60 protein-coding genes (1 of these 60 running past the window's edge) are annotated in these 56,999 nt (G+C 68.9%); 46 read left to right on the top strand and 14 right to left on the bottom strand.

Features of this window, described 5'->3' with window-relative positions; genetic code table 11:
* The 9 genes from rpsP to JHC79_RS00900 all read left to right on the top strand — a co-directional run.
* On the top strand, nt 1–210 hold the 3' portion of the coding sequence (gene rpsP / locus JHC79_RS00940; RefSeq protein WP_296387997.1) for a 30S ribosomal protein S16. It extends 270 nt beyond the left edge of the window; the window shows 210 of its 480 coding nt (coding positions 271–480); its start codon lies off the left edge, out of view; its stop codon occupies nt 208–210.
* Entirely contained in the window at nt 207–449 is a 243-nt protein-coding gene (locus JHC79_RS00935) for an RNA-binding protein (protein ID WP_188492127.1), read from the top strand. Before rpsP ends, JHC79_RS00935 begins: the two co-directional genes overlap by 4 nt.
* A gap of 13 nt (nt 450–462) precedes the next feature.
* A complete protein-coding gene (gene rimM / locus JHC79_RS00930; RefSeq protein WP_296387996.1) occupies nt 463–978 on the top strand; it encodes a ribosome maturation factor RimM in 516 nt (171 codons plus the stop codon).
* Nucleotides 979–1,013: 35 nt separating this feature from the next.
* A complete protein-coding gene (gene trmD, locus JHC79_RS00925) occupies nt 1,014–1,715 on the top strand; it encodes a tRNA (guanosine(37)-N1)-methyltransferase TrmD (protein WP_296388037.1) in 702 nt (233 codons plus the stop codon).
* A 9-nt stretch (nt 1,716–1,724) separates the two neighbouring features.
* Nucleotides 1,725–2,657 carry a hypothetical protein gene (locus tag JHC79_RS00920; protein ID WP_296387995.1) on the top strand — a complete coding sequence of 311 codons (933 nt, stop codon included), beginning with the start codon at nt 1,725–1,727 and terminating at the stop codon, nt 2,655–2,657.
* A gap of 77 nt (nt 2,658–2,734) precedes the next feature.
* Nucleotides 2,735–3,076, top strand: coding sequence for a 50S ribosomal protein L19 (gene rplS / locus JHC79_RS00915; RefSeq protein WP_296387994.1), 342 nt, complete (start codon nt 2,735–2,737; stop codon nt 3,074–3,076).
* A gap of 72 nt (nt 3,077–3,148) precedes the next feature.
* Complete coding sequence (gene lepB / locus JHC79_RS00910) at nt 3,149–4,024, top strand: signal peptidase I (RefSeq protein WP_296387993.1); 876 nt, start codon at nt 3,149–3,151, stop codon at nt 4,022–4,024.
* A gap of 12 nt (nt 4,025–4,036) precedes the next feature.
* Nucleotides 4,037–4,747 (top strand): ribonuclease HII, encoded by a 711-nt coding sequence (locus JHC79_RS00905; RefSeq protein ID WP_296387992.1) that lies wholly within the window; start codon nt 4,037–4,039, stop codon nt 4,745–4,747.
* 10 nt (nt 4,748–4,757) lie between these two features.
* The gene (locus JHC79_RS00900; RefSeq protein ID WP_188492140.1) at nt 4,758–5,081 is read left to right on the top strand and encodes a DUF2469 domain-containing protein; all 324 of its coding nucleotides are present in this window, start codon (nt 4,758–4,760) and stop codon (nt 5,079–5,081) included.
* A 17-nt stretch (nt 5,082–5,098) separates the two neighbouring features.
* Here JHC79_RS00900 and JHC79_RS00895 read toward each other — a convergent pair whose 3' ends face one another.
* Entirely contained in the window at nt 5,099–6,991 is a 1,893-nt protein-coding gene (locus tag JHC79_RS00895) for a DHA2 family efflux MFS transporter permease subunit (protein WP_296387991.1), read from the bottom strand.
* A 9-nt stretch (nt 6,992–7,000) separates the two neighbouring features.
* Nucleotides 7,001–8,422 carry a condensation domain-containing protein gene (locus JHC79_RS00890; protein ID WP_296387990.1) on the bottom strand — a complete coding sequence of 474 codons (1,422 nt, stop codon included), beginning with the start codon at nt 8,420–8,422 and terminating at the stop codon, nt 7,001–7,003.
* A 627-nt stretch (nt 8,423–9,049) separates the two neighbouring features.
* On the opposite strand from JHC79_RS00890, the gene JHC79_RS00885 reads away from it, so the two are divergent.
* The 9 genes from JHC79_RS00885 (at nt 9,050) to JHC79_RS00845 (ending at nt 17,738) form a co-directional block, all read left to right on the top strand.
* Nucleotides 9,050–9,883 carry an alpha/beta hydrolase family protein gene (locus JHC79_RS00885; protein WP_296388036.1) on the top strand — a complete coding sequence of 278 codons (834 nt, stop codon included), beginning with the start codon at nt 9,050–9,052 and terminating at the stop codon, nt 9,881–9,883.
* A complete protein-coding gene (locus JHC79_RS00880; RefSeq protein WP_296387989.1) occupies nt 9,850–10,809 on the top strand; it encodes a glycosyltransferase in 960 nt (319 codons plus the stop codon). The genes JHC79_RS00885 and JHC79_RS00880 overlap by 34 nt, the downstream gene beginning before the upstream one ends.
* Nucleotides 10,810–10,928: 119 nt before the next feature.
* Complete coding sequence (locus tag JHC79_RS00875) at nt 10,929–11,306, top strand: YraN family protein (RefSeq protein WP_296387988.1); 378 nt, start codon at nt 10,929–10,931, stop codon at nt 11,304–11,306.
* On the top strand, nt 11,306–12,817 hold the full coding sequence (locus JHC79_RS00870) for a YifB family Mg chelatase-like AAA ATPase (protein ID WP_296387987.1): 1,512 nt from the start codon (nt 11,306–11,308) through the stop codon (nt 12,815–12,817). Before JHC79_RS00875 ends, JHC79_RS00870 begins: the two co-directional genes overlap by 1 nt.
* Nucleotides 12,814–13,944, top strand: coding sequence for a DNA-processing protein DprA (gene dprA, locus JHC79_RS00865; RefSeq protein ID WP_296387986.1), 1,131 nt, complete (start codon nt 12,814–12,816; stop codon nt 13,942–13,944). Before JHC79_RS00870 ends, dprA begins: the two co-directional genes overlap by 4 nt.
* 71 nt (nt 13,945–14,015) lie before the next feature.
* Complete coding sequence (locus JHC79_RS00860; RefSeq protein ID WP_296387985.1) at nt 14,016–14,528, top strand: hypothetical protein; 513 nt, start codon at nt 14,016–14,018, stop codon at nt 14,526–14,528.
* Nucleotides 14,529–14,569: 41 nt separating this feature from the next.
* Nucleotides 14,570–15,850 carry a saccharopine dehydrogenase C-terminal domain-containing protein gene (locus JHC79_RS00855; protein ID WP_296387984.1) on the top strand — a complete coding sequence of 427 codons (1,281 nt, stop codon included), beginning with the start codon at nt 14,570–14,572 and terminating at the stop codon, nt 15,848–15,850.
* Nucleotides 15,851–15,902: 52 nt separating this feature from the next.
* Nucleotides 15,903–16,751, top strand: a complete 849-nt coding sequence (locus JHC79_RS00850) for a siderophore-interacting protein (protein ID WP_296387983.1) — start codon at nt 15,903–15,905, stop codon at nt 16,749–16,751.
* An 87-nt stretch (nt 16,752–16,838) separates the two neighbouring features.
* Nucleotides 16,839–17,738, top strand: a complete 900-nt coding sequence (locus JHC79_RS00845) for a tyrosine recombinase XerC (protein ID WP_296387982.1) — start codon at nt 16,839–16,841, stop codon at nt 17,736–17,738.
* A gap of 36 nt (nt 17,739–17,774) precedes the next feature.
* Here the strand turns inward: JHC79_RS00845 and JHC79_RS00840 are convergent, their stop codons facing one another.
* The gene (locus tag JHC79_RS00840; protein WP_296388035.1) at nt 17,775–18,233 is read right to left on the bottom strand and encodes a peptidoglycan DD-metalloendopeptidase family protein; all 459 of its coding nucleotides are present in this window, start codon (nt 18,231–18,233) and stop codon (nt 17,775–17,777) included.
* 370 nt (nt 18,234–18,603) lie between these two features.
* On the opposite strand from JHC79_RS00840, the gene rpsB reads away from it, so the two are divergent.
* The 5 genes from rpsB (at nt 18,604) to JHC79_RS00815 (ending at nt 22,960) form a co-directional block, all read left to right on the top strand.
* Nucleotides 18,604–19,479: a 30S ribosomal protein S2 gene (gene rpsB / locus JHC79_RS00835; protein ID WP_296387981.1), complete on the top strand. Its 876-nt coding sequence runs from the start codon at nt 18,604–18,606 to the stop codon at nt 19,477–19,479.
* A gap of 199 nt (nt 19,480–19,678) precedes the next feature.
* Entirely contained in the window at nt 19,679–20,503 is an 825-nt protein-coding gene (gene tsf, locus JHC79_RS00830) for a translation elongation factor Ts (RefSeq protein ID WP_296387980.1), read from the top strand.
* A 196-nt stretch (nt 20,504–20,699) separates the two neighbouring features.
* Nucleotides 20,700–21,443, top strand: a complete 744-nt coding sequence (gene pyrH / locus JHC79_RS00825) for a UMP kinase (protein ID WP_296387979.1) — start codon at nt 20,700–20,702, stop codon at nt 21,441–21,443.
* A gap of 13 nt (nt 21,444–21,456) precedes the next feature.
* The gene (gene frr, locus JHC79_RS00820; RefSeq protein WP_253663463.1) at nt 21,457–22,014 is read left to right on the top strand and encodes a ribosome recycling factor; all 558 of its coding nucleotides are present in this window, start codon (nt 21,457–21,459) and stop codon (nt 22,012–22,014) included.
* 88 nt (nt 22,015–22,102) lie between these two features.
* Complete coding sequence (locus JHC79_RS00815; RefSeq protein ID WP_296388034.1) at nt 22,103–22,960, top strand: phosphatidate cytidylyltransferase; 858 nt, start codon at nt 22,103–22,105, stop codon at nt 22,958–22,960.
* Here JHC79_RS00815 and JHC79_RS00810 read toward each other — a convergent pair.
* Entirely contained in the window at nt 22,890–23,837 is a 948-nt protein-coding gene (locus JHC79_RS00810; protein WP_296387978.1) for a DMT family transporter, read from the bottom strand. The two genes, JHC79_RS00815 and JHC79_RS00810, sit on opposite strands and share 71 nt — an antisense overlap.
* Before the next feature lie 98 nt (nt 23,838–23,935).
* On the opposite strand from JHC79_RS00810, the gene JHC79_RS00805 reads away from it, so the two are divergent.
* A complete protein-coding gene (locus JHC79_RS00805; RefSeq protein ID WP_296387977.1) occupies nt 23,936–24,793 on the top strand; it encodes a LysR substrate-binding domain-containing protein in 858 nt (285 codons plus the stop codon).
* Between the two features lie 26 nt (nt 24,794–24,819).
* On the opposite strand, the gene JHC79_RS00800 is transcribed toward JHC79_RS00805, so the two are convergent.
* Entirely contained in the window at nt 24,820–25,182 is a 363-nt protein-coding gene (locus JHC79_RS00800; protein WP_296387976.1) for a lipopolysaccharide assembly LapA domain-containing protein, read from the bottom strand.
* 98 nt (nt 25,183–25,280) lie between these two features.
* On the opposite strand from JHC79_RS00800, the gene rlmN reads away from it, so the two are divergent.
* Nucleotides 25,281–26,390 (top strand): 23S rRNA (adenine(2503)-C(2))-methyltransferase RlmN, encoded by a 1,110-nt coding sequence (gene rlmN / locus JHC79_RS00795; protein ID WP_296387975.1) that lies wholly within the window; start codon nt 25,281–25,283, stop codon nt 26,388–26,390.
* Nucleotides 26,391–26,422: 32 nt separating this feature from the next.
* On the opposite strand, the gene JHC79_RS00790 is transcribed toward rlmN, so the two are convergent.
* A complete protein-coding gene (locus JHC79_RS00790; protein WP_296387974.1) occupies nt 26,423–26,707 on the bottom strand; it encodes a DUF2631 domain-containing protein in 285 nt (94 codons plus the stop codon).
* Nucleotides 26,708–26,876: 169 nt separating this feature from the next.
* Between JHC79_RS00790 and puuE the strand changes: the two genes are divergently transcribed.
* The 11 genes from puuE (at nt 26,877) to JHC79_RS00735 (ending at nt 38,925) form a co-directional block, all read left to right on the top strand.
* Nucleotides 26,877–27,788 carry an allantoinase PuuE gene (puuE, locus tag JHC79_RS00785; RefSeq protein WP_296388033.1) on the top strand — a complete coding sequence of 304 codons (912 nt, stop codon included), beginning with the start codon at nt 26,877–26,879 and terminating at the stop codon, nt 27,786–27,788.
* Nucleotides 27,785–28,951 (top strand): 1-deoxy-D-xylulose-5-phosphate reductoisomerase, encoded by a 1,167-nt coding sequence (gene dxr, locus JHC79_RS00780; RefSeq protein ID WP_296387973.1) that lies wholly within the window; start codon nt 27,785–27,787, stop codon nt 28,949–28,951. The genes puuE and dxr overlap by 4 nt, the downstream gene beginning before the upstream one ends.
* Before the next feature lie 8 nt (nt 28,952–28,959).
* Nucleotides 28,960–30,174: an RIP metalloprotease gene (locus JHC79_RS00775; protein ID WP_296387972.1), complete on the top strand. Its 1,215-nt coding sequence runs from the start codon at nt 28,960–28,962 to the stop codon at nt 30,172–30,174.
* Between the two features lie 12 nt (nt 30,175–30,186).
* Nucleotides 30,187–31,374 (top strand): flavodoxin-dependent (E)-4-hydroxy-3-methylbut-2-enyl-diphosphate synthase, encoded by a 1,188-nt coding sequence (gene ispG / locus JHC79_RS00770; protein ID WP_296387971.1) that lies wholly within the window; start codon nt 30,187–30,189, stop codon nt 31,372–31,374.
* A gap of 93 nt (nt 31,375–31,467) precedes the next feature.
* Nucleotides 31,468–32,304: a GNAT family N-acetyltransferase gene (locus JHC79_RS00765; protein ID WP_296387970.1), complete on the top strand. Its 837-nt coding sequence runs from the start codon at nt 31,468–31,470 to the stop codon at nt 32,302–32,304.
* A gap of 206 nt (nt 32,305–32,510) precedes the next feature.
* On the top strand, nt 32,511–33,032 hold the full coding sequence (locus tag JHC79_RS00760) for a M23 family metallopeptidase (RefSeq protein ID WP_366782071.1): 522 nt from the start codon (nt 32,511–32,513) through the stop codon (nt 33,030–33,032).
* Nucleotides 33,033–33,370: 338 nt separating this feature from the next.
* A complete protein-coding gene (locus tag JHC79_RS00755) occupies nt 33,371–35,197 on the top strand; it encodes a penicillin-binding transpeptidase domain-containing protein (RefSeq protein WP_296387968.1) in 1,827 nt (608 codons plus the stop codon).
* 57 nt (nt 35,198–35,254) lie between these two features.
* Complete coding sequence (gene map / locus JHC79_RS00750) at nt 35,255–36,133, top strand: type I methionyl aminopeptidase (protein WP_296387967.1); 879 nt, start codon at nt 35,255–35,257, stop codon at nt 36,131–36,133.
* A 6-nt stretch (nt 36,134–36,139) separates the two neighbouring features.
* A complete protein-coding gene (locus tag JHC79_RS00745) occupies nt 36,140–37,696 on the top strand; it encodes a cobyric acid synthase (RefSeq protein ID WP_296387966.1) in 1,557 nt (518 codons plus the stop codon).
* A gap of 10 nt (nt 37,697–37,706) precedes the next feature.
* On the top strand, nt 37,707–38,531 hold the full coding sequence (locus JHC79_RS00740; RefSeq protein ID WP_296387965.1) for an alpha/beta hydrolase: 825 nt from the start codon (nt 37,707–37,709) through the stop codon (nt 38,529–38,531).
* Nucleotides 38,532–38,571: 40 nt separating this feature from the next.
* Nucleotides 38,572–38,925, top strand: a complete 354-nt coding sequence (locus JHC79_RS00735) for a PLD nuclease N-terminal domain-containing protein (protein ID WP_296387964.1) — start codon at nt 38,572–38,574, stop codon at nt 38,923–38,925.
* On the opposite strand, the gene JHC79_RS00730 is transcribed toward JHC79_RS00735, so the two are convergent.
* Genes JHC79_RS00730 through JHC79_RS00710 form a run of 5 tightly spaced genes read right to left on the bottom strand, consistent with a single transcriptional unit; the run spans nt 38,922 to nt 43,388 of the window.
* A complete protein-coding gene (locus tag JHC79_RS00730) occupies nt 38,922–39,425 on the bottom strand; it encodes a low molecular weight phosphatase family protein (protein ID WP_296387963.1) in 504 nt (167 codons plus the stop codon). The genes JHC79_RS00735 and JHC79_RS00730 overlap by 4 nt on opposite strands.
* Nucleotides 39,364–40,455 (bottom strand): ACR3 family arsenite efflux transporter, encoded by a 1,092-nt coding sequence (gene arsB / locus JHC79_RS00725; RefSeq protein WP_296387962.1) that lies wholly within the window; start codon nt 40,453–40,455, stop codon nt 39,364–39,366. The genes JHC79_RS00730 and arsB overlap by 62 nt, the downstream gene beginning before the upstream one ends.
* On the bottom strand, nt 40,452–40,832 hold the full coding sequence (locus tag JHC79_RS00720) for a metalloregulator ArsR/SmtB family transcription factor (RefSeq protein ID WP_296387961.1): 381 nt from the start codon (nt 40,830–40,832) through the stop codon (nt 40,452–40,454). Before JHC79_RS00720 ends, arsB begins: the two co-directional genes overlap by 4 nt.
* Nucleotides 40,833–40,881: 49 nt before the next feature.
* Entirely contained in the window at nt 40,882–42,270 is a 1,389-nt protein-coding gene (gene mtr, locus JHC79_RS00715; protein ID WP_296387960.1) for a mycothione reductase, read from the bottom strand.
* The gene (locus tag JHC79_RS00710) at nt 42,267–43,388 is read right to left on the bottom strand and encodes an alpha/beta hydrolase (RefSeq protein ID WP_296387959.1); all 1,122 of its coding nucleotides are present in this window, start codon (nt 43,386–43,388) and stop codon (nt 42,267–42,269) included. The genes mtr and JHC79_RS00710 overlap by 4 nt, the downstream gene beginning before the upstream one ends.
* Before the next feature lie 132 nt (nt 43,389–43,520).
* Here JHC79_RS00710 and mqo point away from each other — a divergent pair, with 132 nt between their 5' ends.
* The 6 genes from mqo to cobA are packed head-to-tail and all read left to right on the top strand — an operon-like array spanning nt 43,521 to nt 50,979.
* Nucleotides 43,521–45,065 carry a malate dehydrogenase (quinone) gene (mqo, locus tag JHC79_RS00705; protein WP_296387958.1) on the top strand — a complete coding sequence of 515 codons (1,545 nt, stop codon included), beginning with the start codon at nt 43,521–43,523 and terminating at the stop codon, nt 45,063–45,065.
* A gap of 13 nt (nt 45,066–45,078) precedes the next feature.
* A complete protein-coding gene (locus tag JHC79_RS00700) occupies nt 45,079–45,549 on the top strand; it encodes a GNAT family N-acetyltransferase (RefSeq protein WP_296387957.1) in 471 nt (156 codons plus the stop codon).
* Entirely contained in the window at nt 45,546–47,570 is a 2,025-nt protein-coding gene (locus tag JHC79_RS00695) for a VWA domain-containing protein (RefSeq protein ID WP_296387956.1), read from the top strand. Before JHC79_RS00700 ends, JHC79_RS00695 begins: the two co-directional genes overlap by 4 nt.
* A 46-nt stretch (nt 47,571–47,616) precedes the next feature.
* On the top strand, nt 47,617–48,231 hold the full coding sequence (gene cobO, locus JHC79_RS00690) for a cob(I)yrinic acid a,c-diamide adenosyltransferase (RefSeq protein WP_296387955.1): 615 nt from the start codon (nt 47,617–47,619) through the stop codon (nt 48,229–48,231).
* Nucleotides 48,225–49,730, top strand: a complete 1,506-nt coding sequence (locus tag JHC79_RS00685; RefSeq protein ID WP_296387954.1) for a cobyrinate a,c-diamide synthase — start codon at nt 48,225–48,227, stop codon at nt 49,728–49,730. The genes cobO and JHC79_RS00685 overlap by 7 nt, the downstream gene beginning before the upstream one ends.
* A complete protein-coding gene (gene cobA, locus JHC79_RS00680) occupies nt 49,711–50,979 on the top strand; it encodes a uroporphyrinogen-III C-methyltransferase (RefSeq protein ID WP_296387953.1) in 1,269 nt (422 codons plus the stop codon). Before JHC79_RS00685 ends, cobA begins: the two co-directional genes overlap by 20 nt.
* Before the next feature lie 25 nt (nt 50,980–51,004).
* Here the strand turns inward: cobA and yaaA are convergent, their stop codons facing one another.
* Nucleotides 51,005–51,748: a peroxide stress protein YaaA gene (gene yaaA / locus JHC79_RS00675; RefSeq protein ID WP_296387952.1), complete on the bottom strand. Its 744-nt coding sequence runs from the start codon at nt 51,746–51,748 to the stop codon at nt 51,005–51,007.
* Between the two features lie 90 nt (nt 51,749–51,838).
* Here yaaA and JHC79_RS00670 point away from each other — a divergent pair, with 90 nt between their 5' ends.
* Entirely contained in the window at nt 51,839–53,575 is a 1,737-nt protein-coding gene (locus JHC79_RS00670) for a proline--tRNA ligase (protein ID WP_296387951.1), read from the top strand.
* Here JHC79_RS00670 and JHC79_RS00665 read toward each other — a convergent pair.
* The gene (locus JHC79_RS00665; RefSeq protein ID WP_296387950.1) at nt 53,552–53,989 is read right to left on the bottom strand and encodes a ferritin-like domain-containing protein; all 438 of its coding nucleotides are present in this window, start codon (nt 53,987–53,989) and stop codon (nt 53,552–53,554) included. The genes JHC79_RS00670 and JHC79_RS00665 overlap by 24 nt on opposite strands.
* Complete coding sequence (locus tag JHC79_RS00660; protein WP_296387949.1) at nt 53,986–54,594, bottom strand: hypothetical protein; 609 nt, start codon at nt 54,592–54,594, stop codon at nt 53,986–53,988. The genes JHC79_RS00665 and JHC79_RS00660 overlap by 4 nt, the downstream gene beginning before the upstream one ends.
* A 206-nt stretch (nt 54,595–54,800) precedes the next feature.
* Between JHC79_RS00660 and rimP the strand changes: the two genes are divergently transcribed.
* The 3 genes from rimP to JHC79_RS00645 all read left to right on the top strand — a co-directional run bounded on the left by rimP (nt 54,801) and on the right by JHC79_RS00645 (nt 56,762).
* Nucleotides 54,801–55,358, top strand: coding sequence for a ribosome maturation factor RimP (rimP, locus tag JHC79_RS00655; RefSeq protein WP_296387948.1), 558 nt, complete (start codon nt 54,801–54,803; stop codon nt 55,356–55,358).
* Nucleotides 55,355–56,383 (top strand): transcription termination factor NusA, encoded by a 1,029-nt coding sequence (gene nusA / locus JHC79_RS00650; protein WP_296387947.1) that lies wholly within the window; start codon nt 55,355–55,357, stop codon nt 56,381–56,383. The genes rimP and nusA overlap by 4 nt, the downstream gene beginning before the upstream one ends.
* 76 nt (nt 56,384–56,459) lie before the next feature.
* Complete coding sequence (locus JHC79_RS00645; protein ID WP_296387946.1) at nt 56,460–56,762, top strand: YlxR family protein; 303 nt, start codon at nt 56,460–56,462, stop codon at nt 56,760–56,762.
* The last annotated feature ends 237 nt before the right edge of the window (nt 56,763–56,999 follow it).

Here is a 56,999-nt window from a genome sequence, read left to right as displayed (position 1 = left end):
GGCACCCTCAAGGTCAAGGAGCCCAAGACCAGCAAGCTCGACCTGTTCAACGCGGCGCTGGCCGCCGCCGACAGCGAGCCGGCCGCCGAGGCGACCACCCCGAAGAAGAAGGCCGCCAAGAAGGCTGACACCGCGGACGACGCGGCCGCCACCGAGGCGCCCGCGGCCGAGGCCACCACGGACGGCGACGCCGCCAAGGCGGACGCGTGAGCGCTGTCGTCGCCGACGCGATCGAACACCTGGTCCGCGGCATCGTCGCGAACCCGGACGAGGTCCGCGTGGACATGATCACCGGACGCCGGGGCCGTCTCGTCGAGGTGCACGTGCACCCCGAGGACCTCGGCAAGGTCATCGGCCGCGGCGGACGCACCGCCACGGCTCTGCGCACACTGGTCACCGGCATCGGTGGGCGCGGTCTGCGCCTGGACATCGTCGACACCGATCGCTGATCGCATCCCCTCGATGGATCTCGTCGTCGGCCGGGTCGTCAAGGCCCATGGCGTTCGAGGCGAACTGGTCGTCGACGTCCGCACCGACGACCCCGACGACCGGTTCGCCGACGGTGCACAGCTCCGCGGCCGCCTGCCCAAGGGACGCGGCGACCGCGACTTCACCGTCACCGGGGCGCGGGAGCACTCCGGTCGTCTGCTGCTGACGCTCGACGGGGTCGACGACCGGTCCGCCGCCGACGATCTGCGTGGCGTGTTGTTCCTGATCGACAGCGCCACAGTCGATTCCGGCTCCGACCCCGACGAGTTCTACGACCACGAACTCGAAGGGGTCGGCGTCCGGACCGTCACCGGTGACGACATCGGCATCCTCTCGGAGATCCTGCACCTCCCCGGCGGCGACACCCTCGTTGTGCGCACCGAGGGTGGTCGGGAGATCCTCGTGCCGTTCGTGACCGACATCGTCCCGACCGTCTCGCCCGACGGCATCGAGATCGATCCGCCCGACGGCCTGCTCGACCTGCAGTGACCGGTCCGGCTCAAACGTCCGACACGGCGCCGACGCTGCGCATCGACGTCGTCTCGATCTTCCCCGAGTACCTCACCCCCCTGCGAGCGGCGTTGCTCGGGCGTGCCATCGACCGGGGCATCATCTCCGTCGACGTCCACGACCTGCGCGACTGGACCCATGACGTGCACCGCGGCGTGGACGACTCGCCCTACGGTGGCGGCCCCGGCATGGTCATGAAGCCCGAGGTGTGGGGTCCGTGCCTCGACGAGGTCTGTCCCGACGACGCCCTGCTCGTCGTCCCCACCCCGGCAGGCGTCCCGTTCACCCAGGCCATGGCCGAGGACTTCAGCCGCGAACACCACCTGGTGTTCGCGTGTGGACGCTACGAGGGCATCGACCAACGGGTCGTCGACGACGTCGCGAGGCGGACACGCGTGCTCGAGGTGTCCATCGGTGACTTCGTCCTCATCGGCGGCGAGGTCGCGACCATCGCGATGGTCGAGGCCACCGTCCGACTCATCGACGGGGTACTCGGCAACGCCGCCTCGCACCAACAGGATTCGTTCTCCGACGGCCTCCTCGAGGGACCGAGCTACACCCGACCCGAGGTGTGGCGCGGACTCGCCGTACCCGCCGTCCTGCGCAGCGGCGACCACGCGAAGATCGAGGCCTGGCGACGCGAGGAGTCACTGCGCCGCACCAGGGAGCGTCGGCCCGACCTGCTGAGGACCGGCGACCCGGTCGAACCGGACTAGCCTGACACCGTGCATCACTGGTTCACGCACGACATCGTCGACGGTGGCCGGCTCCCACTGTTCCTGTTCTTCATCGGGTTCATCGTCGGGTTCGTCTGTACCCGCATTAGCGTGCGCCTCATCCGCGCTCAGGTCCGGTGGTGGTTCGGCAACATGAGCACGGGGGAGACCCACGTCCACCACATGGTGTTCGGCGTGGTGCTCGTGCTCGTCTCCGGCGTGGCCCTGATCGCGGTCTCGCTCACCGGGTCGCAGACGACCGCGTCGGTGCTGGCCTGCTTGTTCGGGGTGGGGGCGGCACTCGTCCTCGACGAGTTCGCGCTGATCTTCTACCTGCGCGATGTGTACTGGGCCGAGGAGGGGCGGGCCTCGGTGGACGCGGTGTGGGCGGTCCTCGGCGCCACCGGAATGGTGTTGCTCGGTTTCCGTCCGCTGGAGCTGTTCCAGACCTCCATCTTCGCCGCCGACGCCAGCGTGGCCGAGATCGTCGTGGAACTCGTTGTCGCCGCGGCGAGCCTGGGGCTTGCGGCGATCGTCCTGCTCAAGGGCAAGATCTGGACCGGTCTGATCGGGATCTTCGCCTGGCCGCTGCTCGTGGTCGGAGCGATCCGATTGGCCCGGCCGGGATCACCGTGGGCCCGATGGCGCTACACGCGGCGTCCCACACGGATGGCGCGGGCGATGAACCGCGAGCGGAAGCTGCGTCGCCCACCCATCCGGGCGAAGATCTACCTCCAGGACCTGATGGCGGGCCGCCCCGATGTGCCGCGGGCGATCGTCGAGGCCGAATCTGTCCTCGACGACGTCGTCCACGCAGCTCCGGCGCCTGATCCCGCGTCCTCGATTTCGTCCCGGCGGGGTCGCTCTGGCACAATGGTCGGGTTGCCGTTCGAGGGTCGCTCGACCATGTCGAGCCCCCGTTCCGGCGATCCACACGACTAGAGCACGAACCGGTCGAACCGTTCACGCGGCCGCCAGGTTCCTCTGTTCCCAGTGAACGCCCATGATTGGACCACCTGATGAACACCTTGGACTTCCTCGACAAGCAGTCGATGCGCGACGACATCCCCGACTTCCGGCCCGGCGACACCCTCGACGTCCACGTCAAGGTCATCGAGGGCTCCAAGGAGCGCGTCCAGGTCTTCAAGGGTGTCGTCATCCGTCGCCAGGGTGGTGGCCTGCAGGAGACGTTCACCGTCCGCAAGGTCTCGTTCGGCGTCGGCGTGGAGCGCACCTTCCCGGTGCACAGCCCCACCCTGGCCAAGGTCGATGTCGTCACCCGCGGTGACGTGCGTCGCGCCAAGCTCTACTACCTCCGCGATCTGCGTGGCAAGGCCGCGAAGATCAAGGAAAAGCGCTGACATCAGCGTTCGTCGGGCCGGTCGTCGACCGGTCCGACCGGGTCTCCCGCACAGTCCACTAGGCTGAGCGGCGTGCCCGATACCCCCCGCCACGGCAGCCCGACCGACGACGAGCTCGGCGCCGATCGCACTGATCGCAACGACTTTCGCGAGTCCGATGCCCAGCCCTCGTCGAGTCGCCCGTGGCGGTCTCGAAGGGATGCGACACCGGCCAAGAAGCGCTCGGTGCTGCGCGAGACCGTCATCATCGTCATCAGCGTTCTCGTCCTGACCTGGATCCTGCAGACCTTCATCGGTCGTCAGTACGTGATCCCGTCGGAGTCGATGGAGAACACGCTGCACGGATGCGCCGGGTGCACCAACGACCGCATCGTGATCGACAAGCTGTCCTACCGTTTCGGCGATCCCGAGCCCGGCGACGTCGTGGTGTTCAAAGGCCCCACCTCGTCGTGGGACGAGGGGTGGACGTCTCCGCGGTCGTCGAACACGATCGTCCGCGGACTCCAGGACGGCCTGTCCTGGTTCGGGTTCGCCCCGCCCGACGAGAACGATCTGGTCAAACGCGTCGTCGCCGTCGGCGGCCAGACCGTGCAGTGTCGCAACGCCGACAAGGTCGGTGTCACCGTCAACGGCAAACCACTGACCGAGCCGTACGTGGATCGTGCTCTGCAACAACAGGACACGACCATCAACCCCGGGTTGGTCGACGAGCAGGACGGCTCGACGCTCAACAGTTGCCTCGGCGCGGACTTCGGTCCCATCACGATCCCCAAGGGCAACGTCTGGGTGATGGGCGACAACCGCGGCAACTCGGCGGACTCGCGCTTCCACATCACCGACGAGCTCCGTGGCACGGTCCCGATCTCCGACATCCGCGGCAAGGTCCGATTCATCATCTATCCGTTCTCGCGCATAGGTGGTGTCGGCTCCGACAACCCGCAGAAGTAGCGGGGTGCGGCGATGAGTCGGTGGCCACCCCGTTCGCCGATCAGGCGGGCGGCGAGTCTGCGCACCTACGAGTTCGCGCTGCACAACAGCGGACTCGGTCCGGTCGCCGGTGTCGACGAGGCCGGTCGCGGCGCCTGCGCCGGCCCGCTCGTGGTCGCCGCGTGTGTGCTCAAACCGACGCAGTTGGTGTCGCTGGCCGACCTCGACGACTCGAAGAAACTCAGCCCGGCCGTCCGGGAGAAGCTCTACCGTTCGGTCGTCAAGCACGCATTGAGCTGCAGCGTGGTCGTCATCGACGCGGCCGAGGTCGATCGGATCGGCATCCACGTCGCCAACATCGAGGGGATGCGCCGTGCCGTCGCGACGCTGACCGTCCCGCCCGGCTACGTACTGTCGGACGGGTTCGTCGTGCCCGGTCTGACCGTGCCGTCGTTGCCGGTCATCGGGGGAGACGGCGCCGCGGCCTGCATCGCCGCCGCCAGCATCCTGGCCAAGGTCACACGCGACCGGATCATGGTCGAGATGGAACGTGAGCTGCCCGGTTACTCCTTCGACATCCACAAGGGCTACAGCACCGAGCTGCACATGTCGGCCCTCGATCGACTCGGTCCGTCGCCACAGCATCGGATGTCCTACCGCAACGTTCGCGAGCGGGCACGCCCCGTCGCCGGCACCGTCGCTCACGACGCATCCGCTGCGAACCCGGCGTCGCGACACCATTAGGCTGGTGCCCATGAGTGCTGAGGATCTCGAGAAGTACGAGACCGAGATGGAACTCTCCCTGTACCGCGAGTACAAGGACGTGGTCGGCCAGTTCACCTATGTCGTGGAGACCGAACGGCGCTTCTACCTCGCGAACTCCGTCGAGATGGTTCCGCGCAACGCCGACGGCGAGGTGTACTTCGAGCTCCGGATGTCCGACGCCTGGGTATGGGACATGTATCGCCCGGCCCGGTTCGTCAAACAGGTTCGGGTCATCACGTTCAAGGACGTCAACATCGAAGAGCTCGAGAAGTCCGAACTGCGGCTCCCCGAGGACGGCGCGCTGCCCGACTGATCGCGCTCCCGGCGACGTCAGGCGCGAAGTCGATGCCGTCCCGTCGAGAATTCCGGCGGATCGTCGTCACCCACGACCGGGATCTCCTCTGAGGCCGTGGCCATCTCGGCTGGGTGCTTGCGCAGCCCGAGACTCAGCAGGGCCAGTCCGAGCGCGGTGGCGGCGATCGTCCACATGATGACCACGAATGCCCCCAGGAACGAGTGGGCGGCGACGTCGCGGCCGGCCTCGCGGATCGCCGGCGCGGCCTGACGGGCGATCGTCGAGCGCATGTCGGACCCGCTCCCCGGTGCGGAGCCGGTGGCCGCACACCCCGGCGGGACCACCTCGGGCCGCGCCGAGGCCAACTGTTCGCGGGCGCAGCGGGTGAACTCGTCGACGACGAACTCCTGTACCGAGCCCGGTACCTCGGTCGTCGTCAACCGCTGCGTCAGGACCTGGCTGCCATCACGCACCGCGGGAACCGACTGGTTGGCCACCTGATTGAAGAAGAAGATGCCGATCACGGCCAGGCCGATCGACGCGCCCACCTGTTGGACGGTCGGGATGGAGCCCGAGGCCGATCCCACGGTGGCCTTCGAGGTACCGGACAGGATCGTGGCCTGCAGCGGCGCCACGAACAGGCCGGTCCCGACACCGCCGATCGCCAACGGGACCAGCACCGAGGCCACGTCGAGCGTGCGGGCCGACGGATCGATGAGCAGTGCGACCCACCCGACCGACACCGCGAACAGGACCATCCCGACCGCAAGGGTGCGGGCGCCGATCCGGTTGACCAGAAACGGCGAGGTCAGCGACCCGATCGCCGCGCCGACGGCGAAGGGCAGGGTGATCAATCCGGTGCGCAGGGCGGAGTAGCCCAGCCCGAACTGCGTCGTGATCGACACCGCGAAGAAGAAGGCGGCGAACACCCCGAAGAACAGCAGCGACAGCGTCGCGCCGACGGCGAAAGCCCGGTTCGAGAACAGGTCCAACCGCAGCAGCGGGTTGCCGCCGCGTCGCAACAGTCGACGCTCGTAGGCCACGAACGTGATCAGCAGGACGATGGACAGCGCCAGCAGGCCCAGCAGCCAGGTGGGCCACCCCTGCTCCCGGCCGACCGCCAGTGGATAGATCAGGGCGAACAATCCCGCCGAGGACAGGATCGCTCCCGCCAGGTCGAGCGGCTCGTGTTCGGTGGAACGGACCGACGGCAGGAATCGGAAGGCCATCGCGCACGCGAGCACCCCCAGCGGCAGGTTGACCAGGAAGATGGCGCGCCACCCGAGGCCGAGCACGTCGCCCGAGATCAGTGCGCCGCCCAGCACGGGGCCCAGCATGGCGGCGATGCCCGCCGTCGCCCCGTAGAGCCCGAACACCGCGCCGTGGCGCGAACGCGGGAACATCGCCGAGATGATCGCGATGGTCTGCGCCGACGCGCAGGCGGCCGACACCCCCTGCAGACCACGTAGGACGATCAACTCGGTTGCCCCGGTTGCGGTCCCGCAGAGGACCGAGGTCACCGTGAAGCCGATCAGGGCGCCGAGGAAGACCCTGCGCCGACCCCAGAGCTCACCCAGACGCGACGCCGTCATCAGGGTGCACGCGAACGCCAGGGTGTACACCGTCAGCACCAGCAGCTGGTTCGACGACGTCGCGCCGAGATCGGTGGACAGACTCGGGAGCGCGATGTTGACGATGGTCGTGTCGACCATCTGCATGAAGACCGCGATCAGACAGGCACTCAGGGCCAGCCAGCTGCGTGTCGAGGGCTCCGCGGTGCCCGCCGGATCGGCGAAGGACATGCCGTCGAGTGCGCCGAGGGCGCGAACGGCTCGATGGTCGATGGGGCGGGTGTCGCCGTCGGCGAAGGCCGGCAGAAAGATCGGAGCGGTCTCGTCTGTCGAGAACGTCGAATGACGGCCGGCCATCAGCAACCGTTACTTCGCGAGCACGGCCACCGAGGGAACGTAGTCACCGGTCGCTGCGATGGTTGAGAAGATCTCGAGCATGCGGTCGACGTAGAGCTTGATCGACGTCTCGGCCTCGTCGGTACGCGGGTAGAGGAAGCTCATCTTGGTGCCCTCGGGGAAGCGGTTCACCCAGATGAACACCTCCTCGGAGCTGCCGCGGTTGCCGAACACGGAGAAGTTGACCTTGTCGAACATGTCGCCGCCGGGGAGTTTGCGCACGTCGAGGTAGCTGACCATCGGAACCGACCAACCGGCCGGGACGCTGATGGCCGAGTCCTCCGGCACCAGCTCCAGCACGCGGTGCAGCGACACCTCCGACATGGTCTTGCCCTCGTTGAACGACTCCTGTGTGGCCCCCACGATCGAGGTGAAGCTGGAGCCGTCGGTGATGTCGACGCACACCGGGATGAGGTTGGTGAACCAGCCGACGGACGCGAACTCGCTCGCCGTCGACCGGGTGTTCTTCGGGGTGAAGCCGAAGTACTTGGTGCGGTTGGTGAACTCGTGGCTGACCAGTCCGGCGATGGCCAGGACGCCGGCCGCGAACCCGGCACCGTTGCGGTGGCAGGCGGCGTCGACACGCTCGGCCTGCTCCGGGGTCATCAGGTCGACCGTGGTGAACGCGCTGCGGTTGTAGTCCGCGGTCGACAACCCGAGGTCGAGCGGGAAGTGGGGGAGCGTGCCGTCGTTCTCCTCGAGCAGATCGATCCACTTACGGACCTGCGGTGTGTCGAGGCTGAGTTCGGCCGAGATGTCGCGCTCGCGGCGGCAGAAGTCGATGTAACTGCCGACAGGCATGAGTTCCGGTGCCTCGGTGGAGATCTCGCGCTGGTAGGCAGACATCAGGTCGACACACGACAGGGCCTGCGAGATGCCGTCGGAGTTGAGGTGGTCCGCGGCGAGGTAGACGACGAACTTCCCGTCGTGCTCGATGGTGCCCAGGGTGAAGCAGTCCCAGTTGAACGGGCCGGGGGTCTGTGCCTCCACGTGCTCGCGGATGTCCTGGCTGCTGGCGATGTAGGCGGAGTCGGTGGGGACGAAATCGACGATGCTCGGATCGACGACGTGGCGCGTGATGACGTCGTCGTCCATCGAGAACCAGCTGAGAAAGGTGTCATGGCGACGGAGGAAGACGTTGATCGCCCGGGTCATCGCATCGACGTCGAGTTGACCCTGGATCTCGAAGGCGAGGAGGCACAGACGACCGAATCGGAACCCGGCGTCCTCGTGGCGCTGGGCGGCCCGAAGATAGGCTTCTTGCTGGTAGGAGGGACCAACGGGGTGGGTGGGGGCGTGCCCTGCTGCGGCGACGGACGCCAGCGACGCGACCCAGCTGGTGACCCTGCCCGGAGACGGCTCCCACTCGTCGATCAAACCGAAGTTGATCATGATGTTTTCTCCCCTCGCGAACCCCTGGCCGTGCATCACGTGGTGTGATCGCTCCCCGCACCGCCCCGTGATGAGGCTCACTGGTTGTATCACGAGTCGATGTGCATCCGAAAACATCAGCGATCGTTGATGACGAGCGAATGCGAGAAGCTGTGTCCGCCTTGAATACTCGCACGGTTCCCCATCCGCGCGATAGTTACCGAGGGTACCGTGGGTGGTTCACAGCGGCAACCGATGCGCGTCGTGACAGGTGACATCCGAGCTGCTTCTGTGATGTGTCCCATACGGTTCGGACGCTGACTGTGGTCCGGGCCAGCGCGCCGCGGCGTGGTCGTTCGGTGTGATCCACGTCAACTATTGTGGCGTCAGTCAGGCCGCGAGGGCGTGCCGACTTTCACGGGGAGGATTTCCGGGGTGAGGGGTTTTCTCTCTGCGGGTGTGCGACGACGAGGTCGTCGATGGGTGAGCGCGTCGACTCTGGGCGCACTGGCGATGGCGGTCGTGGCGACCACGCCGATGCTGGTGGCGCCCGCGACGGCGGAACCGCTGTCGATCGGTGGAGCGACCATCACCCGGACCGTGGCGCAGGCCGACGGCGTCCGCGACGTCTACGTCCAATCGCCCGCCATGAAAGCGGAGATGCTGGTGAAGGTCCTCCCGTCGCGGGTGGACGCCGCGACGTCGCCGACGCTCTACCTGCTCAACGGTGCCGCCGGCGGATACAACGGCAGCAGCTGGTTCGACCAGACCGACGTCATCAAGTTCTTCGCCGACAAGAACGTCAACCTCGTGGTGCCGGTGGGCGGGGTGGCGAGCTACTTCACCGATTGGCGTCGCGATGATCCCAAGCTCGGTCATCTCAAGTGGTCGACCTACCTCACGAAGGAACTGCCGCCGCTGATGGACGCGGCCTACAAGGGCAGTGGGCGCAACGCCATCGCCGGCATCTCGATGGCGGGCACCTCGGTGTTCCAGCTGTCGCTCGACGCCCCCGACCTCTACCAGGGGATCGGCGCGTACAGCGGATGCGCGATGACCAGTGACCCCGTCGGGCAGGCGTTCGTGAAGCTGACGGTCGCCCGCGGTGGCGGCAACACGCTGAACATGTGGGGACCGTCGAACGACCCCGAATGGGTGCGCAAGGACCCGTACGTCAACGCGGAGAAGCTGCGCGGCAAGGCCATCTACGTGGCCGCGGGTACCGGGGTCCCCGGGCAGTACGACAACATCAACGCACCCGGTATCAAGGGCGATGTGACGGCCCTCGCCGAGCGGATCGCGGCCGGTGCGGTCATCGAGAGCGCGACGAATTACTGCACCCAGCGGATGCAGACCCGTCTGCGCTCGCTGAAGATCCCGGCGACCTTCCGGCTCAACTACCCCGGAACCCATAGTTGGCCCTACTGGCAGGACGACCTGCACAACTCGTGGCCGATGTTCGCGGCGGCGCTGAACCGGTGACCCCCGGCGGCGCGACCGGCGACGGGCTCGCTGCTGCCGACCGTCTCGCCGCCCGGACATGGGCCCACCCCGAGTGGTCGGTGCCCGACCTGATCGCCGCCAAGGTCGATCGATCGGTGTCGGTCGTCGTGCCCACACGTGATCACGCCGATGTCGTCGTCGATGCGCTGCACGGCCTCCTCCCGCTGGTGGGCACACTCGTCGACGACGTGGTCGTGGTGGACGCCGGTTCGACCGACGCCACCATCGACCGGGCGGAGTCATGCGGGGTCCGGGTCGAGACGTGTACCGCCCGCGATGCCGGTGACCGGTCGGGCCGTGGAGAGGCCATCTGGCGATCGCTCGAGGTCATCGACGGCGACATCGTGGTGTTCGTCGACCCGCGACTGGGCACCTCGGTGGCCGCGCTGACCGGACCACTGCTCACCGACGAGGGGGTCTCGCTGGTCAAGGGCTTCCGGCGGCGATCCGCGCCACGGCTCGGCGAGGTGGACAACGGCGACGGCCGGCTCACCGAGCTGTTGATCCGTCCACTCCTGGCATCGCTACGACCACAGCTGACCGGCGTCGTGTCCCCGCTCGGACGCGAGTTCGCCGCGTCGCGTGCACTCCTGACAGCACTGTCGATCGCGCCCGGTCCGTCTGCCGACATCGGTATCCTCCTCGACGCGTTGCAGACGCGGGGGATCGACTCGATCGCGCAGGTCGGGCTGGGTGAGGCGCAGGAAAGTGATCCGGCGCTGACCGAGTTGGGCCCCATCGGCAGGCAGATCGTGGCGACGCTGATGGACCGGTCCGGAGTCGTCGATTCGGGTGCGCCCCTGACCTCCTACCGTGCGGTCGAGGGTGGGTTCGAGGCCCATCGGGCACATCCCACCCTGCGTGATCTGCCGCCGATGTCGACGGTCAACCTGACCGTGCGCTGAGGTGCGATCCGCGTGCGCGGCGGACCGGTTCTTCCACAGATCGGCGCGCCTCCGCAGATCGGTGTCGTGACGGTCGTCGTCGCGTCGGTGTGGTCGGTGGGTGCGGTCATGGTTGATCGGTGGCTACAGCGAAGCGGGGGCGCAATCGGCGTCAGGTGATCGGGCAGCGTGGCGAGGATGTCGCGGTCGAGTATCTGTCCGGTGCGGGTTGGTCGGTACTGGAACGCAATTGGCGGTGTCGGTACGGCGAGATCGATGTGATCGCGGTCGACGGGGCCGATCTGGTGATCGTCGAGGTGAAGACGCGCACGGGGTCGTTGTACGCCGATCCGGCCGAGGCGGTGACGTACGAGAAGTATCGCCGTCTGCGTCGTCTGGCCGGGTTGTGGTTGGCCGAGCAGGAGCGCGGGTGGCCGGTCATCCGATTCGATGTCATTGCTGTGCAGATCGATTCGGCCGGTACGCCGGACGTTCGTCACCTGCGTGGGGTGTTCTGATGTCGCTGGGGTGTGTGCGCTCGGTCGCGATCAGCGGGGTCGAGGGCGTGATGGTGGAGATCGAGGCGTTCATCGGCCAGGGGTTGCCGGGTGTGCAGCTGGTGGGTCTGGCCGATGCGTCGCTCAAGGAGTCGAAGGATCGGGTCCGGGCGGCGATCACCAACAGTGGCAAGAAGTGGCCCGATGGTCGGATCACGTTGAGTCTGTCGCCGGCCACGTTGCCGAAGTCGGGGTCGAATTACGATGTGGCGCTGGCGTTGGCGGTGTTGGCGGCCAAGGACCTGGTGCCGACGCATCACCTGGAGAAGACGGTGTTCATCGGGGAGTTGGCGCTCGACGGCCGGATCCGGAGAGTGCGTGGGGTGTTGCCTGCGGTGGTCGCGGCGCGGCGGGCGGGGTTCACCCATGTGGTGGTGCCGTTGGCGAACGTCGCCGAGGCGGCGTTGGTGTCGGGGATCGATGTGGGTGGGGCCGGGCATCTGTCGGATGTGTTGGGGTGGTTGGCCGGTGAGCGGGTGCTCGACACCGTCGGTGACGAGGCGGGTGCGGTGGTGTCGGCGCCGGTGCCCGATCTGGCCGATGTGGTGGGGCAGGAGGAGGCGCGCTACGCCCTCGAGATCGCTGCAGCGGGAGCACATCACCTGTTCATGACCGGTCCGCCGGGGATCGGCAAGACGATGTTGGCGCGTCGGTTGCCGGGGATCCTGCCGCCGTTGACCGAGCTGGAGTCGTTGGAGGTCACCGCGATCCACTCGATCGCCGGGACGCTGCCCGCGGGGCGGCCGTTGGTGACCGAGCCGCCGTTCATCGCGCCGCATCACTCGGCGTCGTCGACGGCGCTGGTCGGTGGCGGTACCGGGATGGCCCGGCCCGGTGCGGCCTCCCGCGCACACCGCGGCGTCCTGTTCCTCGACGAGTGTGCCGAACTCGGCGTCAAGGCGTTGGAGTCGCTGCGCACCCCGCTCGAGGACGGCGAGACCCGCGTCATGCGCCGGGACGGGGTCGCGGTGATGCCGGCGCGGTTCCAGCTCATCCTCTCGGCCAACCCGTGCCCGTGTGCCCCGGCCAACGACGTCGACTGCGTGTGTTCGGCGCAGGTCCGACGGCGCTATCTGGGCAAGCTGTCGGGTCCGCTGATGGACCGCGTCGACATCCGCGTCCGGATGGACCCACCCGGCAACGCCGCACTGATGAACCCGTCCGGCGAGAGCAGCGCCGATGTCCGGGCTCGGGTGTCGGTCGCACGGGAGGCCGCCCGGGAGCGGTGGGGGGCGCGCGGCTGGCAGACGAACAGCGAGGTGCCGGGTTCGGCCCTGCGCCAACAGTTCCGGCTCCCCGCGGCGGTGACGCGGCCGGTCGAATTGTTCCTCCGCGACGGCCGGGTCACCGCCCGGGGCGCCGACCGAGCCCTGCGGTTGGCGTGGACGCTGACCGACCTGCGCGGCGGGGTGTCACCGACCGAGGACGAGGTGGCGCAGGCGTTGTTGTTCCGTGATCGGGGATACGCATGAGCGACCACCAGGACACCCTGGCGTGGGCATATCTCTCCGCGGTGGCCGAGCCCCCGTCGACTTCGGTGGTCCGGCTGATCGAGGCGGTCGGTGTCCGGGAGGCCGCCCGGGCGGTGTCGACCCGGCGAGTCCCCGACGGTCACCATGACGTGCTGCGTGCAACGGCCGCGAGATCCGGATACGACGGTGCACGAGGCGATCTCGAGACCGCAGCGCGGATGGACGGTCGGCTGATCACGCCCGAGGACGAGGAGTGGCCGGGCTGGGCGCTGCACGCTCTCACCCTGTCGACCACGGCATCGCGCGGTGGCCCACCCATGGCGCTGTGGGTACGAGGCCGCGGTCGCCTCGACACCATCGTCGATCGCGCCGCCGCCATCGTCGGATCCCGGGCGTCGTCGCAGTACGGCGAGCACGTCACATCGCGACTGGCCTCGGGGCTGGCGGCCGCCGGACGCGGCGTCGTGTCCGGCGGCGCCTACGGGATCGACGGCAGCGCGCATCGCGCCACGCTGGCGTCCGACGGTGCGACGGTTGCAGTCCTGGCGTGTGGTTTCGACATCGACTACCCGAGCGGCCACGAACGGCTGTTCGCCGAGATCGTTCGCACCGGGGTGGTGGTGAGCGAGTACGCACCGGGCACCTCTGCCGCCCGTCACCGGTTCCTCACCCGCAACCGGTTGGTCGCCGCCCTGTCGAAGGCGGTCGTGGTCGTCGAGGCGGGCCGCCGGAGCGGGTCGTTGAGCACCGCGGCGTGGGCGGTCAAGGCCGGCGTCCCGGTCGGAGCGGTCCCGGGCCCCGTCACGTCGGCGACGTCGCTGGGGTGCCACCGCATGATCCGCGACGGACAGGCCCAGCTGGTCATGGACGCCGATGACGTCGAACGTCTGATCTCCCCGGACGGTACCGACACCGGAGCCGTCACCCGTCGCCCGGACGAGCGAGTACTCGACGACGTCCAGGCCCGGGTACGCGACGCCATCCCCGGTCGCGGGTCGGCGACCATCGCCGAGATCGCCTTCGCCGCGGGCATCGAGGTGTCACGGACCCGACCCGCCTTGGCGATGCTGGAGACCTACGGGTTGGTCGCCTCCGACGGATCGGGCTGGCGCCTTCCGGCGCGCTGATGTCGGGCGTCACCGATACCGTCGAGGCATCGCGGTGCATCGTCGATGTACGCGGGGAGGAGGGCGAGGCGATGGTGGCATCCGAGGGCGGCCCGCTCGACGCCGCGGCACACGCCGCGTTCGAGGTGTTCTGGACCGACCTCGACGCCGGGACGCTGACCCGTGACGAGGCGATCGACGGCTTCGCCGCGTTGATGTCGATCGCAGCGTCATCCTCGGACGAGCCGACGCTTCCACGGGACTCCGACCTCGAGATCCTGCGCAACACCCCTCGAGATGCGGTGCTCGTGGCGCTCCTGCCGATCGGCGGATGGGTCGTGCCGGACATCGACTCGCCGGACGGTTTCGTCGGACGGATCAGCGTGGAACTCAGCGAGCTCGCGGGCATCGTCCGCGACTTCCGACACCACGTCGTCGTCGCCGGACTGGCTGATCCGGGTGAGCTCGTCGGTCACTTTCTCATCGTGCGCACCGCGCGCGGCGAGACCGTGGTGCGCGAGTTCGCGACCGGTGTGATGCTCGACGATGCCTATCTGAACACCGCTGCGGTGTGGGCGAGCGGGCGCTCCGGGCCGGTGCTCTAGAACCGACGCCTGAGGCGGATGCGCTGACTAGGCTGTGCGAGATGCGAATCCTGCTGATCGGTGCCGGTGGTGTCGGCGACGCCATCGCGAAAATTGCCGCCCGCCGCGACTTCTTCGAACTCTGTGTGGTGGCGGACTTCGACCCCGCGCGCGCCGAGCGGACGGTCGCCGCGATCGCCGAGCGCACCGGCGCGGAGTCCGCGCGGCGTTTCCTCGCCGCGCAGATCGACGCGTCGGACGCCGACGCGGTGACCGCGTTGGCGCGCGAACACCGGGCCACCCACGTGATGAACGCCGTCGAACCGTCGTTCGTACCAACGGTGTTCGCCGGCGCGTTCGCGGCCGGGGCCGATTACCTCGACATGGCGATGAGCCTCAGCTCGCCGCACCCCACCGATCCCTACGCGCAGACCGGCGTGATGCTGGGGGAGCAGCAGTTCGCCGCGCACGACGAGTGGGAGTCGTCGGGTCGGCTCGCGCTCGTCGGCATGGGGGTGGAGCCGGGGTTGTCGGATGTGTTCGCCCGGTACGCCTGTGACGAACTGTTCGACACCGTCGACGAGCTCGGGACGCGGGACGGCGCGGACCTCGTCGTTCGCGACGAGTCCGGGAACGAGATGTTCGCACCCTCGTTCAGCATCTGGACCACGATCGAAGAGTGTCTGAACCCGCCGGTGATCTGGGAGTCCGGCCGCGGATGGTTCACCACCCCGCCGTTCTCCGAGCCCGAGGTCTTTGACTTCCCGGACGGCATCGGCGAGGTCGAGTGCGTGAACGTCGAACACGAAGAGGTGCTGCTCATGCCACGCTGGCTCGACGCGCAGCGGGTGACGTTCAAATACGGCCTCGGCGCCGAGTTCATCGGGGTCCTCAAGACCCTGCACACGCTGGGACTCGACTCCACCGCGCCGATCCGGGTCCGGTCGGCCGACGGTCCGGTGTCGGTCTCACCGCGGGATGTGGTGGCCGCCGCGCTTCCGGATCCCGCGACCATCGGACCGATCATGACCGGCAAGACGTGTGCCGGCATGTACGTGACCGGCACCAAGGACGGCGCGCCCCGGGCGGTGTACCTCTACCACGTCAGCGACAACGAATGGACCATGCGCGAGTACGGCACCCAGTGCGTCGTGTGGCAGACCGCCCTCGGACCCGTAGTCGCGCTGGAACTCCTGGCCACCGGGACGTGGACCGGCGCCGGGGTCCTCGGTCCGGAGGCATTCCCGGCCGGTCCGTTCCTCGACCTGATGGCGCGCCCCGAGGCCGACGGCGGTTTCGGGCAACCGTGGGGTCTGCGCGAGGAGACGCCGGCTGCAACTTAGGGTGCCCTATGCTGGCGTGTACGCTCGTGAACGACAGCAAGGAGAAACACCTGTGGCCAGGAAGCTCACCACGATGGTCGTCACAAGTACCGAGTGGATCACCGCGCACATGGTGCGCGTCTACCTCGGCGGATCCGGGTTCGCCGACTTCGACGCGAGCGACGACACCGATTCCTACATCAAGATCATCTTCGGACGACCGGGCGTCGACTACCCCGAACCGTTCGACCTCGATCGCATCCGCAGCGAGTTCGCGCCGGATGACCAGCCCGCCGTGCGCACGTACACGGTGCGCTCGGTCGATGCCGAACGCGAGGAGATCGCAGTCGATTTCGTGGTTCACGGGACGTCCGGCATCGCCGGTCCGTGGGCTGCGTCCGCCCAGCCCGGCGACGTCGTACGGTTCAACGGGCCGGGCAGCGGATACCGCCCCGATCCCGGCGCGCCCTGGCACCTGATGGCCTCCGACGAGGCGGGCCTGCCCGCACTCGCGTCGGCTCTGGAAGCGTTGCCCGACACCGCGATCGCAAAGGTGTTCATCGAGGTCGCCGGCCCCGAGGACGAGTTGGCGCTGACGGCGCCGTCGGGTGCGGACATCACCTGGATCCACCGTGGCGCCGGATCGGACGAGGCCGACGACGCCGTGGCCGGCGACAACGCGCCGGTCATCGCGGCCGTGCGCGCGGCGGAGTGGCTCGACGGCGAGCCGCAGGTCTTCATCCACGGTGAGGCACAGGCGGTCATGCACAACCTGCGGCGCTACGTCCGCAAGGAGCGCGGTGTCTCGGCCAGGAACGCGTCGATCTCGGGGTACTGGCGTCGCGGACGTACCGAGGACGGCTTCCGTCAGTGGAAAGCCGAATTGCGCAAGGAAGAAGAACGAGCGGGCAGCGCGCTGTAGGACGACCTCTCCCGCCTTCGGGCACGCTTTGGTCACGGAGTGCGCGGTGCGCTTGCGATGTCGACGTTCTCGACGTGAGGTGACGACGTGACGACATCCACCCGGCTCGGTGAGTTCGAGGACTTCCTGCGCTACGAGCGCGGGAGCAGCGAGCACACCATCCGTGCCTATGTGGGGGATGTCCGTGCATTGATCTCCTTTGCCGGTGTCCGCAGGTGTGCGATCGCCGACATCGACCTCGCCCTGCTGCGCGCCTGGCTGGGGGAGTCGACGCGCCGCGGCGCCGCCCGCACGACCATCGCCCGGCAGGTGTCGTCGGTGAAGACCTTCTGCGCCTGGGCCGCACGCGAGGGCCTGCTGGGTTCGGACGTGTCGATCCGCCTGCAGGCCCCGCGAGCGCACCGCACCCTTCCGCCGGTGCTGACCGCCGACCAGGCGCGCCGGGTCACCGACGACCCGGTGCGCTCGACCAGCGACGAACCCGTGGCGACCCGCGATCGGGTCATCGTCGAACTGTTGTACGCCACCGGGATTCGAGTCGGCGAGCTGTGCGGGCTCGATGTCGGGGACGTCGACGACAGCCGCCGTGTCCTGCGCGTCATCGGCAAGGGGGACAAGGAGCGGACGGTTCCGTTCGGTGTCCCGGCGGCGCAGGCCCTGGACAGATGGCTGCGCATCGGGCGGCCCGCGCTCGCGACCCCGCGATCCGGTGCGGCACTCCTGCTGGGAGCGAAGGGCGGCCGACTCGATCCGCGGATGGCGCGCAGTGTCGTGCACGCCGCGACACGGTCGGTCGAGGGGGCGCCCGATCTGGGCCCTCACGGTCTGCGTCACTCCGCAGCGACCCACCTGCTCGAGGGTGGGGCGGACCTGCGCGTCGTCCAGGAGTTGCTGGGGCACTCCTCGTTGGCGACCACGCAGCTCTACACCCATGTCGGTGTCGAACGCCTCCGTGCGGTGCATCGACAGGCGCATCCGCGCGCCTGACCGAGCCCACCCGGGACGAACGAGGGCCCGACACGGTCAGGCGTCGCCGGGCTGGAGGGGTTTGAGGCGGACACGGACGACCCCGAGGAGCGCCAGGGGATCGAGATATCGGGCACCGGATCCGGCTCCGCGCCGCGCACCCCAGTGCAGACACACACCCGCGCAGCCCGCGTGGCCCGTGACCAGGATCCCCAACGCATCTCCGCGCGCCACCGGCGCACCCGCGGCGACGAGCGGCTCGACTGGTTCGTAGGTGGTGAGGACGCCGTCGGGATGGCGCACCGACACCACCTGCTTCCCGGCGACCTCGCCGGCGAAGTTGACGACCCCGTCGCCCGCCGACCGGACCACCGCCTCGGCGGCGGACGTCAGGTCGACCCCGCGATGACCCGACATCCACCGCTGTTCGGGTGGGTCGAAACCGCGCGCCACCGACGGCCGCGGCACCAACGGCCAGCCGTACTCACCGGTGGCCGCCGCGCTGTCGGATGCCACGAGGCCGGTCGCGACGAGCCCCGCCACCGTCGATGCCGCGGCCAGACGGGTCGCGAGCCCCCGGAACCTCCCGTCCCGACGCCTGTCCACGATGCTCAGACGTGCCCGGTGACCACGTGGTTCCGTCCCGTCGTGACGGATTTCGCCTGCACCCGTCGACGTGCGTAGACTGGCCGATGCGCTTCACCCGGTGGGTGGAGTGACTTCGCACGCCTGCGAAACCGTCTGCACCTCGTCATCGGGGACCGCAGCGGTGCCACCGACCAGGCGGTCCCGAACTCGTACGAGCCCGGGTTCTGGTCGGCGTCAGGCGTCAGGGTCGGTCGCACCTGCGATCGACGAGAAACTGCACACAGGAGAGAACACACACATGGCAGTCGTGACCATGAAGCAGCTGCTCGACAGCGGCGCTCATTTCGGGCATCAGACCCGTCGTTGGAATCCCAAGATGAAGCGATTCATCTTCACCGATCGCAACGGCATCTACATCATCGATCTGCAGCAGACGCTGACCTACATCGACAAGGCCTACGAGTTCGTCAAGGAGACCGTCGCCCACGGCGGCACCGTCCTCTTCGTCGGCACCAAGAAGCAGGCGCAGGAGTCCATCGCATCCGAGGCGCTGCGCGTCGGCATGCCGTATGTGAACCAGCGCTGGCTCGGTGGCATGCTCACCAACTTCTCCACCGTCCACAAGCGTCTCCAGCGCCTCAAGGAGCTCGAGACCATGGAGCAGACCGGTGGCTTCGAGGGTCGGACCAAGAAGGAAATCCTCATGCTCACGCGTGAGATGACCAAGCTCGACCGCACCCTCGGTGGTATCCGAGACATGGCCCGTGTGCCATCTGCCGTTTGGATCGTGGACACCAACAAGGAGCACATTGCTGTTGGTGAGGCCCGCAAGCTGAACATCCCGGTCATCGCGATCCTGGACACCAACTGCGATCCCGACCTGGTCGACTACCCGATCCCGGGCAACGACGACGCGATCCGCAGCGCTGCGCTGCTGACCCGCGTGGTCGCCTCGGCCGTGGCCGAGGGCGTCCAAGCACGTGCCGGGTCGAACACCGACAGCGACTCCAAGCCCGAGGCGGGCGCCGGCGAGCCGCTGGCGGAGTGGGAGCAGGAACTGCTCACGCAGGCCACCGCCCCCACCGGTACCGAGGCTGCCGCTCCGGCTGCCGACGCCGCACCCGCGGAGGCTCCGGCCACCGCGACCGAGGCACCGGCGGCCCCGCAGGCCTGACCACAGTCGACGAGCCCACCTGCTCGTCGTCATCGACGCGGACGACGTCGCCGAGGTGACCACCTCGGCGGCGCGTGCGCCCGGACTCGACTCGCGAGGCGTCCGCACACCGCCGCCCGCGACATCCGACACGGCGATGTGTCCGCGCGTTCACCCGCGCGGTCCATCGCCCACCGAGATCTAAGGAGGCTCGCCACCGATGGCGAACTACACCGCCGCTGACGTGAAGCGGCTCCGCGAACTGACCGGCTCGGGCATGCTCGACTGCAAGAACGCGCTGGCCGACAACGACGGCGATTTCGACAAGGCCGTCGAGCAGCTCCGCATCAAGGGCGCCAAGGACGTCGGCAAGCGTGCCGAGCGGTCCACCGCGGAGGGCCTCGTGGCCACCCGCGACGGCGTCATGATCGAGATCAACTGCGAGACCGACTTCGTCGCCAAGAACGAGGAGTTCCAGAACCTCGCCGACCGCATCGTCACCGCGGCCGCCGAGCAGAAGACCTCCGACCTCGAGGCGCTCGGGGCCGCGAAGCTCGACGACAAGACCGTCGCCGACGCCGTCGCGGAGCTCTCGGCCAAGATCGGCGAGAAGCTCGAACTCCGTCGCGTCGTGTCCTACGACGGACCGGTCGCGAGCTACCTGCACAAGCGCGCCTCGGACCTGCCGCCCGCAGTGGGCGTGCTGGTGTCCTACACCGGTGACGGTCCCGAGGCGGCCGAGGCCGCTCGCGGTGCCGCCATGCAGGTCGCCGCGCTCAAGGCGAAGTACGCAACGCGCGATGAGGTCCCCGCCGACGTCATCGAGAGCGAGCGGCGCATCGCCGAGCAGACCGCTCGCGAGGAGGGCAAGCCCGAACAGGCTCTCACCAAGATCGTCGAGGGTCGTGTGACCGGCTACTACAAGGACGTCGTCCTCATCGACCAGGCGTCGGTGCAGGATTCGAAGAAGACGGTGAAGTCCGTGCTCGACGCCGCAGGCGTCACGGTCGTGGCCTTCACCCGCTTCGAGGTCGGCCAGGCCTGATCGCACCCACTGACAACCCCGGTGAGCATGATGTCGCTCGCCGGGGTTGTTTGTGTCCGGCCGCGATCGCCGATCACGCGCCGAGGGACACCGGCGATTGTGATCGCCACCGCCGGCACCGCATAGGATCACCGAGGGCGAACCTCCTCTCTCGCTCCGGCGTGGGGCAGACGCGAGGACAAGGAAAGGTGTCGAAGTGAGCGAAGTGGGTGACCCGGAATCGACCGGTGACCGTCCGGGCTTTCGCCGGGTTGTTCTCAAACTGGGTGGCGAGATGTTCGGTGGCGGCAAGGTCGGACTCGACCCCGACGTCGTGGCCACCGTCGCCGCGCAGATCGCCGAGGTCGTGCGCACGGGCGTCGAGATCGCGGTGGTCATCGGCGGCGGCAACTTCTTCCGCGGTGCCGAACTGCAGCAGCGCGGTCTCGAGCGGTCCCGCTCGGACTACATGGGCATGCTCGGCACCGTGATGAACTGCCTTGCGCTGCAGGACTTCCTGGAGAAGTTGGGCATCGTCACACGCGTGCAGACCGCCATCACCATGGGGCAGGTCGCCGAGCCGTACATCCCGCTGCGTGCACAGCGCCACCTCGAGAAGGGGCGCGTGGTCATCTTCGGCGCGGGCATGGGTATGCCGTACTTCTCCACCGACACCACCGCCGCGCAGCGTGCTCTGGAGATCAAGGCCGAGGCCGTGCTGATGGCCAAGGGCGTCGACGGCGTCTACTCGGCCGACCCCCGCATCGACCCGAACGCGACCCTCTACCGCGAGATCAGCCACCGCGAGGTGATCGAGAAGGGGCTGGCCGTGGCCGATTCCACCGCCTTCAGCCTCTGTATGGACAACAAGATGCCGATGCTGGTGTTCAACCTCCTGGTGGAGGGCAACATCGCCCGAGCGGTCGCGGGTGAGAAAATCGGAACCCTGGTGACCACGTGATGGAGGAGAAGTCGTGATCGACGAAGCATTGTTCGACGCCGAGGAAAAGATGGAGAAGGCGGTCAGCGTCGCCAAGGACGACATGGGCGGGATCCGCACCGGCCGAGCGAACCCCTCGATGTTCAACCGCATCGTCATCGACTACTACGGGGCGACGACACCGATCACCCAGGTCTCGTCGATCAGCACCCCCGAGCCGCGCATGGTCATCATCAAGCCGTACGAGGCGGGCACGCTCAACGACATCGAGACCGCCATCCGCAACTCCGACCTCGGCGTCAACCCGACCAACGACGGCAACATCATCCGGGTCTCGATCCCGCAGCTCACCGAGGAGCGTCGACGTGAGCTGGTCAAGCAGGTGAAGTCGAAGGGCGAGGACGCCAAGATCTCGATCCGCAACGTCCGCCGCAAGGCCGTCGACGAGCTCAAGCGGATCCAGAAGGACGGTGAGGCGGGCGAGGACGAGGTCGGTCGCGCCGAGAAGGATCTCGACAAGACCACTGCGGGCTACGTTCATCAGATCGACGAACTCGTCAAGCACAAGGAGGGCGAGCTCCTCGAGGTGTGAGACCCCGGGCGACTCGATACGAATGGACAGACAGGACCGACCAGTGACGGACACGGACCCGACGGCAGGCACGCCGTCGTCACCCCCGGTGACGACCGGCGGTGATGTCGCGGCTCCGGAGCCCAAGCGATCGCGCGCCGGCCGTGACCTCCCGGCCGCGATCGCGGTCGGAGGGTCGCTGGGCGTCGGGGTCATCCTCGTCCTGGTGTTCATCCCGAAGGTCTGGATCGGCGTGGTCGCGGTGTCGATCGCCGTCGCCATGTGGGAGGTCATCAAGCGGCTGCGCGCCGGTGGGTACGACGTCGGCGTGATCCCCCTGCTCGTCGGCGGCCAGGCGATCATGTGGACCAGCTGGCCGTACGGCACCGACGGCGCGCTGGTGTCGTTCGTGGCCACGGTGCTCGTCGCGATGATCTGGAAGTTGTTGTCGCGGGGCATCACCGACCCGCCGGTGAACTATCTCCGCGATCTCGCGGTGACCGTCCTCGTGCTCGCGTGGCTACCGCTGCTCGCGTCGTTCGCGATCATGATGGTGCTGCAGAGCCACGGGTGGGCGCGCGTGCTCACCCTCATGATCGTCGTCGTGTGCTCCGACGTGGGCGGGTACGCCGCAGGTGTGCTCTTCGGCCGCCATCCGATGGTCCCCGCCATCAGCCCCAAGAAATCCTGGGAGGGAATGGCCGGCTCGCTGGTCTTCGGCACCGTCGGCGCCGTCCTCGTGGTCGCCTACCTGGTCGACGCCCACTGGTGGATCGGCCTCGTCCTCGGACCCGTTCTGGTCATCTGCGCGACCCTCGGCGACCTCGTCGAATCGCAGGTCAAGCGGGACCTCGGCATCAAGGACATGGGCACTCTGCTGCCCGGCCACGGCGGCATCATGGACCGACTCGACTCGATCCTGCCGTGTGCGTTCGTGGTGTGGGCGATCCTGGGCGCTCTGCTCTGATCGATTCCTCGTCGGGCGCCGACCGGGGGACCGCGCGGCCGATGACGAGCGCCGTCGCGCCGAGTACGAGACCGATGTAGACGCCGACGTCCGGGCGCTGTCCGAGCATTCCCCACGCCATCACCGCGGCGACCGACGGGATGACCGTGAACAGCATCGCGGCCTGCGCCGCCCCCGCCTGATTGACCGCCCGCATGTACAGGGTCGTGCACAGCGCGGACGAGAACAGCACCATCACCGGGATCACCCACGCGGCCCGTAGCGGATCGGTGATCGCTTCCGGTGTCGCCGCCGCAACGATCGCCACCGGCACCGCCGCGACACCCAGTTGGACGGCGTTGGCGCTGCGCACGTCGACGCCGGCGCAGAAACGCTGCTGGTAGAGACCACCCAGGGACAGACCGAGGACGGCGATCAGGGTCAGCGCGACCCCGGCATCGAGCGGGCCGGTCGTGATGATGCGTTGCGCGCACGCGGCGACCACCGCGGCCACTCCGACGGCCAGACCCAGGATCTGACGACGTCCGAGGTGCGCGCCGAGGATCGGACGGGCCAGTACTGCCGTCACCACCGGGTTGAGGGCGATCAGCAGGGCCGCGATCACCGACGGCACGCCGAGTTCGAGCCCGACGTACAGGCAGCCGAACTGCACCCCCTGAGTGAGCAGCCCGGCGATCGCCACGTGGGCGAGCAGGCGTCCCCGGGGGAACCGGGCGTGGGCGATCGCGGCCGCCCCGCCCATGAGCAGCGCCGACAGCACGAACCGGAAGGTGAGCAGGAGCATCGGCGACATCGCGGTGATGCCCAACGCGCCCAGGGGATAGCCGAACGACCACAGCATGATGATCGAGGCGCCGAGCGCAGGCGAGATCCGCATGCTCTGAGCCTGGCAAACAACCCGAGTGCTTGTCCAACAACGATCGGTGATCGTGATCGATCGCATACGCTGATCGTTTGCGCGGTATCGTGATCGTCATGAGTGCGACCCTCGACATCGTCCCGCTGCGCAGCCTCGTGGCGGTGGCCCGCTGCGGCGGTTTCCACCGGGCGGCGCAGGCACTGCACCTCACGCAGTCGGCGGTGAGTCAGCACGTCCGGCGGCTCGAGACCGCGACCGGTGCGGCGCTCGTGGAACGGCGCGGGCGCAGCATGGCGTTCACGCGGGCCGGGGAGGTCCTGCTCGTCCATGCCGACGCGATTCTCACCGCGCATGACACCGCGCTGCGCGCGGTGTCGGTGCAGTCGAGTGAGACGGTGTCGGTGGCCACCACCGAACACGCGGCCGACCGGCTCATCCCTGCCCTGACCCGGCTACTGCGTGAGCGCCTGCCCGACAGCCGTGTGCATTTCCGGGTGGACCGCAGCGCGCGGGTGCTCGCCGGTCTTGAGGACGGCAGCGTCGACATCGCCGTGTTCCTCGACCTCATCGGGGTCGAGGACGATGCCCCGGTGATCCCGGTGCGATGGTTCGCCGCCGCCGATCTCGCCGTGTCGACCGATGGGGAACTCCCGGTGATCCTGTTCGACGACCCGTGCGCGCTGCGCACGCCGTCGGTCGAGACGCTGCGCGCCGCCGGGATCGGCTGGCGCGTGGTGGCCGAGAGCCAGGACCTCGCCGGGGTGACCGCGGCGGTCCGGGCCGGCCTGGGAGTCACCCTGCTGCCGGTGATCGACGGCGTGCCCGACGGGATGCGGCTTGTCCTCGATCTGCCGGAACCGCCGCCGTTCACCTTGCGTGTCCGAACGGGTGCGTCTGTCTCCGAGGCGATCTCGGACGCCGCGCGATCGGCGGTCGCCGACATCGCCGGTCGGCGGACCGTGGCCCACGCCTGACCGCAGGCCCGGCCCACCCGCGCGGGTCAGGCCTTGCGCACCGCTCGACGGATCTGGAACATACGTGCTCCGCCGACCACCGCGGTGATCAACGCGCCCGCGATCGCCGCGATCAGCAGACTCACCCCCTGGGGGAGGTTGACCTCCCAGAAGAACAACTGGATCGACCGGCTGTCGAGGTTCTGCAGGATGAAGACCAGCAGCAGGATCAGGATGATCGCCCCGACGATCACGCCCACCCATGCCGATTTGGTGCGCGTGTGCTGCACGTCGCTGAGGGCCTGCTTGACCGAGTCGCGGTGATCGGCCGCGGGGAGCCCCGCGTCGGTGGAGCCGCTGGAATCGATCGGCTGTGGATCCCTGCCCGCCACGGGTTCTTGGTTCGTCATGGACACATCATCGTCGATCCGACGCCCGCGGTGGGAACGATTCCTCGCGCGTCGGGGGTCGATTGGATTTCCGTCCCGAACTGCGAGACCGTTGACCCATGCCTGGTCCCGACCTCCCGTTGGTGTTCGACGCCCCCAAGCGGGGGCGTCCGCCGACCCACCTCGCGGACCTCGATCGCGCGCAGCGTGCCGAGGCCGTGCAGAAGCTCGGGTTGCCCGCGTTCCGTGCCGACCAACTCGCCCGCCAGTACTACGGCCGGCTCGAGGCCGACCCGGCCGCGATGACCGATCTCCCGGCGGCGGTACGCGCCACGGTCGGGCAGGAACTGTTCCCGACCCTGATGACGCCGATCCGGCACATCGCCTGCGACGACGGCACCACCCGCAAGACGCTGTGGCGTCTGCACGACGGCACGATGCTCGAGTCGGTCCTCATGGGGTATCGCGACCGCACGACGGTGTGCGTCTCGAGTCAGGCCGGGTGCGGCATGGCGTGTCCGTTCTGCGCGACCGGGCAGGGTGGTCTGGACCGGAACCTGTCGACCGCCGAGATCGTCGACCAGGTGCGCGCAGCCGCTCGCGCCGTCGCCGACGGTCAGCTCCCCGGCGCCCGTCGACTCTCCAACGTGGTCTTCATGGGGATGGGCGAACCGCTGGCGAACTACAACCGTGTCCGCGACGCGGTGTTGCGCATCACCTCGCCGGCGCCCGAGGGTCTCGGCATCTCGCAGCGATCGGTGACCGTGTCGACGGTGGGGCTCGCCCCGGCGATCCGTCGACTCGCCGACGAGAAGCTGCAGGTGCGTCTCGCGGTGTCGCTGCACACCCCCGACGACGAACTGCGCGACACCCTGGTCCCGGTCAACAACCGGTGGTCGGTCGACGAAGTGCTTTCTGCCGCACGGTATTACGCGGATGTGTCCGGTCGGCGGGTGTCGATCGAGTACGCACTGATCCGTGACATCAACGACCAGCCGTGGCGGGCGGACCTGCTGGCCAAACGCCTACGGCAGCACCTCGGACACCTGGCGCACGTGAACGTGATCCCGCTGAACCCGACACCGGGTAGCGAGTGGGACGCCGCACCCAAGTCGGTGGAGCGCGAATTCGTGCGACGGGTCAACGAGGGTGGCGTGCCGTGCACCGTCCGCGACACTCGCGGATCAGAGATCGCCGCCGCGTGCGGCCAGCTCGCCGCAGAGGGCTGAACTCACAAGGGCTGAAGGCGAGAGACGCAGCGTCAGTTCTTCCACTTGCGGCGACCGAGGTACAGGTCGCGCACCAGGACGAACCACAGTGCCGCGGTGAAGCCGATGAGGTAGAGATCCTCGACGCGGCTCTCGTGGTTGCCGATGAGCATGGCCAGCAGCGTGATCCCGCTGATCCAGCCGGCGATCCGCATCGCGGTCTTCGATTCCCCGTGCCACCCGAAACGTGCCGACGGCGCATCGGCGGGCTCGTGGGCCCATCCGGTGGCGACGACCTCGGAATGGGACTTCGAGTGCTCGACCTCGCTGCTTGCCACTGGGGTTCTCCTCATTCTCCGACGTCGCGCCGCTCGCGTGGGCGTCAACGATGGCGCGTAGTAGGCACAGCATATCGCCGTCGTGTCGGGGGCTGCAGCCGAGGATGGCCGGTGTGAGAATGACCGGGTGTCGCTGTCGAGATATCGGTCCGAGAACTATCCCCGCGACATGGTCGGGTACGGCCAGCACCCGCCCGACCCGCAGTGGCCCGACGGTGCCGCGATCGCCGTGCAGTTCGTCCTCAACTACGAGGAGGGGTCGGAGAACAACGTCCTCGAGGGCGACCGGGGGAGTGAGACGTTTCTCTCGGAGATGTCGGGCGCGGCGTCCTATCCGAATCGACACCTCAGCATGGAATCGCTCTACGAGTACGGCTCGCGCGCCGGCGTGTGGCGTCTGTTGCGGGTGTTCGAGCGGCGGGGGATCCCACTGACGGTGTTCGCCGTCGCCCAGGCCATGGCCCGTAACCCCGAGGTCGTCGCGGCCTTCGCCGAGAGGGGCGACGAGATCGCCGCGCACGGTTTCCGCTGGCTGAACTATCAGCTGATCAACCCGACCGTCGAGCGGGCACACATGATCGAGGCGATCGACCTGCTCACCGAGATCACCGGCCACCGACCGCTGGGGTGGTACACCGGCCGCGATTCCCCCAACACCCGACGGCTCGTCGTCGAACAGGGTGGATTCGTCTACGACGCCGACAGTTACGCCGACGACCTCCCGTACTGGGTGCGGGTCCCCGACGGCCGTGGCACCGACGTCGATCACCTCGTGGTGCCGTACACCCTCGACACCAACGACATGAAGTTCGCCTCGCCCATCGGTTTCGCCACCGGCGACGATTTCTACACCTACATCCGCGACGCGTTCGACGTCCTCTACGCCGAGGGCGCCGCGGGCGCACCGAAGATGCTCTCGATCGGCCTGCACTGCCGACTGGTCGGCCGCCCCGCCCGCATCGCCGCCCTGGAGCGGCTGTGCGACCACATCCAATCCCACGAGCGGGTCTGGATCACCCGGCGCATCGACATAGCCCGGCATTGGCACGCCCATCACCCGCCGACCACAATGGGTCGGTGACCATCCGCGTACTGATCCTCGGTTCCACCGGGTCGATCGGAGTCCAGGCCCTCGAGGTCATCGCCGAACACCCGGACCGCTTCGAGGTGGTCGGTCTCGGTGCGGGTGGCTCGCACATCGACGCCCTCGCGAAGCAGATCACCTCGTTCGGGATCGCGTCGTCGGCCGTGGCCGTCGCCGACCCGGTCGGCGCTGCAGAACTCGAGCGCGCCCTCGGCGTCAGCGGTGTGCTGCGTGGTGACGACGCCATGTGCGCGCTCGTCGAATCGGTCGAGGCCGACGTCGTGCTCAATGCCGTCGTCGGGTCGCTCGGCCTGCGGCCGACCCTCGCAGCGCTCGGCTCGGGTGCCCGACTCGCCCTGGCGAACAAGGAATCCCTCGTCGCCGGCGGTCCGCTGGTGCTCGCCGCGGCGGCGCCGGGGCAGCTCGTCCCTGTCGACTCCGAACACTCGGCCATCGCGCAGTGTCTGCGCGGCGGCACCGCGGCAGAGGTCGACCGCCTCGTGTTGACCGCCTCGGGCGGTCCCTTCCGGGGACGAACCGCCGCCGAACTCGTCGATGTCACACCCGAACAGGCGGGCAAGCACCCCACCTGGGCGATGGGCCCGATGATCACGCTGAACTCGGCGACGTTGGTCAACAAGGCGCTCGAGGTCATCGAGGCACACCTGCTCTTCGACGTCGCCTACGACCACATCGACGTCACCGTGCACCCGCAGTCGATCGTGCACTCGATGGTCACCTTCGTCGACGGCGCCACCATCGCCAAGGCGTCGCCTCCGTCGATGAAGTTGCCCATCGCACTGGCGCTGGGGTGGCCCAACCGGGTCCCGGGCGCCTCGACCGCCTGCGACTTCTCCACCGCGTCGACGTGGACGTTCGAACCGGTCGACAACGAGGTGTTCCCGGCGATCGAGCTGGCCCGCGCGGCCGGAACCCGCGGCGGGTCGCTGACCGCGGTGTTCAACGCGGCCAACGAGGCCGCGGCCGACGGATTCTTCGCAGGTGCGATCACGTTCCCCCGCATCGTCGGCATCATCGGCGACGTCCTCGCGCAGGCGGACGAGTGGGCTGCGACCCCGGGTACCGTGGAGGAGGTTCTCGCCGCCGACGACTGGGCTCGTCGGCGGGCCGCGGAACTCGTCATTCGGTCAGAGAGGTAATCGCTCCGGTGGTCTTCGTTGTCGGTGTACTGCTGTTCGCGCTGGGACTGTTGCTGTCCATCGCGTGGCACGAGTGTGGTCACATGTGGGCCGCGCAACGCACCGGCATGCTCGTGCGGCGCTACTTCATCGGTTTCGGCCCCACCATCTGGTCGTTCCGCCGCGGCGAGACCGAGTACGGCATCAAGGCGCTGCCGTTGGGCGGTTTCTGCGACATCGCCGGTATGACCACCTACGACGAGATCGCGCCGGAGCAGGCCCATCGGGCGATGTACCTGCAGAAGGCGTGGAAGCGGTTCGTGGTGATGATCGCCGGGCCGATGCAGAACTTCATCCTCGGGTTCGTGCTGATCGTGATCATGGCGCTGAGCGTCGGCCTGCCCGATCTCAGTCCGCCTCCGACGCCGTCGCGGGTCGGTGGCACCGACTGCGTGAGCGCCACGATCTCCTCGGACGGCACCTCGTCGCCGTGTACCGGAACCGGGCCCGCCGCAGCCGCCGGGCTGCGTGCGGGCGACGAGATCGTCGCGGTCGGCGGACAACCGGTGACCACGGCATCCGAGCTCAGTCCGGTCATCCAGAGGAGCACCGGTCCGGTCGTGCTCACCGTGCTGCGCGACGGTGCACGGTTCGACGTCACCGTGACCCCGCAGCCGGTGACGGTCCCCGACACCGAGGCCGGAGCGGGCGCGACGAAGACGGTCAATCAGATCGGTATCGCCTACCCGCGCACCTCGGGTTACACCCAGTACTCGGTGCTCGGTGCCGTCCCCGGTGCGGTGATGTTCACCGGTTCTCTCGCCCACGCGACCTGGGATTCGCTGCTGTCGCTGCCGTCGAAGGTGGGCGCGCTGTGGACGTCGGTCACCGGCGGTGAACGTGCCGCCGACACCCCGGTCAGCGTCTACGGCGCCAGCGTCATCGGTGGCGACCTCGCCGAGCGGGGGCAGTGGGCCGCAGTCCTGCTGTTGCTGATCAGCATCAATTTCTTCCTCGGTCTGTTTAACCTGGTCCCGCTGCTGCCGCTCGACGGTGGGCACATCGCGATCATCGGATACGAGAAGGCCCGCAACACGATCCGCGCCCGGCTGGGCAAGGTGGCCAAGGGGCCGGTCGACTACATCAAGCTGATGCCGGCGACGTACGTGGTGCTCGCGATCATGGGCAGCTACATGGTCCTGACCCTCACCGCCGACATCATCAACCCGATCAAACTCTTCTAGGAAGCGACAGCCATGAGCAGCGACTCCACATCCGGACCGATGTCGATCGGCCTCGGCATGCCCGCGGCACCGCCGCCGGTGCTCGCACCCCGCCGGAAGACCCGCCAGATCCAGGTCGGGACCGTCGGTGTCGGCAGCGACCACCCGATCTCGGTGCAGTCGATGACCACCACCAAGACCCACGACATCAACGCGACGCTGCAGCAGATCGCCGAGCTGACCGCGTCGGGCTGCGACATCGTGCGCGTGGCCTGCCCCCGGCAGGAGGACGCCGACGCGCTCGCGATCATCGCCAAGAAGAGCCAGATCCCGGTGATCGCCGACATCCACTTCCAGCCGCGGTACATCTTCGCCGCCATCGACGCCGGGTGTGCCGCCGTGCGGGTGAACCCCGGCAACATCAAGGAGTTCGACGGTCGCGTGAAGGACGTCGCGCTGGCCGCGAAGGACGCCAACATCCCGATCCGCATCGGTGTCAACGCCGGGTCGCTGGACCCGCGACTGCTCGCGAAGTACGGCAAGGCCACCCCGGAGGCCCTCGTCGAGTCGGCACTGTGGGAGGCCGGCCTGTTCGAGGAGCACGGCTTCGGCGACATCAAGATCTCGGTCAAGCACAACGACCCGGTGATCATGGTCGAGGCCTACCGTCAGCTCGCGGCGCAGTCGGACTACCCGCTGCATCTCGGTGTCACCGAGGCCGGACCGGCGTTCCAGGGCACGATCAAGTCCGCGGTCGCCTTCGGTGCACTGCTGTCGGAGGGCATCGGCGACACCATCCGCGTGTCGTTGTCGGCGCCGCCCGCCGAGGAGATCAAGGTCGGTGACCAGATCCTGCAGTCGCTGAACCTGCGGCCCCGCAAGCTCGAGATCGTCTCCTGCCCGTCGTGTGGGCGCGCCCAGGTCGACGTCTACAAGCTCGCCGACGAGGTGAGCGCCGGACTCGAGGGCATGGAGGTCCCGCTGCGCGTCGCGGTGATGGGATGCGTCGTCAACGGCCCCGGTGAGGCACGCGAAGCCGACCTCGGTGTCGCGTCGGGCAACGGTCGCGGACAGATCTTCGTCAAGGGTGAGGTCATCAAGACGGTGCCCGAGGCCCAGATCGTCGAGACCTTGATCGAAGAAGCACTACGCATTGCGGCCGAATCGGGGGAGACTGGACCAGAGGCGTCCACCGGATCGCCGGTCGTCAGCGTCGGGTGACCGTCCGCTGCACCGGGGTGAGACGCCGGTGATCGTCCACGCGGCTCGTCGCCCGACGGGTTGCGCCACTTCCTTCAGGAGCCGGGAGCAATCGTGCTGAAGCTGCTGGGCGACAAGCCCCTCGGTGCTCGAGACGCCGAGGCGGTCGCCCACGCGCTCACACTCGACCCGGTCGGGATGTGCATGGTCGCGGCGCGTGTCGAGGAACAGGGGATCAGCCCCCGGGTGCTGGGCGGCGAGCTGTGGAGCAACGGCGATCCCACGTCCGCGCTGTGCTTCTCCGGCGCGAATCTGATCCCCATGCTCGGCGACGACGAGGACATCGCGACGTTCGCCGCTCGGGCGGTACGCAATCCGCGCCTGTGCTCATCGGTCGTCGGTCGCGCACAGCACGTGATCCCGTTCTGGGAACACGCCACCGTCCACTGGGGGCCCGCCCGCGAGATCCGGGACGACCAGCCGCTGCTGGCGATGTCCGGGCCACCCGAACTCCGACCCGACTCGGACGTCCGCCGAGTCCGACTCGACGAGATCGACGCCTATCTGCCCGCGGCCATCGAGATGTTCGTCGGCGAGGTGGGCGTCGATCCGTGTGCCGGCGACGGCGGCCGGTCCTACCGGCGGCGGATCGCCGCGCTGATCAGTGCCGGGCGCGCCTTCGCCCGTTTCGAGGACGGCACGGTGGTGTTCAAGGCCGAGGTCGGCTCGATGTCGCGGCAGGTCGGCCAGATCCAGGGGGTCTGGGTGTCGCCCGAACGGCGAGGTCACGGCCTCGGGGCCGCCGGAACCGCCTCGGTCGTCGCCGCGATCGCGGCTGAAGGACGGATGGCGAGCCTCTACGTCAACGGCTTCAACCATCCGGCCCGCCAGGCCTACGAGCGGGTCGGTTTCCGCGAGGTCGGCCGGTTCGCAACGGTTCTCGTCGACTGACTCCGCGATCAGGACAGACCAGCGACCATCGCAGTCGATCACGCCGCTCTGCTCGCGTCATCGTCGCCTACGGCCGATCGACTGACGGACCCAATTTATTTTTCCTTACGCTCAGCAACAATGTTCGCGCGGTGTAATACTGGCACCGGACAACGGGCGCTGGTTCGTGTCTCGCTGACCCCGAATGATCAACGAGGAGAACAGTTGTGGCAGATCGTCAGGAAACCCCTAGGTCGCACAGTCGACGGCAAGTGCTGATCGGTGGCGCCCTCTTCGCTGGAGTCACCGCGGTTGGCGTCGGTGTTGCGCCGGCAGCTCACGCTGCGTCGTACGTGCGACCCGTGCGGAACCCCAGCGCGCACCCGATAACGGCCCAGTGGAGACAACGCGGAGACTGGGAAGCCGGTTACCACACCGGAGTCGACCTCGGTTGTCCCGTAGGCACTCCGGTGTACGCGACCATCGGCGGCGATGTGCGCACGGGCCGAGCGAACTGGGGTTCTGCCTATGGCACCATGATCCTGATCAACGACAACGTGGACGGCTCTGACTGGGGCTACTGCCATTTGTCCAGGAGAGTCGTGAGCGATGGTCAGCGCGTCGCGACCAATCAACTGATCGGTTACTCGGGCAATACGGGAAACACCACCGGCCCGCATCTACACCTCGAGCGCCGCCCCCGCTACGGCGGTTACGGATCGGACTTGAACCCCAATCTGTGGCCCTGAGTCGTCCTGGTCGATCACCCCGCCCGCATCGCCTTCCGAACGCGTTGGATCGCCGTGCGTGCGATGTCCTGCTCCTCGCGACGCGTCGGTCCGAGTGGGCGGGGGCGGCTGTGCCTTCGTGATCTCCCGGAGGCAGTGAGGCTCGACGCACTGACGGGTCGCCGTTTCGCCAGGCGCGACCGACCAGCCGCCGGCACTCCGGGATTCGGGAGCCTGGGAATTCGGGCTCGTCGGGAAGTCAGGAGCATCCCGGGATCCGGGCGCTGAGGGGAATTCTCAGGTTCACGCACTGCGTGGCGAGTCGGGAAGACATGAACCCGGCCCTACTATCGGACCCGATGAGAGTGGACCGGAACGCAACAAAGCACCTGGTGGCGGTCGCGATCGTTGGATTCGTCGTGGTGGCGGGCACCGCGTGCGCGGGTGGCGAGGACGACGGTCCCCGGGCCGCGGCCGGTGACTTCCTCTCCGTCTTCGGCGCCCACCGCACCGACGAGGCCGCGCGCCGCACCGATTCCCCGCAGCGCGCCGCCGCCGACATCGACGCCGCCTTCTCCGGCCTGCGGGCCACCGGCATGACCGCGAGCACCGGCCGGTCCCAGGTGACCGGCGACACCGCCACCGTGGACGTGTCCTATCAGTGGGCGTTGCCGCGCAAGCAGACGTGGCGTTACGACGCGAAGCTGGCCATGTCCCGCACCGACTCCGGATGGCAGGTCCGGTGGGACTCCACCGACATCCATCCCGAACTGGGTGCGACACAGCAGATGTCGCTGCAGGACGTCCCCGCGCCGGTCGGGTCGGTCAACGAGAGCGACGGCTCGACGGTGCTCGAACCGGGCACCGTGATGCGGGTCGGGCTCGACGCGACCACCGCGGCGAAGACCGGTTCGGTCTCCGACGCCGCCACGCAACTCGCGGCCATCCTCGGACGGTTCACCCCCGGCCTCAGCCCACAGGCCATCGCGGAGGGCGCGACCGCGGTCTCGGGGAACTACGTCATCGCCACCATCGACCGCCGCCAGTACGACCAGGTCAGCGACCTCCTCGCCGCCGTCCCCGGCGCGACCACATCGGACCAGGCGGACCTGGTGCCCACCGACCCCACGTTCGCGCCGGATCTGGTGGGCCAGGTCAAGAAACAGGTGGCGAGCGACCTCGAGGGCAAAGCCGGCTGGCGAGTGCTGTCGCTGAACCCCAACGGTGCCACCGCCGGCGTGCTCGCCGAGGTCGATCCCGCACCATCGCCGTCGGTGGACATCAGTCTGTCCCGCAGCGTGCAGCAGGCAGCTCAGCGTGCGGTCAACGCCGCGTCGCGTTTCCAGACCATGATGGTGGTCATCCAACCCTCGACCGGGCGCCTGCTCGCCGTCGCGCAGAATGCGTTGGCCGACAAGGTCGGTCCATTGGCCACGACGGGTCTCTACCCGCCCGGGTCGACGTTCAAGATGGTCACCTCGGCCGCCGCGATCGCGACCGGGTTGTCGAAGCCGCAGACCGTCGTCGGATGCCCCGGCGAGGTGACGATCGGCGAGCGCACCATCCCGAACTACAACAACTTCTCCCTCGGTGAGGTGACGATGCAGAAGGCGTTCGCCCGGTCCTGCAACACCACCTTCGCCAAGCTGGCCAGCGAGATGGGCCCGTCCGACCTCGCCAACGCCGCCGCGCGCATGGGCATCGGTACGAAGTTCGATGTGCCGGGCATCCCGGTCGACTCCGGCTCGGTCCCGATCGAGCCGGCTCTCATCGCCCGCACCGAGGACGGCTTCGGGCAGGGCAAGGTCCTCACGAGTCCGTTCGGGCTCGCCATGGTCGCGGCCACCGTCGCCCACGGATCGACGCCGGTGCCCCAGCTGATCCTCGACCGGGCCACCACGGTGTCCGGCCCGCACCCCGACATCGACCCCGCCGTCGTGCGGGCGCTCCGGCCGATGATGCGCGAGGTGATCGTCGACGGCACCGCCGACCGGATCAAGGATCAGGGCGAGGTGTTCGGCAAGACCGGTGAGGCCGAGGTCCCGGGCGGTTCGCACGCCTGGTTCGCCGGTTACCGCGGCGACCTCGCCTTCGCGACCCTCGTCGTGCTCGGCGCGAGTTCCGACAACGCCGTCGGCGTGACGCGCGACTTCTTCACCGCCCTGCCGCCCGACTTCCTCGACTGATCCCGGCGCGCTCGCGGGGCGAGGAGGAGCACCGTCGGGAGCGGATATGGTGGATACATGTCCGTACGTACAGCTCTGGAGCCGGGTGTCGTCTCGCCGACGCTGGCTGTCCCGTCGTCGATACCTCGCCCGGAATACGTCTGGAAGCCGAGTGCGAACGAGGGACACGAACCGTGGGTGCAGACCCCGGAGACCATCGAGAAGATGCGCGTCGCCGGCCGGATCGCGGCCGACGCCCTCGCGGAGGCGGGCAAGGCGGTCGAGCCCGGCGTCACCACCGACGCACTCGACCGGATCGCGCACGAGTACATGATCGATCACGGCGCGTACCCCTCGACGCTGGGTTACCGCGGTTTCCCGAAGTCCTGCTGCACCTCGCTGAACGAGGTGATCTGCCACGGCATCCCGGATTCGACCGTCATCGAGGACGGTGACATCGTCAACATCGACGTCACCGCCTACATCGACGGCGTGCACGGCGACACCAACGCCACCTACCTCGCGGGCAACGTCTCGCACGAGGTGGCCGACCTCGTCGAGCGCACCCACACCGCGACCATGCGGGCGATCAAGGCGGTGCGGGCGGGTCGTGAACTCAACGTCGTCGGTCGTGTCATCGAGGCATACGCGAACCGGTTCGGCTACAGCGTGGTCCGCGACTTCACCGGCCACGGGATCGGCGAGACCTTCCACAACGGGCTCGTGGTCCTGCACTACGACCAGCCGAATGTCGACACCGTCCTCGAACCGGGGATGGTGTTCACCATCGAGCCGATGATCAACCTCGGTGGACTCGCCTACGACGTGTGGGACGACGGCTGGACCGTCGTGACCCGCGATCGCAAGTGGACCGCCCAGTTCGAACACACCCTCGTCGTCACCGACGACGGTGTCGAGGTCCTCACCCTTCCCCCCGCCTCTGACACGGCGCTGTAGACCGGCGTGCGAGGCGCGCTGCTGATCGGCGGCACGAGCTCCGACGCGGGCAAGAGCCTGCTGGTGGCCGGCCTGTGCCGTGCACTGCACCGCCGCGGGGTCGCGGTGGCGCCCTTCAAGGCGCAGAACATGTCCAACAACTCGGTGGTCACCGTCGACGGCGGTGAGATCGGCCGGGCACAGGGCATGCAGGCGCTGGCGTGTGGACTGGAACCGTCCACGCGTTTCAACCCGGTCCTGCTCAAACCCGGTGGCGATCGCCGGTCCCAGGTCGTGGTGCGCGGTCGGGCCGACGGATGGATCTCGGCGACCGACTACCACAGCCGCCGGATCGCCCTGGCGGAGGTCGTCGACGCCGAGCTGGCCTCGCTGCGTGCGGATTTCGACGTCGTGATCTGCGAGGGCGCCGGCTCGATCGCCGAGATCAATCTCCGGGAATCCGACATCGCGAACATGGGGTTGGCGCAGGCGGCCGACATCCCCGTCATCGTGGTGGGCGACATCGACCGCGGGGGAGTGCTGGCACACCTGCTCGGGACCGTCGCGGCGCTCGGTGCGCACGACCAGTCCCGGGTGGCCGGGTTCGTGGTCAACAAGTTCCGTGGGGCGCAGTCGATCCTCGACCCGGGACTCGACCAGCTCCGCGCCCTCTCCGGTCGACCCACGCTCGGTGTGGTGCCCTACGAACCCGATCTCTGGCTCGATGCCGAGGACTCGCTGTCGTCGCCGATCGGACGCACCCTCGGGCTGTCGACGCCCGGCATCGGCACCGACCGGTTGTCCGTCGCCGCCGTCCGTCTGCCCCGGCTGTCCAACTCGACCGACCTCGAGGCGTTGGCCTGTGAACCGGGTGTCGACGTGCGCTGGGTCGCCGACATCGCGAGCATCGCCGGCGCCGACCTCGTCGTCCTGCCCGGAACCCGGGCCACCGTCTCCGATCTCGCCTGGATGCGGGAGCGCGGACTCGACCGCGCCCTGATCGATCGGGCCGCGCGCGGCCGGGCGATCATCGGCGTCTGCGGCGGCTACCAGATGCTCGGTCGGACCATCCTCGACGAGGTCGAGTCGACCTCGGGTGCGCCCGGGCCGGTCGACGGACTCGGCATCCTGGACATGACTGTCGAGTTCGCGGCGCACAAGACGGTGCGCCCGGTGCGCGGCAGGTGCCAGGGCAGGCGAGCGCAGGGGTACGAGATCCATCACGGCCAGGTGACCGCCTCGTCCGACGACCCGTGGGTCGTCGACGACGACCACGGCCCCGAGGGCACGGTCACGGGTGCGATCCGCGGTACCCACTGGCACGGGCTGCTCGCCAACGACGACGTCCGCCGGGATGTGCTGCGCGATGCGGCACAGGCGGCCGGGAAGACCGGCTTCGTCGTCGCATCCGACACCGATTTCACCGCGATCCGGATGGCGCAGATCGACCGGATGGCCGATCTCGTCGACGATCATCTCGACATGTCCGCGATCATCGCGCTCATCGAGTCCGGCGCCCCGGACGACCTGCCGACGGTGGGCATCACCCTCGACGCCGGTGGCCGGGACGAGCGGCGCACGTAAGCTGGTGTCGATGAATGTCGAGACCACGACCGTCGCCGTCGGCGACCTGGAGTTCACCGTTCGAGTCGGCGGCCCGCAGAACGGTCCCGTCGTCCTGCTGCTGCACGGATTCCCCAGCAGCGGAACCTGCTTCGACCAGATCGTCCCCCGGCTGCACGAGTCCGGCCTGCGAACCGTGGTACCCGACCAGCGTGGGTACTCGCCGGGCGCCCGTCCGCCGAACGTCGGCGACTACCGCATCGAACACCTGGTGTCCGATGCGGTGGGCATCCTCGACGGACTCGGCATCAACTACGCGTTGGTGGTGGGCCACGACTGGGGTGCGATCGTCGCCTGGCATCTGGCCGGTCGGCACCCCGGCCGGCTGACCGGACTCGTCGCCGTCAGCGTGGGGCACCCGTCGGCGATCGCCGGGGCGCTCACACAGAGCACCGACCAACGCGAACGGTCCTCCTACATCCCGATGCTGATCGATCCCGCCTCGGAGGATCGGCTGCTCGCCGACGACGCCGCGTTCCTGCGGGGTCTGCTGCCCGACGACTCGTGCGCGCCGCTGCTCGAACGGTCCGGCCTCACCGGTGCGACCAACTGGTACCGGGCCAACTTCAGCGGCGACATCGCCGCGAACATGGCCTGTGCGCCCGTGGAGGTCCCGACCACGATGGTGTGGAGCGACGGCGACACCGCGCTGGGGCGCGAGCAGGCCGAGGCCAGCTCGCGATTCGTCTACGCCGACTACCGCTTCTGCGAACTGTCCGGCGTCGACCACTGGATCCCGCAGAACGCCGCGCCCGCGCTCGCCAGCGAGATCGCGTTGCGATCCGCGGTGTTCTGATCCGCCACGTTCTCCAACCACCCGACGAGAGGAGGTCGCGATGCCGTATCTGGCCGTGATCTATGTCCTCATCATCGTCGTCGTCCTGGTGGACATCGTGGTCACCGACGGCCGCACCGTGCGCGGGGTCCCGAAGCCGGTGTGGGCGCTGCTGTCGATGGCGCTGCCGTTGGTCGGGCCGATCGCGTGGTTGGCTCTCGGGCGTCCCCAGAAGGACGAGTCGCAGAAGGACGGGTCCCAGGAGCACGACGCGCAGAAGAACGAGAAAACCCGTGCGACATCGGGTTCGGTCCCGGAGATGGATGCCGAGACGCAGGCCGCCCTGTTCGCGGCGCAGGTGCGCGAACGCGCCGAGCAGCAGCGTCGCATCGCCCGCGAACAACGCGACCGCTAGCCCCGGCGACCCGCCGCCGAGGTGTCGAGGCGCCGGGTCAGATCATCGACCCGTGCGGCGATGTCGTCGCGGACGAGTCGCATCCGTTCGACGCCCTCGATCCCGCGGTCCGACGGTTCGTCGGTGTCCCACGTCTCGACGATCGGACCGGGACCCGGATCGAACCGCGCCTCGCGCCCGAGGACGATCACCCAGGTCATGCGGCGGGCGAGGTCGAGGTCGGTGGCCTTCGGGTGTTCGTCTCCGACATCGACACCGACCTCACGCAGAACGGCCACCGACATCGCGTTCAGTGCGGTGCCCGGCCGCGTCCCCGCCGAATGGATCTCGGCGGCGTCGTCGCCCGCGGCCGCGCGCATCAGTCCCGCGGCCATCTGTGACTTGCCCGCATTCTTCACGCAGACGAACAGGACCGAGGGCGTCGGACCCGATGTGCCGTCATCGGGGTCCCCCCGACACGGGGGAATCGGCGAAGCGCCTGCGCAGGGCGAGCGACACATAGACCAGGCCCACGAGCACCGGGACCTCGATCAGCGGACCGACGACACCGGCCAGCGCCTGTCCGGACGTCGCCCCGTAGGTGGCGATCGCCACGGCGATGGCGAGTTCGAAGTTGTTGCCCGCGGCGGTGAACGCAAGGGTGGTCGTCCGCGCGTAGCCGAGTCCCATGGCGGCGCCGAACGCATAGCCGCCACCCCACATGACGGCGAAGTAGACGAGCAGGGGCAGCGCGATGCGGACCACGTCGAGTGGCCGGGACGTGATCTGGTCACCCTGGAGCGCGAACAGGACGACGATCGTGAACAGCAGTCCATACAGCGCCCACGGGCCGATGCGAGGGATGAACGTCGTCTCGTACCAGTCTCGGCCCCTGGCCTTCTCGCCGAGAAACCGTGACGCGAACCCGACGACGAGGGGGATGCCGAGGAAGATCAGCACCGACCCGGCGATCTGCCACGGTGAGGTCGAGATGTCGGTCTGCTCGAGGCCCAACCAGCCCGGCAGGACCGACAGATAGAACCAGCCGAGCACGGCGAACATGACCACCTGGAACACCGAGTTGATCGCGACCAGGACCGCGGCGGCCTCGCGGTCCCCACAGGCGAGGTCGTTCCAGATGATGACCATGGCGATGCAGCGGGCGAGGCCGACGATGATCAGTCCGGTGCGGTACTCCGGCAGATCGGGCAGGAACAGCCAGGCGAGTGCGAACATGACCGCGGGGCCGAGGACCCAGTTCAGTGCCAGTGAGCCGAGCAGCAGCCTCCTGTCGCCGGTGACCGTGTCGAGTCGGTCGTAGCGGACCTTGGCCAGCACCGGGTACATCATGATCAGCAACCCGACCGCGATCGGGAGCGAGACGCCGTCGACGGAGATCGTCGACAGCGCGTCGTCGAGCCCCGGGACGGCACGGCCGAGCAGCAATCCCGCGACCATCGCGACGCCGATCCACACCGGAAGGAACCGATCGAGAGTCGACAGCCTGCCCACGACCGCCGATTCGCCCCGGGTGTCGGTCGTCGCGTTCACGCGAACGCGGCCGTTCCGGTCGTGGCCGGGCTGGCGACCTGCAACACGAGCGCGAGCTGGGCCAGGGCGGCCGGGGCGACGCGGTGATAGACCCACGTGCCGCGGCGCTCGGACTCGAGCAGGCCGGCTTCGCGTAACACCTTGAGATGGTGGGAGATCGTGGGCTGCGACAGGTCGAACGACCCGGAGATGTCGCAGACGCAGGCCTCGCCGCCCTCGTGTCCGGCCACCAGACTCAGCAGCCGGAGGCGCACCGGATCGCCGAGCGCCTTGAACATCCGCGCCAGCCCGGCGGCAGCCTCCGGCGACACGGCCTCGGTGATCAACGGGGTGGGGCAACACTCGTCCGCCGGCGGCACGACCGCCTGATTCGACATCTGTCTATATTGACGGCTGTCGAATCAGACGTCAATCGAGTGCGACGGCTCAGATGTCGAGTCCCAACAGTGCGTTCTCCAGCACCTCGGGCATACCCGGGTGAATCCAGTACTGGCCCGTGGCCATCGACGTCGCGTCGAGCCCGAAGTGCAGGGCCTGGATGACCGGTTGGATGACCGTCGGCGCCTGGGGGCCGATGATGTGGGCGCCGAGGAGGCGGCCGGTACCGCGTTCGGCGATGACCTTGCACAACCCGGTCTTGTCCTCCATGGCCCAGCCGTAGGCGACATCTCCGTAGTCCTGCACCTTCACCGTGATGTCGAGGCCCTGCTCACGTGCCTGCGACTCGGTGAGACCCACCGACGCGATCTGCGGGTGGGTGAAGACCGCGGCGGGGACGAAGCGGTGGTCGAACGCCTCGAGCTCGTCGGAGTCCCAGGCGCGCAGCAGGTTCGCCTGCACCTTGCGGGCCTCGTGGTTGGCCACGTGCTTGAGCTGGTACGGCGAGCTGACGTCGCCGAGCGTCCAGACGTTCTCGGCAGCCGTACGACCGAACTCGTCGCACTCGACGCGGCCCTGATCGTCGAGCGACACCCCGATGGTGTCGAGATCGAGCCCGTCGCCGTTGGGTCGGCGACCGGTGGCCACCAGCAGGGCGTCGCCGACGAGCGTCGTCCCGTCGGACAACTCGAGTTCGACGGTGCCACCGGTGCCCGTGCGTGCCGCGGTCACCGAGGCGTTCAGACGCACGTCCCACGTGTTCTGCGCGATCTCGGTGAACCGATCGGAGATGTCGCCGTCGAGGTGACGCAGCAGGTGATCGCCGCGCGCGACGATGGTCACCTCGCTGCCGAGAGAGCCGAAGACATGCGCGAACTCGGCCGCGATGTAGCCGCCGCCGACGATCAGCAGCCGCCGCGGCAACTCGGCGAGTCGCATGACGTCGTCGTTGGTGTGGAACGGCACCCCGCCCTCGGTGATGGCCTCCGGGATCACCGGTCGCGAGCCCGCGGCGACGACGACCTTCGCTGCGGTGACCTCGTCACCGTCGTCGGTCCGGAGTCGGTAGCGACCGTCCTCGGTGCGCCCGGTGAAACGGACGTGCGAGTGATACACGGTGATGTTGTCGCACTTGTCCTCCCGGTAGGACAGCCCGCCCGCCGAGATCGGGTCGATGCGACCGAAGATGCGGCCCACGACATCGCGCCACCGCACGTCGTCGATGTGGCTGTCGACGCCGTATCGCTCGGACTCCGTGATCGTCTTCGCCACCTCGGCGGCATAGACGAACATCTTGGTCGGGATGCATCCGACGTTGAGGCAGGTGCCGCCGTAGACGCCCTTCTCGAACATCGCGATCGTCATGTCGTCGAAGCGATCATCGGGAATCGAGTTCCCGCTGCCGGATCCGATGATGGCCAGGTCTACGTCGGTCATGTACGCGCTCCTCGTGCCGGGACGGTGCCCGGGTTCGGTGGATGGATCTCACGGCGGGTGGACAGCGTGGGGGTGTTCTCCGACAGCCACCGGGACAGCTCGGCGTAGGCGGCGGCGCGGGGTTGCGCACGCGACAGGAACACGTCGTGGCGTGCACCCTCGATCGGCACCGCGGTGACCCGGTTGCCGAGACAACCGCTCCAGCGCGCGATCTGTGCGGTGTCGAGGACGTTGTCGGCGGTGTCGACGGCCGGACGGTAGGGACCGCCGAGGGCGCTACGCGCCGACCGCAGCACCAGCGACGGCACCCCGACGTCGAGTCCTCGATGGAGACGGGCGTGTCCACGGCGGACGGCGGAGAGGAACCCGAAGGTCACCGGGAAGCCCGAGAGGGGTTTGAGTCGCAGGTCGTAGTCCCATTCGCCGTGCGCCGAGCTGTGCAGGCTCTGCCCGTAGCCTCCGGGCAGTGTGCGGGGGATCACCCGCAGGCCGCCCAGTTTCGCCACCACGTTGACGAAGACCGTTCCGTAGGAGCGCAATCCGGGTGGTCCCTGGAGGTCGAACCAGGGGCTGTTGAGCACCAGACCGGTGACCCGGTTGTGCCGCTGCGGATCGCGGGTCCGGAGGCGATCGAGCCACAGCGGGGTGATCAGACCGCCCGTCGAGTGCGCGGCCACCACGATCGGGGTGCCCGGGTGCGCGGCGTCGATGACGTCGAGCGCGGCGTCGAGTTCGGCGTCGTAGAGCGCGAGGTCGGAGATGTAGTGCGGGGTGTGACCGTCACGGAGCGACCGACCGCATTTACGCAGGTCGAGGGCGTGAAAGTCGTAACCGGCGTCGGCGAACGCGTCGGCGAGCGCCACCTGGAAGAAGTAGTCGGTGAAACCGTGGACGTAGAGCACCGACGGTCGCACACCCTCGGTGTCGGCGGGCAGGGCGGTCCGGCGGTGGCGGACCAGCGTGGCGTCGATGGGCGCCTCGCCGTCGGGGTCGTCGCCGAGGTCGATCGTGAGGGCCTCGAAGCCGTCACCGAGCAGGTCCGGACGCCACCGCGCGGACCCGGCCGCGAGCGGTGTGTCGGAGGTGGGGGGCACGGGCGTGTGCGAGGTGGAAGCCACTGTCCAACTGTACTGAGCCGCCGGTGCGCTTTCCCACACCGACGTTTCGATCGGTGCTCTCATGGGGGACAATGGACTGCAGATGTTCCCGGACCAATCGGCCCGGAGTACGACAAGGGAGTTGAGCGTCAAGTGTCTTCATCGTCTGCGGTCGTCAAAACCGACGTCGTCCTGGTCGGAGCAGGAATCATGAGCGCCACCCTCGGTGTGCTCATCCGATCGCTCCAGCCCGACTGGTCGGTCAGCGTTTTCGAGCGTCTCGACGCGGCCGCGGCCGAGAGCAGCGATCCGTGGAACAACGCGGGCACCGGGCACTCCGCGCTGTGTGAGCTGAACTACACCCCGCAGACGGCCGACGGTGGTGTCGACATCACCAAGGCGATCACCATCAACGAGCAGTTCCAGGTGTCGCGCCAGTTCTGGGCGCACGCCATCGAGAACGGGATCCTCAGCAACCCCAGCGAGTTCATCAACCCCATCCCGCACGTGAGCTTCACCCACGGCGCCGACGGGGTGGACTACCTGCGCAAGCGCTACGACGCGCTCGCCGGACAAACCCTGTTCAAGGGTATGGAGTACATCGACGACCCGGCCGAGTTCACCAGGCGACTGCCGCTGATGTCGACCGGCCGTGACTTCTCCGACCCGGTCGCGCTGAACTGGTTCGAAGGAGGCACCGACGTCGACTTCGGCGCCCTGACCCAGAAGCTGCTCAACACCGTCGCCGACGGCGGCACCGTCAACTTCGGCCACTCGGTCACCGATCTGAAGAAGCAGTCCGACGGCAGCTGGATGGTCAAGGTCGTCAACCTGCGGACCAAGCAGAAGACCACCGTGCACGCCGGTTTCGTCTTCGTCGGTGCCGGTGGCGGCGCCATCCACCTGCTGCAGAAGTCCGGCATCAAGGAGGCCCGTCAGTTCGGTGGGTTCCCGGTCAGTGGAGCGTTCTTCCGCTGCACCAACCCCGATCTCATCGACGAGCACCACGCGAAGGTCTACGGACGCGCCGCGGTGGGCGCGCCGCCGATGTCGGTGCCGCACCTCGACACCCGTGTCATCAACCACAAGCCGGGCCTGCTCTTCGGGCCCTACGCGGGCTGGTCGCCGAAGTTCCTCAAGGAAGGCAGCAACCTCGATCTGCTCAAGTCGGTGACGCCCTTCAACGCGTTCCCGATCGCCAGCATCGCCCCCAAGGAGTTCGGGCTGCTGAAGTACCTCATCAGTGAGCTCGCGGCGAACTCGAACGACCGGGTCAAGACCCTGCAGGAGTTCGTGCCGCGCGCTCTGGGCGCCGACTGGGAACTCATCACCGCCGGGCAGCGCGTCCAGGTCATCCGCAAGAACGGCGCCATGAGCGGCGCCCTCGAGTTCGGCACCGCCGTGGTGAACTCCGAGGACGGCACCATGGCCGGCCTGCTGGGCGCCTCGCCCGGCGCGTCGACCGCCGTGCCCGCGATGCTCGACGTCCTCGAGCGCTGCTTCCCGCGGCACTTCGAGGCCTGGAAGCCGGCGCTCGCCGAGATGATCCCGTCGTTCGGGCACAAGCTGTCCAACGACGAGTCGCTGTTCCGCGAGGTGTGGGACTGGACCTCGAAGGTGCTCGAACTGTCGAGCACCCCCGCCGACGACTCGGTCGCCGACGACGAGCGCCGCGTGGCGGCTCCCACCCCCGTGTGATAGTCACAACCACATGACTGCCACCGCGACGCTGCACCGGAGTTGGGCCCAGGACCTCGACACCGCTCTGATGTACAAGATCCTGAAGTTGCGCGTCGACGTGTTCGTCGTCGAACAGTCCTGCCCCTACGCGGAACTCGACGGGCGCGACCTCGACCAGGACACCCGGCACCTGTGGCTGCAGCAGGACGGTGACGTCGTCTGCACGCTGCGTCTGCTCGAGGAGCACGACGACGGCAAGTCGTTCCGCATCGGGCGGTTGTGTACCGAACGCGCGCACCGCGGTCAGGGACACACCACCCGACTCCTGCGGACCGCGCTGGCCGAGGTCGGGTCCCATGCGTGTCGCATCGATGCGCAGACCTACCTGGTGGACATGTACGCCAAGCACGGTTTCGCGCCGGAGGGGCCCGAGTACCTGCTCGACGGCATCCCGCATGTGCCGATGCGTCGCGGTGGCGGGGAGCCCTGGCAGGCCTCGTGACCCATTCCTCCCATCCCGACCCCACCGACCTCCCGCTCGCCCCGTACCCGTTCACCGCGGTCGTGGGTCAGGATGCGCTCAAACTCGCCCTGATCCTGTGCGCGATCGCCCCGTCGATCGGCGGGGTGCTGATCCGCGGCGAGAAAGGCACGGCCAAGTCCACGATCGTGCGTGCGCTGGCGCCGTTGCTGCCCGCCGACGGCCCGACCGGCGCGGTCGGACGCGTCGTGGAACTGCCGATCGGTGCCACCGAGGACCGGGTGGTCGGGTCGCTCGACGTCCAGAAGGTCTTGCGCGACGGCGACGCGTCGTTCACCCCGGGACTGCTCTCGGCGGCCGACGGGGGTGTGCTCTACATCGACGAGGTGAACCTGCTCGCCGACCACCTCGTCGACGTGCTGCTCGATGCCGCCGCGATGGGGCGGGTGACGGTCGAACGCGACTCGGTGTCGCGCAGCTACGCGTCCCGGTTCGTCCTCGTGGGCACCATGAACCCGGAGGAGGGCGAGCTGCGGCCACAGCTGCTCGACCGGTTCGGTCTGACCGTCGCGGTCACCGCACCCCGCGACGTCGACGACCGGGTCGAGGTCATCACCCGTCGGATGGACTACGACGCCGACCCGACCGCGTTCGCCGATCGCTGGCGCGCCGCCGACGAGTCGATCGCCGCATCGATCGCGACCGCACGGGCCGCGGTCGGATCGGTTCGGTTGCCCACGTCGGAGATGCGTCGCATCGCCGCCATCTGCACGCAGCTCGACGTCGACGGCCTGCGCGGCGACATCGTCGTCGCCCGGACCGCCTGCGCCCACGCCGCGTGGCGAGGTGTCGACGAGGTCGACGAAACCGATGTCCGGGCCGCCGCGGAGCTGGCATTGCCGCACCGTCGTCGCCGAGACCCGTTCGACGACACCGACATGAGCCGCGACGACCTGGACTCGGCGATGGACGCCGCCGCAGAATCGGCGCAGCAGCAGGACGGCGACCACGACGGCGGTGACGGCGACGGACCGACCGATCCCACCGACGGCGGAGGTGATCCCGACGACGACCCGACCGACCCAGGGCCGGACGACGACCCCGGATCGGGATCGCCTGCCCCGGAGAGCTCATCGCCCGCCGACGGCCCCGTCGAGTCGAGTGATCCGTCACCCACCGACGCCGACGACGCGGCGACGCGGCGTGATCCGATCCCGGTCGGGCCGCCACCGTCGAACCTGGCGCTGTCGCAGACCGCGTCGGTGACCCGCACGTTGCGGGTCGCCGGTGTCGGTGACGGCGACCCCGGTCGGCGTTCGCCGGCGCGCAGCAGACGTGGACACACGGTCGGATCGACCACATCGGTCGACGGTTCCGGGATCCACCTGCACGCCACCGTGTTGGCCGCGGCGGCCGGTCACGGCGAGCGCGGTGGTGGGCCACGACTGCGGGTCACGCCGGCGGACCTGCGGGGGGCGGTGCGCATCGGTCGCGAGGGCAACCTGGTGGTGTTCACCGTCGACCTGTCCGGGTCGATGACCGCGCGCCGACGACTCGACGCGGTCAGTGGCGCCTGCGCGGCGCTGCTGCGCGACTCCTACCAGCGGCGCGACCGCGTCGCGGTGGTGGTGCTGCGCGGGTCGAGCGCCACCGTCGTCGTCCCACCCACCCGGTCGGTCAGCATCGCGCTCCGTGGGCTGTCGGGGGTGTCCACCGGCGGCCGGACCCCGCTGGCCGAGGGACTGATCGAGGCCACCGCGCTGGTCGAGCGCGCCCGGCACACCGACCCGCGCCGCCGTCCGCTGGTCGTGGTCCTGACCGACGGCCGCGCCACCAGCGGTCCCGACGCGGTCGGACGTTCCGCATCCGCCGCCGCCCGGTTACGCACCCGCGGTGTCGACAGCGTGGTGGTCGACTGCGAGCAGGGCATGATCCGCCTCGGGCTGGCCCGTACGCTGGCCGGACACCTCGGCGGCGGCTACGTGGCGATCGACGAGATCACCGCCGACGCCGTCACCGGCGCCGTCCGGGCCGCGGCCTGACCCGGCCACCGTTCGCGACAGGACACCGATCGAGAGGAGTGCGACTGTGCCGCAAGGAGTTCCCGCCGTCGTACCCGACGACGGACTGACCACCCGACAACGCCGCAACAGCGCTCTGCTCGCGGTCCACACCGGTGACGGCAAGGGGAAGTCGACCGCCGCGTTCGGCATGGCCATGCGGGCATGGAACGCCGGCCTCGACATCGGCGTGTTCCAGTTCGTCAAGAACGCCAAGTGGAAGGTCGGCGAGGAGACCGCGATGACCGCACTCGGCGAACTGCACGACCGCACGGGACAGGGCGGCCCGGTGCAGTGGCACAAGATGGGCTCGGGCTGGTCGTGGATACGGCACGGCGACGCCGAGACCGACCACGCCGAACAGGCCCGCGAGGGGTGGGCCGAGATCGCCCGCCGACTGCGCGACGAGACGCACGACTTCTACGTCCTCGACGAGTTCACCTACCCGCTCGGCTGGGGCTGGATCGACCTCGACGAGGTGCTCGACGTCCTGGCCGAGCGCCCCGGCAAACAACACGTCGTCATCACCGGTCGGCGAGCACCCGAGGGCCTCGTCGCCGCGGCCGACCTCGTCACCGACATGACCAAGACCAAGCATCCGATGGACGCCGGACGCAAGGGACAGAAGGGAATCGAATGGTGAACCCGGCGATACCCACCGTGGTCATCGCCGCTCCCGCATCGGGCAGCGGCAAGACCACCGTCGCGACCGGACTGATCGGTGCGCTGACACGTGCCGGGCACCGGGTGGCCCCCTTCAAGGTGGGCCCCGACTTCATCGACCCCGGCTACCACGCGGTCGCCGCGGGCCGCCCCGGACGCAATCTCGACCCGAACCTCGTCGGCCCCGACCGTGTCGCGCCGTTGTTCGCCGCCGGGTGCGCAGGCGCCGACTTCGCCGTCGTCGAGGGCGTCATGGGTCTGTTCGACGGGCGGATAACCGACGATGACCTACAGGGCAGCGGTCCCGGGGGCGGCGGTTTCGACGGCAGTGGCCCGGCCATGGGGTCCACCGCGCACGTGGCCGCTCTCATCGGGGCCCCTGTCATCGTCGTGGTCGACGCGTCGGGGCACAGTCAGACGCTCGCCGCGATCCTGCACGGACTGCGCAGTTTCGACCCGTCCGTCGACATCTGCGGTGTCATCCTCAACCGTGTGGGCTCACCGCGTCACGAACACGTGCTGCGTCAGGCGTGCGACCGCGTCGGGTTGCCGGTGTTCGCGGTGCTGGGTCGGGCGACCGAACTGGTCGTCCCCTCGCGCCACCTCGGGCTGATCCCGGCCGTCGAACACGGGGGAGCGGCGCGCACCGCCGTCGACGCGATGGCGCAACTGGTCTCCGAGACAGCCGATCTCGCCGCCGTGGTGGCCGCCGGACGTACGCGCCGTGCGATGTCGGGACCGGTGTGGTCGGCCGCCGAGGAGGTCGCCGTCGCGCGGGCCCGCACCGACGCCCGCGCGCCGGAGCGACCCATCCGGGTCGCGGTGGCCGGTGGCGCCGCGTTCACCTTCAGCTACGCCGAGCACGCCGAACTCCTGGCCGCCGCCGGAGCCGAGGTCGTCGCGTTCGATCCCCTGCAGGACGGCCTGCCGGGGGATTCCGACGCGGTCATCGTCGGCGGCGGGTTCCCCGAGGAACACGTGCACACCCTCGCCGCCAACGTCGGCCTGCTCGAGCAACTGCGCGCGCACGCGGATGCGGGCCGACCGATCCACGCCGAGTGTGCGGGGCTGCTCTATCTGGCCCGCGACCTCGACGGCCACACCATGGCCGACGTGCTCCCGGTCCGCGGCCACTTCGGTCCGTCCCTGACCCTGGGCTACCGCGATGCGGTCGCGCTGGCGGACTCCTCGGTGTTCACCGCGGGCACCCGGATCACCGGCCACGAGTTCCACCGCAGCGTCGTCGAACCGATCGGGCCCGCCCAGGCCGCCTGGGGATGGCGACGGGTCGGGACCTCGCTGACCGACGGCGTCATCGCGGGGTCGGTGCACGCCTCCTACCTGCACACCCACCCGGCGGGTGCCCCCGAGTCCGTTGTCCGACTGGTCGATTCCGCCGTCGCGGCGACCGCCGAGGCGGAATTGGTCCCCGGACACACCTCGTCGGTACGGTCTACGCATGTCCGCACCCACCCCTGACGACCCGGCCGTGGCCGATGGGTCCGGCGACGACCACTATCTGGTCGGTCTCGACCTCCGCGGTCGACGCGTCGTACTGATCGGAGGGGGATCGGTCGTCACCCGCCGACTCGGCACCCTCTCGGCCAGCGGTGCCGACATCCACGTCATCGCGATCGACCCGACGCCCACCGTCGAGTCGTTCCCCGGTATCACCGTGGAGCGTCGTGCCTACCGTGACGGCGACCTCGACGGCGCCTGGTACGCGCTCGCCTGCACCGACGACGCCGAGGTGAACGCCGCGGTGGTCGCCGAGGCCGAGCGCCGACGGATCTTCTGTGTCCGCGCCGACGACGCCCGGCACGGCAGCGCGGTCACCCCGGCGTCGATCCAGCACGACCGCCTCAACATCGGTGTGCTCGCCTCGGGTGATCACCGGCGGTCGGCCCGCATCCGGTCGGAGATCGGCCAGGGTCTCATCGACGGGACCCTGGGCACCGCGGTCCCGGGGACCTATCCGGCCGGCGTCGCACTCGTCGGCGGCGGTCCGGGCGACCCGGAACTGATCACCGTCCGTGGCCGACGGCTCCTCGCCGCGGCCGACGTGGTCGTCGCCGACCGCCTCGCCCCACCGGCCCTGCTCGCCGAACTCGCGCCGTGGGTGGAGATCATCGACGCGGCGAAGGTGCCCTACGGCCGCGCCATGAAGCAGGAGGCGATCAACCAGGCGTTGATCGACCACGCCCGCGCCGGGAAGTTCGTGGTGCGCCTCAAGGGCGGTGACCCCTACGTCTACGGCCGCGGTTTCGAGGAACTGGCGGCGTGCGTGCAGGCCGGCGTCGCGGTGACGGTCGTCCCCGGGATCACCAGCGCCATCGCCGCTCCCGCCGCCGCGGGCATCCCGGTCACCCACCGCGGGGTGACCCACGAGGTGGTCATCGTCTCCGGTCACCTGAGGCCCGGACACCCCGACTCGCTCATCGACTGGCCCGCACTGGCGCGACTGCGGGGCACCATCGTGCTGATGATGGCGGTCGAACGGCTGGAGGAGTTCACCACCGCGCTCATCGAGGGTGGTCGTGACCCGCAGACCCCGGTCGCGATCATCGAACACGCATCGATGCCCACCCAGCGCAGCGTCACCGCCGACCTCGCCACGGCGGGCGAGGTCGCCCGCGCACAGGACATCCGCCCGCCTGCGATCGTGGTCATCGGCGAGGTCGCCGCGTTCGACGCGCTGACCGGATCACTGGGTCGGGTCACGGCCTGATCGGTGCGCAGATGCGACGCCGACCTCAGTCGGTGAGGATGATCAACTCGGTCGCCGACGCTATCTCGGTGCGCTGACCACCATCGGACACCACCGCCGCGAGCGAGTCGATGTCGCGCACCCGCTTGCGGGTCGTGACCAACGACCGCGCCATCACACCCTTGTGGTGTTTGTTGAAATGGCTGACCACGCTGCGTGATCCGTCCTGGGCCTCGGTCAGTACGGTCACGTCCATCGCCCCGGGGATCGGACCCAACGAGCGGTAGCCACCCGACCGCAGGTCGACAACCACCTCGTCGTCGAGCCCGGCCAGCGCCTCGGTCAGGTCCGGCTTCCACTGCGCGGCCAGGGTTCCCATACCGGGCAGCTTCGATCCCGACGACAACCGGTAGGCGGGGATCTGATCGCGGGCCCGCACGACCCCGAACAGTGCCGATCCCACCGCGAGTCGGTCATCGGCCTTGGTGCGCGACGCCCGGGTCAGGTCGCCGACGCCGAGTGCGTCGTAGAGCACTCCGGTGTACCGCTCGATCGCCGGTCGGGTCGCCGACGTCCACAGTGCGGCGTTGCGATCGACCTCGCCGAGTTGTCGCTGCCCGAGGCCCAGGACCGCCGCGCTGCGCGCGGGGTCGTCGGCCAACTCCACCAACGCCGTCGCGATGCGATCACGGACGGGGGTGAGAGACGGGAACGACAGCGTCGTGAGGTCCAGCGGGGCGCCACGCCCGCCGTCGGACTTGGTCTCCGAGGGCGGCAGCACGATGAGCACAGATGTCGACGGTAGTGCGCCCGTCCGTACGGCCCCCACCCGAGGGCGGGCGGGGGACGACAGGGCATCCGACCACTAGGGTTGGCGTTCGTGATCACCCGCATGTCGAACCTGTTCGTCCGCACCCTTCGTGACGATCCCGCGGACGCCGAGCTGCCCAGCCACAAGCTGTTGGTGCGCGCCGGTTACGTCCGCCGGGTCGCGCCCGGCATCTACAGTTGGCTACCGCTGGGACTGAAGGTGCTGCGTCGCGTCGAGGCGATCGTCCGCGAGGAGATGGACCAGATCGGCGGGCAGGAGATCGTGTTGCCCGCGCTGCTGCCGCGCGATCCGTACGAGGTGACCCATCGGTGGTCGGACTACGGCGACGACCTGTTCCGGCTCAAGGACCGGCGCGGCGTCGACATGCTGCTCGGCCCCACCCACGAGGAACTGTTCGCCCTCCTGGTCAAGGGGGAGTACACGTCCTACAAGGATCTGCCGGTGACGCTCTATCAGATCCAGAACAAGTACCGGGACGAGGCGCGGCCCCGCGCAGGCATCCTGCGCGGCCGCGAGTTCGTCATGAAGGACTCCTACTCGTTCGACCTCGACGACGCAGGCGCGAAGGTGTCCTACGCGAACCACCGCGAGGCCTATCAGAGGATCTTCGAACGCCTCGGCATCCGCTACGTGATCGTCGCGGCGACGTCGGGGGCGATGGGCGGCAGCGCATCCGAGGAGTTCCTCGCCGAGAGCGACAACGGCGAGGACACCTACGTGCGCTCCACCGAATCGGGATACGCCGCCAACGTCGAGGCCGTGCTCACCCCGGCACCCGCGCCGCGCCCGGTCGACGGCCTGTCCGACGCGGTCGTCCACGAGACGGGGTCGACCCCCACCATCGCAACCCTCGTCGAGTGGGCGAACGCGACCCTGGATCATCCGGTGACCGCCGCCGACACCCTGAAGAACATCCTGGTCAAGGTGCACCACCCGGGGGCCGAGACCGAGATCGTCGGCGTCGGCGTTCCCGGCGACCGCGACGTCGACATGAAACGTCTCGAGGCATCGTTCGAGCCCGCGACGGTCGAACTGCTCGAGCAGGCCGACTTCGACGCCAACCCGTTCCTGGTCAAGGGATACATCGGTCCGAACGGGCTGCTGCACAACGGCGCCCGCTACCTCGTCGACCCGCGGGTCGCCGACGGCACCGCGTGGATCACCGGCGCCGACGAGATCGGCAAGCACGTGGTCGGTCTGGTCGCAGGCCGCGACTTCGTCCCCGACGGCACGATCGAGGCCGCCGAGGTCCGTGACGGTGACCCCTCACCGGACGGCCACGGCACCCTGGTGGCCGCCCGCGGCATCGAGATCGGTCACATCTTCGCCCTCGGCACGAAGTACACCGACGCGTTCGGCGTGGACGTGCTCGGCGAGAACGGCAAACCGGTGCGTCTGATCCAGGGGTCCTACGGGGTCGGTGTGTCCCGTCTCGTCGGCGTCATCGCCGAGCAGACCCTGGACGACAAGGGCCTGGCGTGGCCGAAGTCGGTCGCCCCGTTCGACGTCCACGTCGTCATCGCGAACAAGGACGCCGGCGCCGCCGACGGTGCGTTGGAGATCGCCCAGAGTCTCGACGCGTCGGGACTGTCGGTGCTGCTCGACGACCGCAAGGCGTCACCCGGGGTGAAGTTCAAGGATTCCGAACTGTTGGGGATGCCCACGGTGGTCGTCGTGGGCCGCGGCTTCGCCGACGGACTCGTCGAGGTGCGCGACCGTTCGACCGGCGAGGTCACCGAGGTCGGTCTCGACGCTGTCGGATCAGCGGTTGCCGGTACCCGGTAGCGCCACGGTCGACGGGGAGACCCGCAGCACCAACCGCCACGCCGCGGCCCGGCGCGCGCTGTCGGTGAGCCCGTCGAGCCCGGACCGGCGCTGTGCGTCGGTGTCGGCGCGTTCGAGCAGCGACCGGTAGGCCCGGGCACAGTCCTCCTCGGCGAGGAGTACGGCGCGGATGGCGGTGATCGGGTCGGTGACCGCCACCGGGATGACGTACCCCGGTGCCGGCGCGGGCGCGGTGCCACCGGCCGCGACGATCAGACCCTCGAGTTCGTCACGCCGCGAACGGTGTTCGGCGGTGAAGTCGTCGATGTCGGAACGTCGCGTCGCCGACGCGTAGGCGACGGCCACGCCGTAGACGAACACCGCGGCGTTCTCGGAATCGATCGCGGCACCCAGACCGTCGGTGGCGGTGCTCATCCGAGCTGCACCTGTGCCTCGGCGTTGCACGCGGCGGCGATCGAGCCGAGCATGCCCGCCCGGTAGCCGCTCATGCGCACGGCCAGGTCCCCGGTCGACGACGCGGCCGACGTCAACCGCTCACGCAACTGTTCGACGGTCGTCACCGCGGGGGCGGCGGGTGCGGCGGACGTACCGGATGTCGGCGGGGCGCCGGACGGTTGCGCGGACGCTGCCGCCACCCCGGCCGACGTGCTCGGGCGGGCGAGATCGGGAGCGAGGCGGGCGATCTCGTCGTTCAGCGTGGTGGCGTGCGTCTGACGCTCGGTCGCGATGACGGCCAGAGCGGCTGATCGGTCGGGATTGCGGGCGCTGAGAGTCCGCGCCGCAGCCGCGTCGTCCGACGCCGCGAGCGACAGGGGAGCGAGCTGTTCGGCGATACGGGTCGACTCGCTGATGCCCGAGTCGCCGCCACACGCCGCCAGCACCGTCCCGGACGCGGCGAGACCGCCGGTCACCGACGCCGTGCGCACCAGCATCGACCGACGGCTGATGGTCCGCGCGATGCGGGGGCAGGGGAGATCGGCCGCGGCGGTGGGCCCGGGGCGTGGCTGCGCGATGGTCACAGGCGCAATAGTGCCACCGCGCGCCTGCGTCGTTCGCGTCAGGCGACACCGTCGTCGCGCCGCGGTCGGTCGCCGGTGGCGGAATCGGTGTCGCGTGGGGGGTAAACTCCTGGGGCACCGCAGCAGCCCGCGGCGAGGGAGATCCGATCCGATCGGGTCGTTCCGGCGGCGAGCACCGTGAGACAACTACAGACGAGGAGGCCCAGATGTCCGGCGACACCGAGGCGATCACCGTCCTGATCTCACCCGTCGTGCACGCACAGGGTTTCGACCTCGAAGAGGTCATCGTCCACCGATCCGGCGACCGCAGTGTGGTCCGCATCCTGGTCGACCGCGACAACGGGGCCGAACTCGACGTCCTGGCCGATCTCAGTCGTGAGATCTCCGCCGTCGTCGATGACGCCCCGAAACCGATCCTGGGGGCGTTGGCCTACACCCTCGAGGTCACCTCGCCGGGAGTCGACCGCCCCCTGACCGCGCCTCGTCACTGGCGACGGGCCCACGGCCGCAAGGTCATCGTCCAGATCGCCTCGGGCGGGGCGGCCGATTCCCCGACGGAGAAGGTCGCGGGACGCATCGGTCGACTGAACGACGACGAGACGGTCGTCGACCTGGTGATCACCCACGGTGGACGCAGCGACGTCCGCCGGGTGGATCTGACCGACGTGGCGTCCGCGGTGGTGCAGGTGGACTTCGGAGGGCCCAGTGCCGACGAACGCGAGCTGTGCGGACTGCTGGAGAAGAACGTGAGAGGAAACACATGAACATCGACATCGCCGCACTGCGCATGATCGAGGCCGACAAGGGCATCCCGGCCGACACGGTCATCACGGCGATCGAGACCGCCCTGATCACCGCCTACCGCCACACCGACGGCTACGCGCCGCACGCGCGCATCGACGTCAACCGCAAGTCCGGTGAGGTGCGCGTGATGGCGCAGACCCGTGACGAGAACGACCAGCTCATCTCCGAGTGGGACGACACCCCCGAGGGCTTCGGCCGGATCGCCGCCACCACCGCCCGCCAGGTCATCCTGCAGCGGCTGCGGGACGCGGAGAACGAGAAGAACTTCGGCGACTTCGTCACCCACGAGGGCGAGATCGTCGGCGGTGTGGTGCAGCAGGACTCACGCGCCAACGCGCGCGGCCTGATCATCGTCCGCATCGGCAGCGAGGCGACCGGCACCGAGGGGGTGCTCCCGTCGGCCGAGCAGGTCCCGGGTGAGACCTATCGCCACGGCGACCGGATCAAGTGCTACGTCGTCGGTGTCGCACGCGGTGCCCGCGGTCCGCAGATCACGCTCTCGAGGACCCATCCGAACCTGGTGCGCAAGCTGTTCTCGCTGGAGGTCCCCGAGATCGAGGACGGTTCGGTCGAGATCGTCGCGGTCGCCCGCGAGGCCGGTCACAGGTCGAAGATCGCGGTGCACACCCGGGTGTCCGGTCTGAACGCCAAGGGTGCGTGCATCGGGCCGATGGGCCAGCGGGTGCGCAATGTGATGCGTGAGCTCAGCGACGAGAAGATCGACATCATCGACTACGCCCCCGACCCCGCGGTGTTCGTCGGCAACGCGCTGTCGCCGTCGAAGGTGGTCTCGGTGACGGTGATCGACCCCGTCGCCAAGGCCGCCCGTGTCGTCGTGCCCGACTACCAGCTGTCGCTGGCGATCGGAAAGGAAGGCCAGAACGCCCGGTTGGCGGCCCGGCTGACCGGCTGGCGCATCGACATCCGCTCCGACGCCGAAGCCCCGGTCGACGCGTCGGCCGACGCGGCGGAGAGCTCCTCCTGAACCGGATCCAGGTCTGCCCGACACGGCCCGCCGGACGCTTGTCGTCGGCGATTTGCGGTGGGCGGTAGACTCTTCGATGGTAGAAAAAGCGCTGACGACCACCGGTCCCGTGCGAACGTGCATCGGATGTCGCCAACGTGCCGCGATCGCAGAACTCGTGCGGGTCGCGGCGGCAGCAGAGCACGGTGCGACGGTCGCCACGATCGACCGCACCTCGACCATGCCGGGTCGGGGCGCCTGGCTGCATCACGATCCCGATTGTCTTCGGGCCGCGATGCGGCGGAGGGCGTTCGGTCCGGCGCTCAGGGTGCCGGGTCTCGTGGTGAACGCCGACGATCTCGAACGTGAGATGTCGGACGCAGCCCCTCCTGGCGCGTAGGAAACCGATCGCGGTGCGATCGGGGTGTGAGCCGGTCACAGACGTGACCGGTCGAGAGCGGGGGACTGCAGAGTCCCTCCGCAGAACGGGTGGCAGAAGACATGAGCACACCGTGAAGTTCCCACGATGAGCACGTTTCTAACGTAATCCGAGGTCGCAGCGGGCAGCCCGCTCGACCTCCAAGTGAGGAGAGCAGTGGCAGGCAAGGCCCGCGTGCACGAGTTGGCAAAAGAACTC

This window comes from Williamsia sp., from assembly GCF_016462415.1.
GTDB lineage: Bacteria > Actinomycetota > Actinomycetes > Mycobacteriales > Mycobacteriaceae > Williamsia_A.
Note: the sequence above shows the minus strand (reverse complement) of the source record. Positions and strands in the feature narration are given on the sequence as shown.

Bases quoted from the DNA above. Each gene is read 5' to 3' on its own strand.
- rimM (WP_296387996.1), top strand. From the start codon at position 463: ATGGATCTCGTCGTCGGCCGGGTCGTCAAGGCCCATGGCGTTCGAGGC.
- rplS (WP_296387994.1), top strand. From the start codon at position 2,735: ATGAACACCTTGGACTTCCTCGACAAGCAGTCGATGCGCGACGACATC.
- JHC79_RS00905 (WP_296387992.1), top strand. From the start codon at position 4,037: ATGAGTCGGTGGCCACCCCGTTCGCCGATCAGGCGGGCGGCGAGTCTG.
- JHC79_RS00900 (WP_188492140.1), top strand. From the start codon at position 4,758: ATGAGTGCTGAGGATCTCGAGAAGTACGAGACCGAGATGGAACTCTCC.
- JHC79_RS00895 (WP_296387991.1), bottom strand. From the start codon at position 6,991: ATGGCCGGCCGTCATTCGACGTTCTCGACAGACGAGACCGCTCCGATC.
- JHC79_RS00890 (WP_296387990.1), bottom strand. From the start codon at position 8,422: ATGATCAACTTCGGTTTGATCGACGAGTGGGAGCCGTCTCCGGGCAGG.
- JHC79_RS00885 (WP_296388036.1), top strand. From the start codon at position 9,050: ATGAAAGCGGAGATGCTGGTGAAGGTCCTCCCGTCGCGGGTGGACGCC.
- JHC79_RS00870 (WP_296387987.1), top strand. From the start codon at position 11,306: ATGTCGCTGGGGTGTGTGCGCTCGGTCGCGATCAGCGGGGTCGAGGGC.
- dprA (WP_296387986.1), top strand. From the start codon at position 12,814: ATGAGCGACCACCAGGACACCCTGGCGTGGGCATATCTCTCCGCGGTG.
- JHC79_RS00860 (WP_296387985.1), top strand. From the start codon at position 14,016: ATGGTGGCATCCGAGGGCGGCCCGCTCGACGCCGCGGCACACGCCGCG.
- JHC79_RS00855 (WP_296387984.1), top strand. From the start codon at position 14,570: ATGCGAATCCTGCTGATCGGTGCCGGTGGTGTCGGCGACGCCATCGCG.
- rpsB (WP_296387981.1), top strand. From the start codon at position 18,604: ATGGCAGTCGTGACCATGAAGCAGCTGCTCGACAGCGGCGCTCATTTC.
- tsf (WP_296387980.1), top strand. From the start codon at position 19,679: ATGGCGAACTACACCGCCGCTGACGTGAAGCGGCTCCGCGAACTGACC.
- JHC79_RS00810 (WP_296387978.1), bottom strand. From the start codon at position 23,837: ATGCGGATCTCGCCTGCGCTCGGCGCCTCGATCATCATGCTGTGGTCG.
- JHC79_RS00805 (WP_296387977.1), top strand. From the start codon at position 23,936: ATGAGTGCGACCCTCGACATCGTCCCGCTGCGCAGCCTCGTGGCGGTG.
- JHC79_RS00800 (WP_296387976.1), bottom strand. From the start codon at position 25,182: ATGACGAACCAAGAACCCGTGGCGGGCAGGGATCCACAGCCGATCGAT.
- rlmN (WP_296387975.1), top strand. From the start codon at position 25,281: ATGCCTGGTCCCGACCTCCCGTTGGTGTTCGACGCCCCCAAGCGGGGG.
- puuE (WP_296388033.1), top strand. From the start codon at position 26,877: ATGGTCGGGTACGGCCAGCACCCGCCCGACCCGCAGTGGCCCGACGGT.
- ispG (WP_296387971.1), top strand. From the start codon at position 30,187: ATGAGCAGCGACTCCACATCCGGACCGATGTCGATCGGCCTCGGCATG.
- JHC79_RS00755 (WP_296387968.1), top strand. From the start codon at position 33,371: ATGAGAGTGGACCGGAACGCAACAAAGCACCTGGTGGCGGTCGCGATC.
- map (WP_296387967.1), top strand. From the start codon at position 35,255: ATGTCCGTACGTACAGCTCTGGAGCCGGGTGTCGTCTCGCCGACGCTG.
- JHC79_RS00740 (WP_296387965.1), top strand. From the start codon at position 37,707: ATGAATGTCGAGACCACGACCGTCGCCGTCGGCGACCTGGAGTTCACC.
- JHC79_RS00735 (WP_296387964.1), top strand. From the start codon at position 38,572: ATGCCGTATCTGGCCGTGATCTATGTCCTCATCATCGTCGTCGTCCTG.
- JHC79_RS00730 (WP_296387963.1), bottom strand. From the start codon at position 39,425: ATGTGTCGCTCGCCCTGCGCAGGCGCTTCGCCGATTCCCCCGTGTCGG.
- JHC79_RS00720 (WP_296387961.1), bottom strand. From the start codon at position 40,832: ATGTCGAATCAGGCGGTCGTGCCGCCGGCGGACGAGTGTTGCCCCACC.
- mtr (WP_296387960.1), bottom strand. From the start codon at position 42,270: ATGACCGACGTAGACCTGGCCATCATCGGATCCGGCAGCGGGAACTCG.
- JHC79_RS00700 (WP_296387957.1), top strand. From the start codon at position 45,079: ATGACTGCCACCGCGACGCTGCACCGGAGTTGGGCCCAGGACCTCGAC.
- JHC79_RS00685 (WP_296387954.1), top strand. From the start codon at position 48,225: ATGGTGAACCCGGCGATACCCACCGTGGTCATCGCCGCTCCCGCATCG.
- cobA (WP_296387953.1), top strand. From the start codon at position 49,711: ATGTCCGCACCCACCCCTGACGACCCGGCCGTGGCCGATGGGTCCGGC.
- JHC79_RS00665 (WP_296387950.1), bottom strand. From the start codon at position 53,989: ATGAGCACCGCCACCGACGGTCTGGGTGCCGCGATCGATTCCGAGAAC.
- rimP (WP_296387948.1), top strand. From the start codon at position 54,801: ATGTCCGGCGACACCGAGGCGATCACCGTCCTGATCTCACCCGTCGTG.
- nusA (WP_296387947.1), top strand. From the start codon at position 55,355: ATGAACATCGACATCGCCGCACTGCGCATGATCGAGGCCGACAAGGGC.
- JHC79_RS00645 (WP_296387946.1), top strand. From the start codon at position 56,460: ATGGTAGAAAAAGCGCTGACGACCACCGGTCCCGTGCGAACGTGCATC.